General features: G+C 69.3%; 58 protein-coding genes and 3 tRNA genes (1 of these 61 cut by a window edge). 27 read left to right on the plus strand and 34 right to left on the minus strand.

Annotated elements, in window-relative coordinates; genetic code table 11:
- Positions 1-185: 185 nt before the first annotated feature.
- The 7 genes from V9U70_RS25165 to V9U70_RS25195 all read right to left on the minus strand — a co-directional run bounded on the left by V9U70_RS25165 (position 186) and on the right by V9U70_RS25195 (position 4,791).
- Positions 186-2,264 carry a cell division protein FtsK gene (locus V9U70_RS25165; protein WP_336672947.1) on the minus strand — a complete coding sequence of 693 codons (2,079 nt, stop codon included), beginning with the start codon at positions 2,262-2,264 and terminating at the stop codon, positions 186-188.
- Between the two features lie 83 nt (positions 2,265-2,347).
- On the minus strand, positions 2,348-2,671 hold the full coding sequence (locus tag V9U70_RS25170) for a hypothetical protein (RefSeq protein ID WP_336678821.1): 324 nt from the start codon (positions 2,669-2,671) through the stop codon (positions 2,348-2,350).
- A 76-nt stretch (positions 2,672-2,747) separates the two neighbouring features.
- Positions 2,748-3,125 carry a DUF6251 family protein gene (locus tag V9U70_RS25175; RefSeq protein WP_336678823.1) on the minus strand — a complete coding sequence of 126 codons (378 nt, stop codon included), beginning with the start codon at positions 3,123-3,125 and terminating at the stop codon, positions 2,748-2,750.
- Positions 3,126-3,141: 16 nt separating this feature from the next.
- On the minus strand, positions 3,142-3,465 hold the full coding sequence (locus V9U70_RS25180; protein ID WP_336678825.1) for an RRQRL motif-containing zinc-binding protein: 324 nt from the start codon (positions 3,463-3,465) through the stop codon (positions 3,142-3,144).
- Complete coding sequence (locus V9U70_RS25185) at positions 3,465-4,334, minus strand: protein spdB (RefSeq protein ID WP_336678827.1); 870 nt, start codon at positions 4,332-4,334, stop codon at positions 3,465-3,467. Before V9U70_RS25185 ends, V9U70_RS25180 begins: the two co-directional genes overlap by 1 nt.
- Positions 4,331-4,522 (minus strand): hypothetical protein, encoded by a 192-nt coding sequence (locus V9U70_RS25190; protein WP_336678828.1) that lies wholly within the window; start codon positions 4,520-4,522, stop codon positions 4,331-4,333. Before V9U70_RS25190 ends, V9U70_RS25185 begins: the two co-directional genes overlap by 4 nt.
- Positions 4,522-4,791 carry a DUF6284 family protein gene (locus V9U70_RS25195; RefSeq protein ID WP_336678830.1) on the minus strand — a complete coding sequence of 90 codons (270 nt, stop codon included), beginning with the start codon at positions 4,789-4,791 and terminating at the stop codon, positions 4,522-4,524. Before V9U70_RS25195 ends, V9U70_RS25190 begins: the two co-directional genes overlap by 1 nt.
- Positions 4,792-5,421: 630 nt before the next feature.
- Here V9U70_RS25195 and V9U70_RS25200 point away from each other — a divergent pair.
- Together V9U70_RS25200 and V9U70_RS25205 are read left to right on the plus strand one after the other, a co-directional pair.
- Positions 5,422-6,210, plus strand: coding sequence for a GntR family transcriptional regulator (locus V9U70_RS25200; protein WP_336678832.1), 789 nt, complete (start codon positions 5,422-5,424; stop codon positions 6,208-6,210).
- Positions 6,207-6,860, plus strand: coding sequence for a YdcF family protein (locus V9U70_RS25205; protein WP_336678834.1), 654 nt, complete (start codon positions 6,207-6,209; stop codon positions 6,858-6,860). Before V9U70_RS25200 ends, V9U70_RS25205 begins: the two co-directional genes overlap by 4 nt.
- Before the next feature lie 220 nt (positions 6,861-7,080).
- Here V9U70_RS25205 and V9U70_RS25210 read toward each other — a convergent pair whose 3' ends face one another.
- The 4 genes from V9U70_RS25210 to V9U70_RS25225 form a co-directional block, all read right to left on the minus strand.
- A complete protein-coding gene (locus V9U70_RS25210; protein WP_336678835.1) occupies positions 7,081-7,689 on the minus strand; it encodes a HEPN domain-containing protein in 609 nt (202 codons plus the stop codon).
- 5 nt (positions 7,690-7,694) lie between these two features.
- Positions 7,695-8,801 carry a ParA family protein gene (locus V9U70_RS25215; RefSeq protein ID WP_336678837.1) on the minus strand — a complete coding sequence of 369 codons (1,107 nt, stop codon included), beginning with the start codon at positions 8,799-8,801 and terminating at the stop codon, positions 7,695-7,697.
- A 1,219-nt stretch (positions 8,802-10,020) separates the two neighbouring features.
- Entirely contained in the window at positions 10,021-10,677 is a 657-nt protein-coding gene (locus V9U70_RS25220; protein WP_336678839.1) for an SDR family oxidoreductase, read from the minus strand.
- A gap of 33 nt (positions 10,678-10,710) precedes the next feature.
- A complete protein-coding gene (locus V9U70_RS25225) occupies positions 10,711-12,003 on the minus strand; it encodes an amidohydrolase family protein (RefSeq protein WP_336678841.1) in 1,293 nt (430 codons plus the stop codon).
- Between the two features lie 337 nt (positions 12,004-12,340).
- On the opposite strand from V9U70_RS25225, the gene V9U70_RS25230 reads away from it, so the two are divergent.
- The 6 genes from V9U70_RS25230 (at position 12,341) to V9U70_RS25255 (ending at position 15,124) form a co-directional block, all read left to right on the plus strand.
- Positions 12,341-12,413: transfer RNA gene (locus tag V9U70_RS25230), tRNA-Thr, on the plus strand.
- A gap of 45 nt (positions 12,414-12,458) precedes the next feature.
- Positions 12,459-12,531 (plus strand) — tRNA-Met (locus V9U70_RS25235).
- Positions 12,532-12,619: 88 nt separating this feature from the next.
- Positions 12,620-12,784 (plus strand): 50S ribosomal protein L33, encoded by a 165-nt coding sequence (gene rpmG / locus V9U70_RS25240; protein WP_003956487.1) that lies wholly within the window; start codon positions 12,620-12,622, stop codon positions 12,782-12,784.
- Positions 12,785-12,899: 115 nt separating this feature from the next.
- The gene (locus tag V9U70_RS25245) at positions 12,900-13,352 is read left to right on the plus strand and encodes a MaoC family dehydratase N-terminal domain-containing protein (protein WP_336678844.1); all 453 of its coding nucleotides are present in this window, start codon (positions 12,900-12,902) and stop codon (positions 13,350-13,352) included.
- Positions 13,352-13,780, plus strand: coding sequence for a MaoC family dehydratase (locus tag V9U70_RS25250; protein ID WP_336678846.1), 429 nt, complete (start codon positions 13,352-13,354; stop codon positions 13,778-13,780). Before V9U70_RS25245 ends, V9U70_RS25250 begins: the two co-directional genes overlap by 1 nt.
- A 288-nt stretch (positions 13,781-14,068) precedes the next feature.
- Complete coding sequence (locus V9U70_RS25255; RefSeq protein ID WP_336678848.1) at positions 14,069-15,124, plus strand: UDP-N-acetylmuramate dehydrogenase; 1,056 nt, start codon at positions 14,069-14,071, stop codon at positions 15,122-15,124.
- An 85-nt stretch (positions 15,125-15,209) separates the two neighbouring features.
- On the opposite strand, the gene V9U70_RS25260 is transcribed toward V9U70_RS25255, so the two are convergent.
- On the minus strand, positions 15,210-15,845 hold the full coding sequence (locus tag V9U70_RS25260) for an NAD(P)-dependent oxidoreductase (protein ID WP_336678849.1): 636 nt from the start codon (positions 15,843-15,845) through the stop codon (positions 15,210-15,212).
- Positions 15,846-15,944: 99 nt separating this feature from the next.
- Here V9U70_RS25260 and V9U70_RS25265 point away from each other — a divergent pair, with 99 nt between their 5' ends.
- Positions 15,945-16,535: a TetR/AcrR family transcriptional regulator gene (locus V9U70_RS25265; RefSeq protein ID WP_336678851.1), complete on the plus strand. Its 591-nt coding sequence runs from the start codon at positions 15,945-15,947 to the stop codon at positions 16,533-16,535.
- 42 nt (positions 16,536-16,577) lie between these two features.
- On the opposite strand, the gene V9U70_RS25270 is transcribed toward V9U70_RS25265, so the two are convergent.
- Entirely contained in the window at positions 16,578-17,588 is a 1,011-nt protein-coding gene (locus tag V9U70_RS25270) for an adenosine deaminase (protein WP_336678852.1), read from the minus strand.
- Positions 17,589-17,705: 117 nt separating this feature from the next.
- Entirely contained in the window at positions 17,706-18,932 is a 1,227-nt protein-coding gene (locus tag V9U70_RS25275) for a pyridoxal phosphate-dependent aminotransferase (RefSeq protein WP_336678853.1), read from the minus strand.
- 214 nt (positions 18,933-19,146) lie between these two features.
- Here V9U70_RS25275 and V9U70_RS25280 point away from each other — a divergent pair.
- From V9U70_RS25280 to V9U70_RS25325, 10 genes are all read left to right on the plus strand, one after another.
- Positions 19,147-19,219, plus strand: a tRNA-Trp gene (locus V9U70_RS25280).
- 106 nt (positions 19,220-19,325) lie between these two features.
- Positions 19,326-19,613, plus strand: coding sequence for a preprotein translocase subunit SecE (gene secE, locus V9U70_RS25285; protein ID WP_018960177.1), 288 nt, complete (start codon positions 19,326-19,328; stop codon positions 19,611-19,613).
- 72 nt (positions 19,614-19,685) lie between these two features.
- Positions 19,686-20,576, plus strand: a complete 891-nt coding sequence (nusG, locus tag V9U70_RS25290; protein WP_336678854.1) for a transcription termination/antitermination protein NusG — start codon at positions 19,686-19,688, stop codon at positions 20,574-20,576.
- Between the two features lie 177 nt (positions 20,577-20,753).
- Positions 20,754-21,188, plus strand: coding sequence for a 50S ribosomal protein L11 (rplK, locus tag V9U70_RS25295; RefSeq protein WP_018550660.1), 435 nt, complete (start codon positions 20,754-20,756; stop codon positions 21,186-21,188).
- A gap of 80 nt (positions 21,189-21,268) precedes the next feature.
- Entirely contained in the window at positions 21,269-21,991 is a 723-nt protein-coding gene (gene rplA / locus V9U70_RS25300) for a 50S ribosomal protein L1 (RefSeq protein WP_336678858.1), read from the plus strand.
- A 171-nt stretch (positions 21,992-22,162) separates the two neighbouring features.
- Positions 22,163-23,074 (plus strand): SCO4651 family lipoprotein, encoded by a 912-nt coding sequence (locus V9U70_RS25305; protein ID WP_336678860.1) that lies wholly within the window; start codon positions 22,163-22,165, stop codon positions 23,072-23,074.
- Between the two features lie 308 nt (positions 23,075-23,382).
- Positions 23,383-23,940 (plus strand): 50S ribosomal protein L10, encoded by a 558-nt coding sequence (rplJ, locus tag V9U70_RS25310; RefSeq protein WP_336678862.1) that lies wholly within the window; start codon positions 23,383-23,385, stop codon positions 23,938-23,940.
- An 84-nt stretch (positions 23,941-24,024) separates the two neighbouring features.
- Positions 24,025-24,408, plus strand: coding sequence for a 50S ribosomal protein L7/L12 (rplL, locus tag V9U70_RS25315; protein ID WP_336678864.1), 384 nt, complete (start codon positions 24,025-24,027; stop codon positions 24,406-24,408).
- A 635-nt stretch (positions 24,409-25,043) separates the two neighbouring features.
- Entirely contained in the window at positions 25,044-28,529 is a 3,486-nt protein-coding gene (gene rpoB / locus V9U70_RS25320) for a DNA-directed RNA polymerase subunit beta (protein WP_336678865.1), read from the plus strand.
- Positions 28,530-28,609: 80 nt separating this feature from the next.
- A complete protein-coding gene (locus V9U70_RS25325) occupies positions 28,610-32,509 on the plus strand; it encodes a DNA-directed RNA polymerase subunit beta' (RefSeq protein ID WP_336678867.1) in 3,900 nt (1,299 codons plus the stop codon).
- A gap of 188 nt (positions 32,510-32,697) precedes the next feature.
- Here the strand turns inward: V9U70_RS25325 and V9U70_RS25330 are convergent, their stop codons facing one another.
- From V9U70_RS25330 to V9U70_RS25385, 12 genes are all read right to left on the minus strand, one after another.
- Positions 32,698-32,958: a hypothetical protein gene (locus V9U70_RS25330; RefSeq protein ID WP_336678868.1), complete on the minus strand. Its 261-nt coding sequence runs from the start codon at positions 32,956-32,958 to the stop codon at positions 32,698-32,700.
- Complete coding sequence (locus tag V9U70_RS25335) at positions 32,945-33,196, minus strand: hypothetical protein (protein ID WP_336678870.1); 252 nt, start codon at positions 33,194-33,196, stop codon at positions 32,945-32,947. Before V9U70_RS25335 ends, V9U70_RS25330 begins: the two co-directional genes overlap by 14 nt.
- Before the next feature lie 10 nt (positions 33,197-33,206).
- On the minus strand, positions 33,207-34,124 hold the full coding sequence (locus tag V9U70_RS25340; protein WP_336678872.1) for a peptidoglycan-binding protein: 918 nt from the start codon (positions 34,122-34,124) through the stop codon (positions 33,207-33,209).
- A 68-nt stretch (positions 34,125-34,192) separates the two neighbouring features.
- Positions 34,193-35,650, minus strand: coding sequence for a phage tail protein (locus tag V9U70_RS25345; protein WP_336678873.1), 1,458 nt, complete (start codon positions 35,648-35,650; stop codon positions 34,193-34,195).
- A gap of 75 nt (positions 35,651-35,725) precedes the next feature.
- Complete coding sequence (locus tag V9U70_RS25350; RefSeq protein WP_336678875.1) at positions 35,726-36,442, minus strand: hypothetical protein; 717 nt, start codon at positions 36,440-36,442, stop codon at positions 35,726-35,728.
- Positions 36,443-36,445: 3 nt separating this feature from the next.
- Complete coding sequence (locus V9U70_RS25355) at positions 36,446-37,549, minus strand: hypothetical protein (protein ID WP_336678877.1); 1,104 nt, start codon at positions 37,547-37,549, stop codon at positions 36,446-36,448.
- 8 nt (positions 37,550-37,557) lie between these two features.
- Complete coding sequence (locus V9U70_RS25360) at positions 37,558-38,757, minus strand: hypothetical protein (RefSeq protein WP_336678879.1); 1,200 nt, start codon at positions 38,755-38,757, stop codon at positions 37,558-37,560.
- Positions 38,758-38,810: 53 nt separating this feature from the next.
- Complete coding sequence (locus V9U70_RS25365) at positions 38,811-39,755, minus strand: phage distal tail protein (protein ID WP_336678880.1); 945 nt, start codon at positions 39,753-39,755, stop codon at positions 38,811-38,813.
- A 41-nt stretch (positions 39,756-39,796) separates the two neighbouring features.
- Positions 39,797-41,080 carry a phage tail family protein gene (locus V9U70_RS25370; protein WP_336678881.1) on the minus strand — a complete coding sequence of 428 codons (1,284 nt, stop codon included), beginning with the start codon at positions 41,078-41,080 and terminating at the stop codon, positions 39,797-39,799.
- The gene (locus V9U70_RS25375; RefSeq protein WP_336678882.1) at positions 41,077-42,276 is read right to left on the minus strand and encodes a phage tail protein; all 1,200 of its coding nucleotides are present in this window, start codon (positions 42,274-42,276) and stop codon (positions 41,077-41,079) included. The genes V9U70_RS25370 and V9U70_RS25375 overlap by 4 nt, the downstream gene beginning before the upstream one ends.
- A gap of 1,013 nt (positions 42,277-43,289) precedes the next feature.
- On the minus strand, positions 43,290-43,640 hold the full coding sequence (locus V9U70_RS25380; protein WP_419724026.1) for a hypothetical protein: 351 nt from the start codon (positions 43,638-43,640) through the stop codon (positions 43,290-43,292).
- Positions 43,641-43,691: 51 nt separating this feature from the next.
- A complete protein-coding gene (locus V9U70_RS25385) occupies positions 43,692-44,246 on the minus strand; it encodes a hypothetical protein (RefSeq protein ID WP_336678884.1) in 555 nt (184 codons plus the stop codon).
- A gap of 10 nt (positions 44,247-44,256) precedes the next feature.
- Here V9U70_RS25385 and V9U70_RS25390 point away from each other — a divergent pair, with 10 nt between their 5' ends.
- Complete coding sequence (locus tag V9U70_RS25390; RefSeq protein WP_336678886.1) at positions 44,257-44,697, plus strand: DUF3592 domain-containing protein; 441 nt, start codon at positions 44,257-44,259, stop codon at positions 44,695-44,697.
- Positions 44,698-44,718: 21 nt separating this feature from the next.
- Here V9U70_RS25390 and V9U70_RS25395 read toward each other — a convergent pair whose 3' ends face one another.
- Together V9U70_RS25395 and V9U70_RS25400 are read right to left on the minus strand one after the other, a co-directional pair.
- Positions 44,719-45,267 carry a hypothetical protein gene (locus tag V9U70_RS25395; RefSeq protein ID WP_336678887.1) on the minus strand — a complete coding sequence of 183 codons (549 nt, stop codon included), beginning with the start codon at positions 45,265-45,267 and terminating at the stop codon, positions 44,719-44,721.
- Positions 45,268-45,420: 153 nt separating this feature from the next.
- Positions 45,421-45,759, minus strand: coding sequence for a hypothetical protein (locus V9U70_RS25400; RefSeq protein ID WP_336678888.1), 339 nt, complete (start codon positions 45,757-45,759; stop codon positions 45,421-45,423).
- Positions 45,760-45,985: 226 nt separating this feature from the next.
- Between V9U70_RS25400 and V9U70_RS25405 the strand changes: the two genes are divergently transcribed.
- The gene (locus tag V9U70_RS25405) at positions 45,986-46,687 is read left to right on the plus strand and encodes a hypothetical protein (protein ID WP_336678889.1); all 702 of its coding nucleotides are present in this window, start codon (positions 45,986-45,988) and stop codon (positions 46,685-46,687) included.
- Positions 46,688-47,567: 880 nt separating this feature from the next.
- On the opposite strand, the gene V9U70_RS25410 is transcribed toward V9U70_RS25405, so the two are convergent.
- The 4 genes from V9U70_RS25410 to V9U70_RS25425 all read right to left on the minus strand — a co-directional run bounded on the left by V9U70_RS25410 (position 47,568) and on the right by V9U70_RS25425 (position 49,516).
- Positions 47,568-47,885: a hypothetical protein gene (locus V9U70_RS25410; RefSeq protein ID WP_336678890.1), complete on the minus strand. Its 318-nt coding sequence runs from the start codon at positions 47,883-47,885 to the stop codon at positions 47,568-47,570.
- Positions 47,886-47,950: 65 nt separating this feature from the next.
- Positions 47,951-48,241, minus strand: a complete 291-nt coding sequence (locus V9U70_RS25415) for a hypothetical protein (protein ID WP_336678891.1) — start codon at positions 48,239-48,241, stop codon at positions 47,951-47,953.
- A 107-nt stretch (positions 48,242-48,348) separates the two neighbouring features.
- On the minus strand, positions 48,349-48,951 hold the full coding sequence (locus V9U70_RS25420) for a phage tail tube protein (RefSeq protein ID WP_336678892.1): 603 nt from the start codon (positions 48,949-48,951) through the stop codon (positions 48,349-48,351).
- 154 nt (positions 48,952-49,105) lie between these two features.
- Positions 49,106-49,516, minus strand: coding sequence for a hypothetical protein (locus tag V9U70_RS25425; protein ID WP_336678893.1), 411 nt, complete (start codon positions 49,514-49,516; stop codon positions 49,106-49,108).
- A 292-nt stretch (positions 49,517-49,808) separates the two neighbouring features.
- Here V9U70_RS25425 and V9U70_RS25430 point away from each other — a divergent pair, with 292 nt between their 5' ends.
- Positions 49,809-50,123, plus strand: coding sequence for a hypothetical protein (locus V9U70_RS25430; protein WP_419724027.1), 315 nt, complete (start codon positions 49,809-49,811; stop codon positions 50,121-50,123).
- A gap of 67 nt (positions 50,124-50,190) precedes the next feature.
- Here the strand turns inward: V9U70_RS25430 and V9U70_RS25435 are convergent, their stop codons facing one another.
- Entirely contained in the window at positions 50,191-50,385 is a 195-nt protein-coding gene (locus V9U70_RS25435; protein ID WP_336678894.1) for a MerR family transcriptional regulator, read from the minus strand.
- Complete coding sequence (locus V9U70_RS25440) at positions 50,382-51,218, minus strand: hypothetical protein (RefSeq protein ID WP_336678896.1); 837 nt, start codon at positions 51,216-51,218, stop codon at positions 50,382-50,384. The genes V9U70_RS25435 and V9U70_RS25440 overlap by 4 nt, the downstream gene beginning before the upstream one ends.
- A gap of 193 nt (positions 51,219-51,411) precedes the next feature.
- Here V9U70_RS25440 and V9U70_RS25445 point away from each other — a divergent pair, with 193 nt between their 5' ends.
- The 5 genes from V9U70_RS25445 to fusA form a co-directional block, all read left to right on the plus strand.
- The gene (locus tag V9U70_RS25445) at positions 51,412-51,858 is read left to right on the plus strand and encodes a helix-turn-helix transcriptional regulator (protein ID WP_336678898.1); all 447 of its coding nucleotides are present in this window, start codon (positions 51,412-51,414) and stop codon (positions 51,856-51,858) included.
- A gap of 421 nt (positions 51,859-52,279) precedes the next feature.
- Entirely contained in the window at positions 52,280-52,948 is a 669-nt protein-coding gene (locus V9U70_RS25450; protein WP_336678900.1) for a hypothetical protein, read from the plus strand.
- Between the two features lie 490 nt (positions 52,949-53,438).
- Complete coding sequence (rpsL, locus tag V9U70_RS25455) at positions 53,439-53,810, plus strand: 30S ribosomal protein S12 (RefSeq protein ID WP_003948652.1); 372 nt, start codon at positions 53,439-53,441, stop codon at positions 53,808-53,810.
- Between the two features lie 2 nt (positions 53,811-53,812).
- Positions 53,813-54,283 carry a 30S ribosomal protein S7 gene (rpsG, locus tag V9U70_RS25460; RefSeq protein WP_003966970.1) on the plus strand — a complete coding sequence of 157 codons (471 nt, stop codon included), beginning with the start codon at positions 53,813-53,815 and terminating at the stop codon, positions 54,281-54,283.
- A gap of 38 nt (positions 54,284-54,321) precedes the next feature.
- A protein-coding gene (gene fusA, locus V9U70_RS25465; protein WP_336678903.1) for an elongation factor G crosses the window boundary here: on the plus strand, positions 54,322-54,856 show its beginning. The gene runs 1,595 nt beyond the window's last position; 535 of the gene's 2,130 nt are visible here — the first part of the coding sequence; the start codon lies at positions 54,322-54,324; its stop codon lies off the right edge, out of view.

A 54,856-nucleotide genomic window follows, 5' to 3' on the forward strand; every position in this document is an offset into this window, starting at 1 on the left:
GGTGAGGAGGATGAGGAGGCTAGCGAGCGCCACGAGGGGCTCACATCCCTTCGTCAGGCGGGTTTCCGGGTGTTTCCGCAGGTGGGCTGCTAGACGCTAGGTCGCAGCTCAGGGCGGGTGTGGGGTGCTAGCGGGGGTGCTAGACCTAGCAGCCGGGGGTGCTAGGTCTAGCAGTCCTGCTGGGGTCAGGCAGCGGCCTTGCTCTGGTTACGGCGGGTGATGGCGGCGGTGATGTCGGCGCGGTCGATGCCGCGCCGGTTCTTGCCCTCGCCGGTGTCGGTCTGGCCCCAGACCTGCCCGGCCTTGATGCCGTGGGGCTTGAGGGCGGCGGTGACGTTCTCGCCCTTCCACCCGCCGTAGACGTCCGGCTGCGCCGCCGCGAGCCGGGTAGCGATCCGCTCGCACCACACGGACTTCTCGTCGGACGCGATAACGGCGAGGACGTCGGCCAGCACATCGGACTGCCCGGACTTCTCGGGCCCGTGGCCGATGGCGTGGCCGGTGACGTTGCCGTACTCCTCGCGGACCTGGCGGGCGCGGGCGGCGATCTGCTCGGCGGCCACCGCGTCCACGAACGCGGACGCCACGATGCGCGGGTCGTCTCCTTCGCCGGCCATCCAGCAGATGCCCCGGTCGGAGCGGGAGAACATGGTGGCCCGGTACCCGGCCTTGTACATCGAGGTGCCGAGCACCATGTCGTTGGCGGGCTGTCCCATGACCTTGAGGCAGAAGCGCAGCACCGCGTTCGCGCTGATCCCGGTGGGCAGCGACTTCGCGTCCGGGCGCTGCGTCCCGAACAGGGTCACGATCCCGAGGGCCGGGCCTCGCTTGACGAGGTCGGTGCAGATCGCTTCGATCTCCTTGCCGTGCTCCTCGTGCTCGAACGGCACCTGACACTCGTCGAACCCGGCCACGATCGGGTGCAGCCCCAGACTCTTGTCGCTGGCCAGTTCCGGGGTGACCTTGGATTCCGGGCAGCGGGAGCGCGGCAGGGACTTGATGACCTTCGCCCGCCGGCGCAGCTCCTCCTTCAGCTCCCGCAGCGCGTCCAGGACGTATTCGATGTCGTCGTTCTCCTCGCCTGCCCGGTAGCGGTGGCAGACGGGTTCCAGGGCTCCGAAGTCGCCGGTGCCCTTGAAGTCGAACGCGTGCAGCTCGGCGCGGGGGTCGAGTGCGGCGATGAGGAGGAACAGCCGCATCAGGAACGTCTTGCCCATGCGGGGGATCGAGCCGACGACCACGGCGGCGAACATCAGCGTCACGGACACGTCGCGCATGCGCTGGTCGTTGCCGAACACCACCGGCTTGAAGAGGTCCACCTGCCCGGTCTTGAGGAGGGGCCAGGCGGGTTTGGTGGTCTCGTTCATCGGCTTGTCCCCCACCCACAGCACCAACCGCCCCTCATGCTCGGACGGATCGGGGGAGGGCCAGACGCAGCCGACCTTGCGCCGCAGCCCGGACGCCAGCGGCTTGCGGGCCTCCATGATGTCCTCGGGCGTCACCCCGTACGGGAGATCGAGGTCGGCGCGGTAGCCGGGGCCGTCGCGGACGATCTCGCTGGTGAAGCGCAGCCCGTTCATGTCGCCGCCCTTCTTGATGGCGGCGCTGATCCGGCTGTTCCCGATGGAGTCGAGACCGCGCAGCACGATCGACCCGGTGAGCTTCTGCACCTCCGTCTTCAACACGGCGGGGCCGATGACCGGAGCGTCGGGCTGCTGACCGGCCATACCGAGGAGCAGCACACCGCCGGCCGCGAACGCGTACATCAGCGCGGGGGCCATGACGTAGAGCCAGAGGGCGAAGCCGACGCCGAACACGGCGGCGACCAGGGTGACCAGGCCGCGCAGCCGGACCCGTCCGGCCCGCAGCCGGGACAGGCGCATGTACTCCTCGACGTCCTCGGCGCGGACGGCGGCGGCCCGCAGGGGGGCGGCTTCGCGGTCCCAGATCCACCGGTTGGTGGTGGCGATGAACCGGCAGGCCCCCCGCGGCGACATCAGCGCGAGACGCCCGGCGTAGACCGGGAGCCGCACGCCGTGGAAGAGGGCGCTGTATCCGGCGTTCGCGCCGGCGTGGCGGGCGGTGGCGGTGAAGTCGCGCCGGTCGGTCAGCCACCCGGCCAGGACCGGCTTGCGCTTCTCCACGCTCACCTTCGGCTCCGGCAGGGCGGGGTTGTCGACCGCGACGGGCACGGTCGTTTCGTGGTCGTCGTCCAGGTCGGGGACCGGCCGCAGATGCGCGGCCGGTGCCGTGGTGTCCGTCATGCTGGTACTTCCTCCTGCTCGATGGTTCGGGACGGGGGAAGGAGGGGTGGCCGGTTTCCTTGGCCGGGTCCGGCCGCCCCCGCTCAGTCGCGCTCGGCCTTGTGGACGGCCCGCTCAGCGAGGCGTACGCGCTGCTCGGCGTCCTTGCGGGCCTGGCGGGCGGCGGTCTTGTCGGTGCGGGGGGCGGTGCGCTCGGCGGCCTTGGCCCTGGCCAACTCCTGCCGGGTGGTGGCCTGCACCTCGTGCAATGCCGTCAGCTCCCGCTGCCCGCGCTCGGCGGCCACGGCGTCGATGGCGTGGATACGGGCCGTCACCCTGTCGTCGACACAGTCGGCCAGAGCCTGCTTGAAGCCCTTGCGGAACAAGCGGGAACGTTCGCGGGACTCGGCTCGGGTGTAGCTGTACATGGTGAACCTCCCTGGCGGGGGCCGGTCTGTCCGGCCCTCCGCCCGCCCGGTACGAGACCGGACGGACAGAGGGCCGTCAGCGACGGCGGCCCCTGCGCAGCGAAGAGGCGGCGGCCTTGCCGTCCGCACCTCCTACCGACTTCACGACGCTCACGACCCCCCACGTCAGGGCGACGGCGAGGAACGCGAGGATCGCCAGGTTCGCGGCGATTGCGGTGAGCGCCCCGACGAGGAGGGGGCCGAAGTAGACGCCGGCGGCGACGGCCCCGGCGCCCATGCCGGAGCCGAGGGCGAGGCGCTGAACGGTGCGGTCCGGGGGTGCCTGGTGGACGTGGACGATCTGCGGGACCGCGTTGGTGGGCTGGTAGGTGGCGGGGAGGTGGTCGGTGTAGGCGGGGGTGCCGTCCGGGAGGTGCACGACGGACGGGGGCCGGGGGGCGGGCAGGTGGTCCATGTGGTGTCCCTTCGGGTCAGGCGGCGGGGGTGTCGTGGCAGGGCACGCACATGCCGAGCGAGCGCGGGATGCAGTACCCGGCGTCGACATGGCAGTTGGGGCAGGTGCGGCGGGCCCGCATGGCCGCAGCCAGAGCGGCGGCGCGGGCCGGGGTCATGGGGCGTACGGGCTTGGCCCGGTCGACGCGGTAGAGGTAGGCGACCAGCGGTTCACGTCGACGGCGGGGCCGGTGGAGTTCCGCGACGACGTCCTGACCACCCGGCCGCAGCCCCATCGCGCGGAGCTGACGGCGGGTGGCCAACCCGTCGGGGGCGAGACGCCACCGGTAGATGTCGGCCATCAGGCGGCCGCGACGCGTTTCCACGCGCCCCGGAGCCGGACTTCGGAGGCAGAGTGGCCGGCGGCCCGGAAGCGAGTGGACATCTCCCGGTAGGACAGGGCCGGGGTCTCGCTGTGCCGGATCTCATCCACCAACCGGTCCAGCTCCACATCGCTCAAGGCGGGCGTGGCCTCCAGTGCGGGGAGCGGGGTGGTGGGGCCCCAGACTGGTAGCTCCCAGGTGGGTGCGACGCCGGGTGTGACGCGGGTCGTCACGCTGGTCAGCGCCCTGCCGGTGTCCTTCCCGGACCGGGTGCTCTCCAGCGTCGACCAGGCACGGGCGAGGGTGGTGGCGGTCTGTGCCTGGACGCGTGCGACGCGCGCCCCGGCCTGCGTCACAGCCGTCAACCGCGTCTCCTCCGTGCCCGCCTCGGCCCGCAGCCGAGCACGGGCGACCGCGGCTTCGTCGCGGGCTTCCTGCTGGATGCCCTGGATCGCCTCCAGCGCGGACCCGGTCAGCGCGGTCCGCTCCCACAACCCGTGAACCAGCCACAAGGCTTTCGCGGCCAGGGGCAGCCAGGCGACCGCGAGCCACGCGCCGGCGCTTCCATCGGCGGTGACGGCGTGGGCAACCAGGACACCGGTCGCGACCAGGCCGAAGCCCCAGCCCACTGCTGTGACCGGGGTGGAATGGTCGCCCTGCGCGGCGAGCCGACGTTCGTAAGCGAGCGTGGCGAGCCACCCTCCGTCGATCCCCAGCCCGACCACCAGCGCGATCAGCCACGGCATCGAGGTGCCCAGCCACATCACGACCACGGCCAGCGTCAGGATCATGGACACCGCCGTCATCGCGACGGCCGGCAGAACCGTCTTCGCGGCCTTGGCACTCATGCCGCACCACCCGAAACCGGACGGTCGACCATCTCGATGAGGCTTTCCACGGTGGCCTCAAGGCGGCCGATCATCCGGGCCATGGCGGACACATCCAACAGGCTCATGGACTGTGCATCCGCGAGGGCCTGGCGGGCGGCGAGGATGCGGGTGCGGTCGTAGGCGGTGAGATCGAAGCGACCGTCCATCAGGCCGCACCTCCCGACAGGCTCACGTCGGCCGACCGGTTGGCCAGCTCCCGGCGGGCCGCCAGCACCCGCCGGCGGGCCCGGCGGATACGCCGCTCGTCCAGCTCGGTCGGCGTGCGGTCGATGGTCATGATCTGCGCGTCCAGCAGGACGACGTCCGCCAGAATGGCGGGCATCTCCGTCTCGATCGTGTCCAGCTCGGCGTCCGACGGCTCACCGTCGAACGGGGTGGCCGTAACAACGGCCTCAAGTGCTGCGATGCTTTTCATGGGTCTGTTCCTTTCAGGCAGGAACGGCTCACCACGAACCCCCGGAGTTGCTGCTCCGGGGGTTCTCGCCGTTGGAAACCAGCTATCCGGCTCCCCTCGGCCCCGCCCGTACGACCCAAGAAGACCGGACGGGCGGGGGAGGCAACCGGCAGGGCTTCGCCAGCCAGCCGCTACCACGGCTGACCAGTCCCGAGCCTGCGAATCGGTGCGTCATCGTCACTGCTCTGACGCCAGCAGAGCGGCGCGTACCGGGTGGCAGTCATGGTGATGATCACCAGGGCTGTTCTCCAGAGCCAGCACGCCAAAAGGGGCCGCCGACGACATCGCCCGGCCGTCCGCGGGGACAGGGACTTCCACCCCGTCGAATCACTCACACACTGTTCAGTTCAGAAGGACCAGCAGTTCCCTGACGAGCGCGGTAACCCCTGGTAGGCAGGGGCTCCCGCCGGAGCGGGACTCACCAAGCACTGATGCGTGTGCTTCCTGTGCTGTGCAGGCAGCCCAAAGAAGGGCGGCAGATGCTCGCTGTCCTAGGACTGCGGTGCGCCTGAGATGACAATGGCTCACAGTCCTGGGACTGTCAACAGTCCTGGGACTGTGTTTGACTGGATGTCGTTGAGAGGAGTGCGCGTGGCACCCAAGTGGCGGGAACTGGCCGACAAGCTGGCCGAGCAGATCAAAAGTGGTGAGCTGCCCCCGGGCCGGCAGCTGCCGCATATCCGTGACCTGGTCAAGGATGGCGAGGGGTCGAAGTCCACGGTTCACGCTGCCTACAAGGCGTTGGAGGCCGAAGGGCTGGTGACCTCTTCCCGAGGCCACGGCACCGTGGTGCGGAGCCGGGCGCCACTCAAGCGGCTCGGTATCGCTCGGTACGACAAAGCCAAATGGCGTGACGGGGAGGAGGTCGCGTTTATTGCTGACCGCGTGGCTTCGGGGCGTGCGCACAAGCGCGGCGAGCAGACGCAAAGCGTGCGCCGTGTGCCGGCCACGCCAATCGTGGCTGCTGCACACGGTCTCCCGGAAGGTTCCGAGGTATACGCGCGAGCCCGCCTTGTGAGGGAAGGGGACCAGCCCACGCACACCCTGACCAGCTACTACCGTCCGGAGCACGTCGAGGGAACACGGCTTGTCGACCCGACTCCGGGCCCGGCCGGCAAGGGCGGCGGGTATCGCGTGCTCTACGACGCGGGGTACGAGATTGACCACATGCGGGAGGAGCTATTCGCGCGTGCCGCGGCGTCGGAGGAAGCCGCGATTCTTCAACTCGCGCCCGGAGAGTGGGTTGTGGAACTACACCGGACCACCTACACGGCTGACGGGACTGTGGTGGAGTTCGCCATCGGTGTTCACGCAGCGACCCGCTTCGCTTGGGCGTACGACTTCAAGGTTCCCGACTCGGCGGAAGGTGAGACGCAGTGATTTCCGTGCAGACTTGGTCTGATGCCCAGCGGCTCTGGGATTTCCAGCAGATGCACCACCAACCGCGGCCCTGTTCGGTCGGCATCGGTCTCGGTAGTCATGACCTCGGCGTGGCTGATGTGACCGTGAAGCTCTACCAGCGCGGCATGTTCCCACTGATCGTCTTCACAGGGGCGACCAGCAGGACGACTCGTGACCGGATGCCCCGGGGGGAAGCCGAGCACTATCGGGAACGGGCGCTGGGACTGGGCGTTCCTGCATCAGTGATCCTCGTTGAGCCGAAGGCGCGCAATACAGGCGAAAACATCAACTTCACACGCGAACTACTCAGAGGGCGAGGCATCGAGGTGTCATCCGCAATGCTCGTGAGTAAGCCGTATGAGGAGCGGCGGGCATACGCGACGGCCCGCAAAGTCTGGCCGGGAGTCGAGATCGTCAGTGCATCGGCACCTATGACGCTCGCGGAGTACGTCGACTCCATGAAGGACCCGCGTCTAGTGCTGGACATGCTCGTGGGGGCCCAACAGCGTCTGCTCATCTACCCGAAGCAAGGCTTCATGATCAGGCAAGAGGTGCCGGACTCTGTTGCTGCGGCCTACGAAAATCTGTGTTCCGAAGGGTTCACGAGCCGCCTCGCGCCGGCGGATTAGCAGCCTTGCGGGCCATGCGTAGCCAGGCGCCGTCACATAGACTTGCTATAGGGGGCAGCTAAGCAGCAGGCTGGAGGGCCGGTACTGATTTCAGTACCGGCCCTCCAGCTTTGAGCTTGTCTATCTGCATGACCACCGGGCCAGGGTATGCAAGCCATCCGCCAACGCACTCCATGGCTAGCCGAAGTGCAACGGGGGTGCTGTTACAGGTTTCACTATCTCATTTAAGGATCACGTGAATCGCTGAAACGATTTGCTCAACAAAGTTGAGTGTAGAGGTGACATCCTCAAACGTGATTGGGTTCTGCTCATAGGGTGGAACAGGACTGATGTCAGATTCATGCGCAATGGAATTGCGCCTGGCGACGATCAGCTTAAGTTCCTGTTTAAGGTCGCGGGCTGGTCGGCCAGTGATTTCACCGATCTCTTTCCAGAGTTCCCTTTCTGACACTAAACGTATCGCGTCTGCAATTTTGTCCGGGTTCTGGAATGAGAGGTACGAGTGACGCTCCCTGACCACTTCATCGAGCCATGCCACGCCACCCTCTTCGTTGAACTTTCGAACCGCTGACAGGGGAACTTGGAGCTTGAGCATCGCCGCTGGTGGAGCTTCGTGCTCGAACAGCTGAAGTAGACGTTCTCTGACCTCCTCGTGGATGTAGCGGTCCAGGGCGCTAACGCCCTGAACCAGTGCGCCACGGAGAAGGTCGCCCACTTGGAGTGCCCCAGTTACTTGGAGACTCAAGGCCGACGCGGTGCCCGCCGTGTGTCGCGCTGCGGAGATGTGCCTGATGAATTCCGAGTATGCAGGACTAGGGTTGGCGCTCATCTGGACTATTCTCGGATCTCGACAGGGGGCAGAGTGGTGTCCATCTCGCCGCTGATCAATGTGAGCTTTTCAATCCTTTGCGCGAGTTCAGAAAACTCAGCATGAAATCGCTCGGTGGATTCAATATTCGTGTCAAGCACGACGCCGACGTTGGGAATCTGGTCCTCCGTCAGCGCAAAGACGGGTGTGCTGTGCTCTTGGGAGACGCCGATAAGGCTATTGAAGTCAGCGATATAGGCTAGCGCCATATCTTCCCTGACTCCTGCCTTGCTGTATGCCTCGGGAGAGAGGAGTTGACCGCTCTTTTGGAGGGCGGGTCGAAGGGTCGACTTGAACGAGTGTCCGATCTCGTTGATCCATCGCTGGAAAGCAGCAGCGGGCTTTCCAGCGCGGGGTCGGAATCTCTGAACGATGGTCCCAAGGACCTTAGTGTTCCTGTCCGGGAAGGGATAGGCGGCGTCGGCTAGGATCTCCATCGAAGCGGCCTGAGAGGCCCACTTCCGCCATCGTGGAAGCACGCGAGAAAGAGAGTCAAGAGCCATAACGGAAAAGAAATCTGGGGCGACAGGGACGATGACGTAGTCGCTGATTCCGACCAGGTTTTGATTGATCGCGCCCAGGCCAGGACTCATGTCGATCAAAACGTAGTCAGCGCCAATTGATCTGGCTGTTTCGTCGATCGCATACGAAATGCTTCCCGGCACATTTTGCAGCGCCTGAATCGATCCAGATAGTTCTTGAGCGATGCCAAGCGTTACTTCGTATTCCGCCAGGCGAATGTCTCCGGCAAGTAGATGCAGTCCTTCTCTTCCAGAGACTTGAACGGTCGTTACGGCTTCAATCGGTCGTGGTCGTCCCTCGAATGCCGGAGCGACGGCTGAGCGAATCGTAGAGTCTCCATGCGCGGCGTAGAATGCCTCAAGTTCGCCAGATCCTTTGAAGCCCATGACCATGCCTGTGAGATTGCACTGGGCGTCCGTGTCCACCATGAGAACCGTGTGGCCTCGTTCGGCAAGCATCCATCCGACATGGAATACGCTGGTTGTCTTGCTCACTCCTCCTTTGTGATTAAAGAAAGCGATCCTGGTCGGACTGTTGCTGTTCGGTGTCATACGTCAATCGTGCCAGAAAGTAGTCCTTGATTCAGGGCAATGGTAAATGACATATAATTTTCAGGATCATCCGCATATTCAAGCATTGTGTTATTTTGTGCCGTTTTGGCCACCTATGGAAGCGCTGATGGCGGATCGAGGGGCTGCCGATAGATCCGATGGGGATCCCTGGGCCGTCTGTAGGTCATGCGCGGGCCAAGCGAAGTGCGCAAGGGTTGTGCATGCTGTAAGTGCAGTTCAGCGGGCCCCTAAACCTCAGTAGGCGGGGCAGACCTGAAAGCCGTTCCTGCTCACTGCCATAACCAAGGTCTACGCTGCGGTCCGTGGATGATCAGACGTACGACGATGCCTACCGCGGTTGGCGAGCATCGCTGACGACCCTGCTGGCTGATCCTGCACTGCTGGCGCGGTGGCAGGAGCGCCGCTTCCAGTTCGCTCACCGTGTCGGAGCCCTCCTGGCCGAAGCACACGAAGACAGCCCTGCTGTCACAGGGCCTGCTCTCTACGGGGTGTTCGCCGCCGATGCAGGCCTTTGCTACGTAGGACAGACACAGGAGGCCGAACGCCGCCTGCGGGACCTGCCAGTGGGCGAGAGCCACCACCTGGCCAACACGGTGCCACCCGAACTCTGGGAGAGGGTGGTGGTGATCCGCTGGCCACTGCTGCTTCCCGAAGCACCCGCAAACGAACACTCGCTGGCCGAGGAGATGGGCCCAACTGTCTGCGGCCTCGCACTGGAGCATGCCCTACAGGTGGCAACCGCCCCGCCATTGAACAGCCGGCGGCGGCGTACGTCCGGCGACTGGCAACCGCGGAACCTCGCACAGAGTCGCTCTCGTGGCGCAATCCACGCGCAATCCGTGCCTGGTCTGACCCAACTGACTCTTGCTGCTTGGTCAGCCCTCTCAGAGGCGGTAATACCGCAACACTCAGCGGTCGTCGACACCGAGACCGGCCGAGCGGTGTCCCCGACAGCACTGCATCGACCACCGGGTGCATGAGGAGTGGCGGCACGAAGTCGAGCGGATTTCCCCATACGTGCCCCCAGAGAGGCCGCTGGCGGAGAAACCGCAGATCACAGGCCCTAGATGGAGCCCGCTGTAAATCTGCCGGCTCAGCCTACCCAGGTTCGAACCCTGGCGCCGCCACCGAACGAGAAGCCCCCGACCAGTGATCTGGTCGGGGGCTTCTTCGTTGCACGCGTCCTGGCCAGGCCGGATCAGTTGCCCGCGACGTCCTTGACGGCCACGGCGACCGGCACGTTCCCGGAGATCGCTTCGAGGGTGAGGCCCGCCGTGGCCGGGGTGTCCAGCAGCTCCAGCAGCGTGGCAGCCACGTCGTCGCGGGGGATGGGGCCGCGGCCCGTCGAGGCGGCGAGGAGGACCTGTCCGGTGCCCGCGTCGTCCGTGAGCATGCCGGGCCGCAGGATCGTCCAGTCCAGCGAGCTCCGGGAGCGTACGTCGGCGTCGGCGGCGCCCTTGGCCCTCAGGTACACGTCGAAGACCTCGTCGCCGGAACGGTCGGGGTCGGCGCCCATCGACGAGACGACGAGGTAACGGCGTACGCCGGCCGCCTGGGCCGCCTCGGCGAACAGGACGGCCGCGTCGCGGTCGACGGTGTCCTTGCGGGAGGCGCCGCTGTTCGGCCCCGCGCCCGCCGCGAAGACGGCCGCGTCGGCGCCGCGCAGGACCTCCGCGGTCTGCTCGACGGTGGCCGATTCGAGGTCCAGCACGACGGGCTGGGCGCCGGCTTCGGTGAGGTCCTGGCTCTGTTCGGGTTTGCGGATGATGCCGACGGCTTCATCTCCGCGTGCGGCGAGCAGCCGCTCAAGCCGGAGTGCGATCTGTCCGTGTCCACCTGCGATGACAATGCGCATACCCCGACCGTACGCCCGGGGGCGGGCGCGCGCTCAGCTCCCGGGTCCCGTGCCGGGGTCGGATCGCCCCTGGCGCGGCAGGTCGAGGCCGGCGGTCGCGTCGGAGTCGGAGTCGCAGTACTCCCGTACGGCGCTGGTGCGGGCGACGACGCGGCCCCGGTGGACGACGATGCGGCTGTAGGCGAGGGAGAGTGCGGTGGAGAGCTGTTCGCCCCGTACGGCCAGGAGTTCGGCCGGGAAGCCCGCCTCGACGCGGACGTCGGGGAGGCCGAGGGCCGCGCGGGCGGTGGTGGAGACCATCGCGTACGCCTGTTCGGCGCGCAGGCCGACCTGGGAGGCGAGGAGGTAGGCCGCTTCGAGGGGGTCGCCGCGGCCGACGGGGTTGGCGGTGTCGCGCAGCGCCCCGCTGCCCGCCACGACGCGTACGCCGGCGGAGAGCAACAGGCGTACGGGGGCGGCCGTACGGCGCTCCACGCCGGTGCAGCCGCCCTGGGGCAGGCAGACGACGGTGATCCGGGCGGCGGCGAGCTGGTCGGCGGCGCGGGCGGCGACGCTCGGCGGCAGCCGGGCCAGGCCGGCGCAGGGTCCGAGGGTGACGCCGGGGCCCAGCCCCGCCGCCAGGGCGGCGATCCGGGCCAGGCGGGCGGGGTCGTCGCTGTCGGTGTGCAGATCCACGGGGCACCCGTGCTCGGCGGCGACCTCCAGGACGGCCTCGGTGTAGCCGATGGGGTCCGGGTCGAGGTCGGGGCAGCCGCCGACGACCGCCGCGCCCATCGTCACCGCGTCCCGGAGCATGGCGAGGCTGTCCGCCCCGGCGACGCCGGTGAGGAGGCGGGGGACCGCGACGGGCGTGAGGTCGGCGAGGCCGCGCAGGGTGCGCCGCGACTGGAGGACGGCTGCGAACGGGGCGAGGCCGCGCACGTCGCCGATGCGGACGTGGGCGCGCAGGGCGGTCGCGCCGTGGCCGAGCTGGAGGAGGGCGGCCTCGGTGGCGCGGCGCTGGATGTCCTCGGCGCGCTGGGAGGCGGGGCCCGGGCCGTCGGGGCCGGTGCCGTCCGCGGTGAGCGCGGTGTCGCTGTGGGCGTGCGGCTCGGCGGGTGCGGGGAGCAGGAGGTAGCCGCGGAGGTCGATGCGGGGGCTGCCGGAGGCGAGGCTGCCCGCGGTGCCCACGGCCTCGATGCGGCCGCCGCTCAGCCGGACGTCGACGGCGCGGCCGTCGGCGAGCCGGGCGCCGCTGAGGACGAGGGCGGGGGTGGCGCCGATGGGGGCCGCGGCCGCGCTGTCGGGCGCGTCGTCGTCGGGCCGCCGCGGCTGGCTGTCAGGCATCGCGCTCCTGGGAGGGGTGCAAGATCACGCGGAGTGGGGGTCGAGCCTAAGGGCTCTTCCGCGGTCCCCGGAGGATCAGCGCTCGCTGCGTCGGACGCGGCGGACGGCGGGTGAGGCGCGGCGGGCGCGGCGGCGTCCGGCGGGGCGCTGAATTGTCGTACCGGAGCAGTCCGAACGGCTGTGCGCGACGGGCGGGGCGCCAGCCCGCACGGGCTGGATCAAGGCCTGATCAGGAGGTGTGGAGGAGGCCGTGCGCGGGGTCGGACGGGAGGCCGGGAAGGGTTGTCCCAACGGATTTGGGCAACCGGCCCAGGAGCGTGTAATGTCTTCATCGCTCGCCCCAATAGCTCAGTCGGTAGAGCGTCTCCATGGTAAGGAGAAGGTCTGCGGTTCGATTCCGCATTGGGGCTCTGGTGATCGGGAAGTCCCGCTTCGGCGGGACGACTCATCATCAAAGCGGTGTAGCTCAGTCGGTAGAGCAAGCGGCTCATAATCGCTGTGTCACCGGTTCAAGTCCGGTCACCGCTACTAACGGTAGCCGATTGCTGGGTCGGTCCTTCGATCGGCTACTCTTTTATGCGTTCATCCGTCCACCGTCCGTCCAAGGAGCACTCACGTGGCTGCCACCGACGTCCGCCCGAAGATCACGCTGGCCTGCGTGGAGTGCAAGGAGCGGAACTACATCACCAAGAAGAACCGGCGTAACAACCCGGACCGTCTTGAGATGAAGAAGCACTGCCCGCGCTGCAACTCGCACACCGCGCACCGCGAAACGCGCTGAATCAGGCTCGTACACGAGGCCGCCCCCACTGGGGGCGGCCTCGTGTCGTTGTATGGGGTCGCTCCCCACACGGGGGGCGGCCTTTATTCGTCTTTCATCAGGAGGTAGCGAGCTCATGGCGCTCGACCAGTCCTTCGTGGGGCGGACCTATCCGCCCACCCCGGCGTACGAGGTCGGCCGGGAGAAGATCCGCGAGTTCGCCGAGGCGGTGGGCGACGCCCATCCGGCCTACGTCGACGGGGAGGCCGCCCGTGCGCTCGGCCATCCCGATGTGATCGCGCCGCCCACGTTCGTCTTCTCGATCACCTACCGGGCCGCCGGGCAGGTGGTGCAGGACCCGCAGCTGGGCCTGGACTACAGCCGGGTGGTGCACGGCGACCAGAAGTTCACCTATGTGCGTCCGGTGCGCGCGGGGGACCGGCTGACGGTCACCACGACGATCGAGGGCATCAAGTCCCTGGCCGGCAACGACATTCTGGATGTACGCGGAGACGTGCGCGACGAGGCCGGCGAGCTGGTGGTCACGGCGTTCATGAAGCTGGTGGCGCGCGCCGCCGAGGAGGCGTGATGACGGCGAAGGTCGGATACGGGTCGGTCGAGAAGGGCACGGAGCTGCCCCCGCAGACGTTCCGGGTGACGCGGGCCACGCTCGTCCGGTACGCGGGCGCGTCGGGGGACTTCAACCCCATCCACTGGAACGAGAAGTTCGCGCGCGAGGTCGGCCTGCCGGACGTCATCGCGCACGGCATGTTCACCATGGCCGAGGCGATCCGCGTGGTCACGGACTGGGTCGGCGACCCGGGCGCGGTCGTCGAGTACGGGGTGCGCTTCACCCGGCCGGTCGTCGTGCCCAACGACGACGAGGGCGCGCTGATCGAGGTCAGCGGCACGGTCACGGAGAAGCTGGAGGACAACCTCGTGCGGGTGGGCCTGGTCGCGGTCTGCGACGGCAAGAAGGTGCTCGGCGTCTCCCGGGCCGTCGTCCGGCTCGCCTGAGCCCTGAGCCCTGAGCCCTGAGCTTTGAGCTTTTGAGCTCTGAGCTCTGAGCCCTGGAACCTGAGCCCTGCCGGTCCCTGGCCCCGGGTGTCGTGCCCTGGGCCCCGGTCTGCGCCCGCGCCGCGCGACCGCGCCGTACGCGGCCGGTCGTACGAGGCGGACGGGGCCGCGCGGCCGTACGGGCGAGGAGAGCGTCCCCCCGGGGCGCCCCTCGCCCGTACGCGGCCACCTGGCCGGGGAGGGGCGCACGTCCGCTCGGGCGGCGGCGCGGACCGTACTCTTGTCCCCGTGCAGGAACTTCACGACGCCCCTCTCGCCCCCCTGACCACCTTCCGGCTCGGCGGCCCCGCTGCCCGGCTGCTGACGGCCACCACCGACGCCGAGGTGGTCGCCGCGGTGCGCGAAGCCGACACCAACGGCACCCCGCTGCTGGTGATCGGCGGCGGGTCCAACCTGGTCATCGGGGACAAGGGCTTCGACGGCACCGCCCTGCGGATCGCCACCCGGGGCTTCGCGCTCGAGGGGACGTCCCTGGAGGTGGCGGCCGGCGAGGTGTGGACCGACGTCGTGGCCCGGACCGTCGAGGAGGGCCTCGCGGGCATCGAGTGCCTGGCCGGCATCCCCGGGTCCGCGGGCGCGACGCCCATTCAGAACGTCGGCGCGTACGGGCAGGAGGTGTCCTCCACGATCACGGGGGTCGTCGCCTATGACCGGCACGCCCGGGAGACGGTGACGCTGTCGAACGCGGAGTGCGCGTTCTCCTACCGCCACAGTCGCTTCAAGGCGGAACCCGACCGTTTCGTGGTGCTCCGTGTCCGCTTCGAGCTGGAAGAGGCCGCCGGGTTGTCGGCGCCTCTCAGGTACCCCGAGACGGCCAGGGCGATGGGCGTCGAACCGGGCGAGCGCGTGCCCCTGTCGGCCGCCCGGGAGACCGTGCTGCGGCTGCGCGCGGGCAAGGGAATGGTGCTGGACCCCCAGGACCACGACACCTGGTCCGCGGGGTCCTTCTTCACCAACCCCCTGCTCGACCCCGCCCCGTACGAGGACTTCCTCGCCCGGGTCCGCGAGCGCCTGGGCCCGGACGTGACGCCCCCCGCGTTCCCCGCGGAGGACGGCCGCACCAAGACGTCGGCGGCCTGGCTGATCGACCGGGCCGGTTTCACCAAGGGCTACGGCAGCGGCCCCGCCCGGATCTCCACCAAGCACACCCTCGCCCTGACCAACCGGGGCGGGGCCACCACAGAGGACCTGCTGGCCTTGGCGCGCGAGGTCGTCGCCGGGGTCCACGCCGCGTTCGGCGTCACCCTCGTCAACGAGCCGGTGACGGTGGGCGTCAGCCTGTAGCGCCCCGGCAGGCGCGGTACCGAGCGGCGGACGACAGGGCCGGGGACGGCCGTGCGCGCGTTCGTCGGCGTCCAGCGGGCGATGCTCAGTAGGCGATGCCCACGCCCTGCCGCACGGCCGTCGCGTCGTCGGTCAGAGCGAGCATCGCGTGCGCCACGTCGGCCCGTGAGATGGACCGGCCGCTGCGCGGTGTGCCGCCCACGACCCGGCGGTAGACCCCCGTGGACGGCCCGTCCGTCAGTTTCGGCGGCCGCACCACGGTCCAGTCCGTCGCACTGCGGGCCAGGGCCGCCTCCATCCGGGCGAGATCGGCGTACACGTCCGCCAGGACCGCGGAGACGCCCTTGCGCATCAGCCGGTCCACCAGCGGGTCGCCCTGCGGCTTCGGGCCGACCGGCGCCGCGCTCACCACCACCAGCCGCCGCGCCCCCTCGGCCTCCATGGCCGTCAGAATCCGGCCGGTCAGCCGCTCGGCGACGCCGTTCGCCTTCCGCCCGCGCGAGCCCAGGGAGGACAGCACGGCGTGCCGGCCCGCCACCGCGGCCCGCACCGCCGGCTCGTCGTCCAGCCGGACGGTCGCGTGCAGGTCCGCGTCCGCGAGGGCGCCGGGCAGCTTCGCGGGGTCGCGGACCACGGCCGTCACCTCGTGGCCGGCGGCCAGGGCCTGCCGCACCACGTGCTGACCGACACCGCCGGTCGCTCCGAACACGGTGAGTCTCATCGTGTGCCTTTCGGTGGGTGAGTGTTCACTCACCTCTAGGGTGGACGCACCCGCACGCCCTCGTCAACGTCCCCGGCTCGCCGCCGGGCTGGAGTGCCCATGGACCAGAAGCCCGCCCGCGTCCGGATCGTCGACGCGGCGCACGACCTGATGCTCTCCATCGGCCTGGCCCGGACCACCACCAAGGAGATCGCCAGGGCGGCCGGATGCTCCGAGGCGGCGCTCTACAAGTACTTCAGCGGCAAGGAGGAACTCTTCGTCACCGTCCTCACGGAGCGGCTGCCGAGGCTCGGGAGCCGGCTCACCGACCTGACCGCGGGGCGGGGCACGGTCGAGGGCAACCTCACGGACATCGCCCGGCAGGCCGCCCTGTTCTACGAGCAGACCTTCCCGATGGCCGCGTCCCTGTACGCCGAACCCCAGCTCAGGCACCGGCACGAGCAGGGCATGCGGGAGCTGGACACCGGGCCCCACCGCCCCATCCAGCAGCTCGACGCCTACCTGCGGGCCGAACAGGACATGGGCCGGGTCCGGGCGGACGCGGACACCTACGCCGCCGCCTCCCTGCTGCTGGGCGCCTGCGCGCAGCGGGCCTTCGCCTACGCCGCGCTCCCCGGCGGAACGCCCCCGCAGTCGCTGGACGACTTCGCCGGCGCGGTCGCCCGGACGCTGCTGGCCGGGATCGGGTAGCGCCCCACGGGCGGAGCCCGTCGGAGGGGCACGGGGCGCGGCCTACGCGAGCCAGTCGTCGATCCCCGACAGCAGCTTCTCCCGTACGCCGACGGGCGCGGTCGACGCGCGGACGGACTGGCGGGCCAGCTCCGCCAGCTCCTCGTCGGTGAAGCCGTGATGGCGGCGCACCAGCTCGTACTGGGCGGCCAGCCGCGAACCGAACAGCAGCGGGTCGTCCGCGCCCAGCGCCATCGGCACGCCCGCGTCGAAGAGGGTGCGCAGAGGGACGTCGGAGGGCTTGTCGTAGACGCCGAGCGCCACGTTGGACGAGGGGCAGACCTCGCAGGTCACCCCCCGCTCCGCGAGCCTGCCCAGCAGCCGGGGGTCCTCGGCGGCGCGGACGCCGTGGCCGATGCGTGTGGCGTCCAGGTCGTCGAGGCAGTCCCGCACGCTGGAGGGCCCCGCGAGCTCCCCGCCGTGCGGCGCCGCCAGCAGCCCGCCGTCGCGGGCGATGGCGAAGGCCCGGTCGAAGTCGCGGGCCATCCCGCGCCGCTCGTCGTTGGAGAGCCCGAATCCGACGACGCCCCGGTCCGCGTACCGCACGGCGAGCCGGGCCAGGGTGCGGGCGTCCAGCGGGTGCTTCATCCGGTTCGCGGCGATCACCACGCGCATCCCGAGCCCGGTCTCCCGCGCGGCGCTGTCCACGGCGTCGAGGATGATCTCGATGGCCGGGATCAGCCCGCCCAGCAGCGGGGCGTACGAGGTGGGGTCGACCTGGATCTCCAGCCAGCCGGAACCGTCCGCGACGTCCTCCTGGGCGCTCTCGCGGACCAGTCGGCGGATGTCCTCCGGGGACCGCAGACAGGACCGGGCGATGTCGTAGAGGCGCTGGAAACGGAACCAGCCGCGCTCGTCGGTCGCCCGCAGTTCGGGCGGCTCGCCGCCGGTCAGGGCGTCCGGGAGGCGGACCCCGTACTTGTCGGCGAGTTCCAGCAGGGTGGTGGGCCGCATCGACCCGGTGAAGTGCAGGTGCAGGTGGGCCTTGGGCAACAGACGTACATCACGCTCCATTGGAAGATCCTGCCGCACGGGCGGGCCGGAGCGGTAGCCGCTTTCCCTCTTGGGGGGCCGCTCGAACAAAAAGCGCCCCCGGCCGGGAGACGGCCGGGGGCGCGATCGGTGAGCGGGTCAGGTCTTGGCCTCGCCCAGCAGCTTCTGGATGCGCGAGACGCCCTCGGTGAGGTCGTCGTCGCCCAGGGCGTAGGACAGGCGCAGGTAGCCCGGGGTGCCGAAGGCCTCGCCCGGCACGACGGCGACCTCGGCCTCGTCCAGGATCAGGGCGGCCAGCTCGACGCTGGTGGCCGGGCGCTTGCCGCGGATCTCCTTGCCGAGCAGCCCCTTGACCGACGGGTAGGCGTAGAACGCGCCCTCGGGCTCGGGGCAGAGCACGCCGTCGATCTCGTTGAGCATCCGCACGATGAGCTTGCGGCGGCGGTCGAAGGCGGTACGCATCTCGGCGACCGCGTCCAACGGGCCGGAGACGGCGGCGAGCGCCGCCGCCTGCGCGACGTTGGAGACGTTGGACGTGGCGTGCGACTGGAGGTTGGTGGCGGCCTTGACGACGTCCTTCGGGCCGACGATCCAGCCCACCCGCCAGCCGGTCATCGCGTACGTCTTGGCGACGCCGTTGACCACGATGCACTTGTCGCGCAGCTCGGGGACGATCGCCGGGAGGGAGGTGAAGGACGCGTCGCCGTAGACGAGGTGCTCGTAGATCTCGTCGGTGAGCACCCACAGGCCGTGCTCGACGGCCCAGCGGCCGATGGCCTCGGCGTCGGCCTCGCTGTAGACGGCGCCGGTCGGGTTGGAGGGCGAGACGAACAGGACGACCTTGGTCTTCTCGGTGCGCGCGGCCTCCAGCTGCTCCACGGAGACGCGGTAGCCGGTGGTCTCGTCGGCGACGACCTCGACGGGGACGCCGCCGGCGAGCCGGATCGACTCCGGGTAGGTGGTCCAGTAGGGGGCGGGGACGATGACCTCGTCGCCCGGGTCGAGGATCGCGGCGAAGGCCTCGTAGATGGCCTGCTTGCCGCCGTTGGTCACCAGGATCTGGCTGGCGTCGACCTCGTAGCCGGAGTCGCGCAGCGTCTTCTGCGCGATGGCGGCCTTGAGCTCGGGGAGCCCGCCGGCCGGGGTGTAGCGGTGGTACTTCGGGTTGCGGCAGGCCTCGACCGCGGCCTCGACGATGTAGTCGGGTGTCGGGAAGTCGGGCTCGCCGGCGCCGAAGCCGATCACCGGACGCCCGGCTGCCTTGAGGGCCTTGGCCTTGGCGTCGACGGCGAGGGTCGCGGACTCGGAGATCGCACCGATGCGGGCGGAAACCCGGCGCTCGGACGGTGAAGTTGCAGCGCTCATGGGCCCCATGGTCCCAGACCGGAAAAGCCGCCGGCACGGGGGTTTCACCGTCCGGACAGGACCCGGACACCACCGGGAGGAGGACCGGCCGGAGAGGGGCTGTTCGACGTGGCGGCCCCGAACACGTACACTCACCTGTCGTTGGCCTTCACCGGCCGCACCGTTCCCGCACCCGGTCACGGGGGAGGATGCGGTAGGTTGGTGGAAACCACAAAGGGTCGTAGCTCAATTGGTAGAGCACTGGTCTCCAAAACCAGCGGTTGGGGGTTCAAGTCCCTCCGGCCCTGCTACACACTCCTTCGCCAGGATGTGTGCGCATGTACGTACTTCATTGCACAGCCGTGCGGCTCCACCGGGCGCGGCACGGCCACGACCCGGAATCAGGTGAGTAGCGTGACGGACGCCGTGGGCTCCATCGACATGCCTGATGCTGAGGATGAAGCTCCCGAGTCGAAGAAGAAGACTCGGAAGGGCGGCAAGCGCGGCAAGAAGGGCCCTCTGGGCCGTCTCGCGCTGTTCTACCGTCAGATCGTCGCCGAACTCCGTAAGGTTGTCTGGCCGACCCGTAGCCAGCTGACGACGTACACCTCCGTGGTGATCGTGTTCGTCGTCGTCATGATCGGTCTTGTTACCGTCCTTGACATGGGATTCGCGCGGGTCATCAAGTACGTCTTCGGCTGATCCCGCGGAAGGCGTCGGACCGGCGCCCCTTTCGCACGTTCCACCCTTTGTATCCAGGAAGAAGCAGCCATCGTGTCTGACCCGAACCTGAACGACGCCGTCGAGCCCGAGGCTGGTGCCTTCGAGTCCGCCAAGGACGAGCTCGACATCGTTGAGGCTGCTGACTCCGTGGACCCGGACCAGGCCGAAGCCGCTGACCGCGCCGCGGGCGAGCCCGCCGAGCAGGCCGCGGCCACCGCCGCCCCCGAGGACGACACGGTCACCGGCGAAGCCGACGACGCCGCTGAGGCGACCGTGGCCGACGACGAGAGCGCCGACGAGGAAGAGGCCGAGCCGGCCGCCCCCGTCGACCCCGTCGCCGCCCTGCGGGACGAGCTGCGCGGCCTCCCCGGCGAGTGGTACGTCATCCACACCTACGCCGGCTACGAGAAGCGCGTGAAGGCCAACCTGGAGCAGCGCGCCGTCTCGCTCAACGTCGAGGAGTTCGTCTACCAGGCCGAAGTGCCCGAGGAAGAGATCGTCCAGATCAAGAACGGCGAGCGCAAGAACGTCCGCCAGAACAAGCTTCCCGGCTACGTCCTGGTCCGTATGGACCTGACGAACGAGTCCTGGGGCGTCGTGCGCAACACGCCCGGTGTCACCGGCTTCGTGGGCAACGCCTACGACCCGTACCCGCTGACCCTGGACGAGATCGTGAAGATGCTCGCCCCGGAGGCCGAGGAGAAGGCCGCCCGTGAAGCCGCGGAGGCCGAGGGCAAGCCCGCCCCGTCCCGCAAGATCGAGGTCCAGGTGCTGGACTTCGAGGTGGGCGACTCGGTCACCGTCACCGACGGCCCCTTCGCGACGCTGCAGGCCACGATCAACGAGATCAACGCCGACTCGAAGAAGGTCAAGGGCCTCGTCGAGATCTTCGGCCGCGAGACCCCGGTCGAGCTCAGCTTCGACCAGATCCAGAAGAACTAGCGCTTCCCGCCGGTTTCTGGACACATGCCTACCCAGCAGGTCAGAGGGGTTTCGCGGCCCGTCTGACCTGCTGGGTTTTTGGTCGCACGACCATACCCGTTATCGTTGTGCGGTATGCCTCCATCCGGATGACCGGAATCGGCGGCGAAACACTCTCAACTGGACCCGGAGAGAGCAATGCCTCCCAAGAAGAAGAAGGTCACGGGGCTTATCAAGCTCCAGATCAACGCCGGTGCGGCGAACCCGGCCCCGCCGGTCGGCCCCGCACTGGGTCAGCACGGCGTCAACATCATGGAGTTCTGCAAGGCCTACAACGCCGCGACCGAGTCGCAGCGTGGCATGGTCGTGCCGGTGGAGATCACGGTCTACGAGGACCGCTCCTTCACCTTCATCACGAAGACTCCGCCGGCCGCCAAGCTGATCCTCAAGGCCGCGGGTGTGGACAAGGGCTCCGGCGAGCCGCACAAGACCAAGGTCGCCAAGCTGACGGCCGACCAGGTCCGCGAGATCGCCACGACGAAGCTCCCCGACCTGAACGCCAATGACCTCGACGCCGCGTCGAAGATCATTGCCGGCACCGCCCGCTCCATGGGCATCACGGTCGAAGGCTGATTCAGCCCCGTAGCCCTCAGTGGTAGGACCAAGCGCTGGTCCGCACCACGACTCCACACTCTGAAACCACAGGAGTAGAAGTGAAGCGCAGCAAGAACCTCCGCGCTGCGGACGCCAAGATCGACCGGGAGCGCAACTACGCCCCGCTCGAGGCCGTCCGGCTCGCCAAGGACACCGCCTCCACGAAGTTCGACGGCACCGTCGAGGTCGCCTTCTGCCTGGGTGTCGACCCGCGCAAGGCCGACCAGATGGTCCGCGGCACCGTGAACCTCCCGCACGGCACCGGCAAGACCGCCCGGGTCCTGGTCTTCGCGACCGGTGACCGTGCTGCGGCCGCGGAAGCCGCCGGAGCCGACATCGTCGGCGCCGACGAGCTCATCGACGAGGTGGCGAAGGGCCGTCTGGACTTCGACGCCGTCGTCGCCACTCCGGACCTCATGGGCAAGGTCGGCCGCCTCGGCCGCGTGCTCGGTCCGCGTGGTCTGATGCCGAACCCGAAGACCGGCACCGTCACCCCCGACGTCGTGAAGGCTGTCAACGACATCAAGGGCGGCAAGATCGAGTTCCGCGTCGACAAGCACTCGAACCTGCACTTCATCATCGGCAAGGTCTCCTTCGACGAGACCAAGCTGGTGGAGAACTACGCAGCGGCGCTGGATGAGATCCTCCGTCTGAAGCCGTCCGCCGCCAAGGGCCGCTACATCAAGAAGGCCACGCTGGCCACCACGATGGGCCCCGGCATCCCGCTGGACGCCAACCGCACCCGCAACCTCCTCGTCGAGGAGGACCCGGCCGCCGTCTGAGCCACCGTGCTCACCCGGTAGCCGCGTCGTTCGCGTGCACTGTGTGGACGGGCCCCGCAACCTTTCGAGGTGCGGGGCCCGTCCTCGTCTGTACGAGGAGCGATGGCTGTCGGCGCCCTGTGCCACTGTGGTGCGGGGAACGACGGACGATACGAGGGGTGGACCGGTTACATGCGGACGATCACGGCACGACGGGTGGGGACGGCTCTGGCCGCGGCGGTGGCGCTGACGTCGATGGCGGCCTGCGGGGGCCCGGACGGCCCGGACGGTTCCTCGGGCGCGGAAAAGAAGCGCTCGGGCGGCGCGGCGAGGACGAGCTCGGTCGCCGCCCTGAAGCAGGTGCAGCAGAAGACCGGCGGCGCCGAGTCGGCCCGGGTCGAGGGCACCACGCGCATGGGAGACACGATGTCCATGAAGCAGTCCGGGGTCATCGGCTGGAGCGACGGACTCGCGGGCGAGCTGACCATCGCCTACACCGGCGGCACCATGGCCGACGCCCTGAAGCAGTCGGGCGGCGACGGATCGATCCGGGCGCGCTACTTCAAGGACGAGTACTACGCCGACATGGGCGACGCGCTCGCGGCCGACACCGGCGGCAAGCACTGGATACGCTACTCCTACGAGGACCTGGCCGAGCTGGGCGGAGCCACCGGCGACGTCATGAGGGACCAGATCCAGAACAGCACGCCCCAGCAGGGCGTGAAGGCGCTCCTGGCCTCCGGTGACGTCAAGAAGGTCGGGCAGGAGGACGTCCGGGGGGTCGCCGCGACTCACTACTCCGGCACCGTCGACGTGGCGGAGCTGAGCGCGAAGAACAGCGATCTGGACGCCGAGCAGCTGGCCGCCTTCAAGGAGCAGATGGCCCTGGCCGGGGTGACCACCCAGACCGTGGACATCTGGGTGGACGAGGACGACCTGCTGGTGAAGAAGACCGAGCGCGGCGAGATGAAGACCGGCGCGTTCGACTCCACCCTCTTCTACAGCGACTACGGCACGAAGATCCCCTCCGAGCGGCCGGCCCCCTCGGACACCGTGGACTTCAAGGAGCTGCTGAAGCAGGGCGGGGCCCCGGGCGCCTCCTGAGGCTCGCCGGGCACCGTCCCGGACCTCCCGCGTAAGGGACGAGCGGGGACGAGCAGGGACGGATTTGCCGGGCGCGGTCCCGGTCGCGTACTCTCACCAGGAAGCCAAAGACCGCTGGTCGTCGCCGCGCTCTCGTCAGAGGGACGGTGACCGAAGGTTCCGCCTAGATCGGACGACCTGCGCAGGTGACTGTGGAACGCTCCCGGACTGTGTCCGGTCGAGCCGCGCCCTGGCACTTGTGCTGGGGCGTTTCGTCTTTCCCGGCCCCTTCTGAGCGGTCCTCATCACCCGGAAGGAGGCCGACGCTCATGGCAAGGCCCGACAAGGCTGCCGCGGTAGCCGAGCTGACGGACCAGTTCCGCAGCTCGAACGCCGCCGTGCTGACCGAGTACCGGGGTCTCACCGTGGCACAGCTCAAGGAGCTGCGCCGTTCGCTCGGTGAGAACGCCCAGTACGCCGTGGTGAAGAACACGCTGACCAAGATTGCGGCCAACGAGGCCGGGATCGACACGCTGGACGACCTGTTCTCGGGTCCGACGGCGGTTGCCTTCGTCACCGGTGACCCGGTGGAGTCGGCGAAGGGTCTTCGTGACTTCGCCAAGGACAACCCGAACCTCATCATCAAGGGCGGTGTCCTTGACGGCAAGGCGCTGTCCGCCGATGAGTTCAAGAAGCTTGCGGACCTCGAGTCCCGCGAGGTTCTGCTCTCCAAGCTGGCAGGCGCCATGAAGGGCAAGCAGTCTCAGGCTGCCGCGCTCTTCCAGGCTCTCCCGTCGAAGTTCGTCCGCACCGCGGAAGCGCTTCGTGCCAAGAAGGAAGAGCAGGGCGGTGCCGGTACGCCGGCTCCCGCCGAGGCCGCCGAGTAATTTCGCTCAGCGGTCCAGCGGGCTCCACGTACGCCCGCCGACATATACATCCGGCACCTGCCGAATAGTGGAAGGACGCCTATCATGGCGAAGCTGTCCCAGGACGACCTGCTCGCGCAGTTCGAGGAGATGTCCCTCATCGAGCTCTCCGAGTTCGTGAAGGCCTTCGAGGAGAAGTTCGACGTCACCGCCGCCGCCCCGGCCGCCGTCGTCGCCGCGGGCCCGGGCGCCCCGGCCGCCGAGGCCGCTGCGGAGCAGGACGAGTTCGACGTCGTCCTCACCGGCGCCGGCGACAAGAAGATCCAGGTCATCAAGGTCGTGCGTGAGCTGACCTCGCTGGGCCTGAAGGAGGCCAAGGACCTCGTCGACGGCACCCCGAAGCCGGTCCTCGAGAAGGTCTCCAAGGAGGCCGCCGAGAAGGCTGCCGAGTCGCTGAAGGCCGCCGGCGCCGCCGTCGAGGTCAAGTGACTTCACGAGTCCTCTGACTCTCCCGAGGCCGTCCCCGCCGTCAGGCGGTGACGTCACCTCGTTGAAGGGCGATCACCCATTCGGGTGGTCGCCCTTCGGCGTGCCCGTGGCGGCTGCCTTGCTCTTCGGCCGACGACGAGTAGGGTGATCTTCGCCGTGCGCCTCTCGCGGGCCCTTCAGGGGCGTCCTGGGGGCATCCCCGGGGCGGGCGGCGAGGGCTCCTGGAGGGCCGGAACGGTCCGGTGGGCCTTGACGAACCGGACGCGGCGCGCAATTCTCAGGGACGCGTCATCACTTCGATCCGTATCCGAGGCATGGATCGAGAGTGAAGAGGGCAGTAAGCAAGTGCGCATCCTGCGCGAGGGCTAGTCATAGGTGTTGAGAACAGCTGTTGAGAGCAACGAGGGTCTCTGAGAACCCCGACTGGACATCAGTGTGCCGCTTGGCTACACTGACCCTTTGCGCTGCCTGTTAGCTGCCTCCTGCCCGTCACCAGGGGCATGCCCACGCTGAAGCACCGATGACCGACCCCCTCCGATCTGGTCGTACGCGACCGATTCGGAACGGCCTGTCTATGTGTCCAGGGTGGGACCGGTACGCGCGTAGTGAGTCCGAGCCCTCGGAAGGACCCCCTCTTGGCCGCCTCGCGCAACGCCTCGACCTCGAATACGAACAACGGTGCCAGCACCGCCCCGCTGCGCATCTCCTTTGCAAAGATCAAGGAGCCCCTCGAGGTTCCGAACCTCCTCGCGCTGCAGACCGAGAGCTTTGACTGGCTCCTCGGCAACGCCGCCTGGAAGGCTCGCGTCGAGGCTGCTCTGGACAGTGGGCAAGACGTCCCCACCAAGTCCGGCCTGGAGGAGATCTTCGAGGAGATCTCACCGATCGAGGACTTCTCCGGGTCGATGTCGCTTACGTTCCGCGACCACCGATTCGAGCCTCCCAAGAACTCGATCGACGAGTGCAAGGAGCGCGACTTCACGTTCGCCGCGCCGCTCTTCGTCACGGCCGAGTTCACCAACAACGAGACCGGCGAGATCAAGTCCCAGACGGTCTTCATGGGCGACTTCCCGCTCATGACCAACAAGGGCACCTTCGTCATCAACGGCACCGAGCGTGTCGTGGTGTCGCAGCTGGTCCGCTCGCCGGGCGTCTACTTCGACTCCTCCATCGACAAGACGTCCGACAAGGACATCTTCTCCGCCAAGATCATCCCCTCCCGGGGCGCCTGGCTGGAGATGGAGATCGACAAGCGCGACATGGTCGGTGTCCGCATCGACCGCAAGCGCAAGCAGTCCGTCACCGTCCTCCTCAAGGCGCTCGGCTGGAGCACCGAGCAGATCCTGGAGGAGTTCGGCGAGTACGAGTCGATGCGCGCCACCCTGGAGAAGGACCACACCCAGGGCCAGGACGACGCACTGCTCGACATCTACCGCAAGCTGCGCCCGGGCGAGCCGCCCACCCGCGAAGCCGCTCAGACGCTGCTCGAGAACCTCTACTTCAACCCGAAGCGCTACGACCTCGCGAAGGTCGGCCGCTACAAGGTGAACAAGAAGCTCGGCGCCGATGAGCCGCTGGACGCCGGGGTGCTCACCACCGACGACGTCATCGCGACCATCAAGTACCTGGTCAAGCTGCACGCCGGCGAGACCGAGACGACCGGCGAGTCGGGCCGGGAGATCGTCGTCGAGACCGACGACATCGACCACTTCGGCAACCGTCGCCTGCGCAACGTCGGCGAGCTCATCCAGAACCAGGTCCGCACGGGCCTGGCGCGGATGGAGCGCGTCGTCCGCGAGCGCATGACGACGCAGGACGTCGAGGCGATCACGCCGCAGACGCTGATCAACATCCGGCCGGTCGTCGCCTCCATCAAGGAGTTCTTCGGCACCAGCCAGCTGTCGCAGTTCATGGACCAGAACAACCCGCTGTCGGGTCTCACCCACAAGCGCCGCCTGTCGGCTCTCGGCCCGGGTGGCCTCTCCCGTGAGCGGGCCGGCTTCGAGGTCCGAGACGTGCACCCGTCCCACTACGGACGCATGTGCCCGATCGAGACCCCCGAAGGCCCGAACATCGGCCTGATCGGCTCGCTCGCCTCGTACGGCCGCGTCAACGCGTTCGGCTTCATCGAGACGCCGTACCGCAAGGTCGTCGACGGCCAGGTCACCGATGACGTCGACTACATCACGGCCGACGAGGAGGACCGCTTCGTCATCGCCCAGGCGAACGCGACGCTCTCCGACGAGCTGCGCTTCACCGAGCCCCGCGTCCTGGTCCGCCGCCGCGGCGGGGAGGTCGACTACGTGCCCGGCACGGAGGTCGACTACATGGACGTCTCGCCGCGCCAGATGGTGTCCGTCGCGACCGCGATGATCCCGTTCCTGGAGCACGACGACGCCAACCGTGCCCTCATGGGCGCGAACATGATGCGCCAGGCGGTGCCGCTGATCAAGTCGGAGGCCCCGCTCGTGGGCACCGGCATGGAGTACCGCTGCGCCACCGACGCCGGCGACGTCCTCAAGGCCGAGAAGGACGGTGTGGTCCAGGAGGTCTCCGCGGACTACATCACCGTCACGAACGACGACGGCACGTACACCACGTACCGCATCGCCAAGTTCATGCGCTCCAACCAGGGCACCTCGGTCAACCAGAAGGTCGTCGTCGCCGAGGGCGACCGGATCATCGCCGACCAGGTGCTCGCCGACGGACCGGCCACCGAGAACGGTGAGATGGCCCTCGGCAAGAACCTGCTCGTGGCGTTCATGCCGTGGGAGGGTCACAACTACGAGGACGCGATCATCCTGTCGCAGCGCCTCGTGCAGGACGACGTCCTCTCCTCGATCCACATCGAGGAGCACGAGGTCGACGCCCGTGACACCAAGCTCGGCCCGGAGGAGATCACCCGGGACATCCCGAACGTCTCCGAAGAGGTCCTGGCCGACCTCGACGAGCGCGGCATCATCCGGATCGGCGCCGAGGTCGTCGCCGGCGACATCCTCGTCGGCAAGGTCACGCCCAAGGGCGAGACAGAGCTGACGCCGGAGGAGCGCCTGCTCCGCGCGATCTTCGGTGAGAAGGCGCGCGAGGTGCGCGACACCTCGCTGAAGGTGCCGCACGGTGAGATCGGCAAGGTCATCGGCGTCCGCGTCTTCGACCGCGAAGAGGGCGACGAGCTGCCGCCGGGCGTGAACCAGCTGGTCCGCGTCTACGTCGCGCAGAAGCGCAAGATCACCGATGGTGACAAGCTCGCCGGCCGTCACGGCAACAAGGGCGTCATCTCGAAGATCCTGCCGATCGAGGACATGCCGTTCCTGGAGGACGGCACCCCGGTCGACATCATCCTCAACCCGCTGGGCGTCCCGTCCCGAATGAACCCGGGACAGGTCCTGGAGATCCACCTCGGCTGGCTCGCCAGCCGCGGCTGGGACGTCTCCGGCCTCGGTGACGAGTGGGCCCAGCGCCTGCAGGCCATCGGCGCCGACCAGGTCGCCCCCGGCACCAACGTCGCCACGCCCGTCTTCGACGGCGCGCGCGAGGACGAGATCTCGGGTCTCTTCGAGGCCACGATCCCCAACCGCGACGGCGACCGCCTGGTCCAGCCCTCGGGCAAGGCCAAGCTGTTCGACGGCCGCTCCGGCGAGCCGTTCCCGGACCCGGTCTCGGTCGGGTTCATGTACATCCTCAAGCTGCACCACCTGGTCGACGACAAGCTCCACGCCCGTTCGACCGGCCCGTACTCCATGATCACCCAGCAGCCGCTGGGTGGTAAGGCACAGTTCGGTGGACAGCGCTTCGGTGAGATGGAGGTGTGGGCCCTTGAGGCTTACGGCGCCGCATACGCCCTCCAGGAGCTCCTGACGATCAAGTCCGACGACGTGACCGGCCGCGTGAAGGTCTACGAGGCCATCGTCAAGGGCGAGAACATCCCCGAGCCCGGCATTCCCGAGTCCTTCAAGGTGCTCATCAAGGAAATGCAGTCGCTCTGCCTCAACGTGGAGGTGCTGTCCTCGGACGGCATGTCCATCGAGATGCGCGACACGGACGAGGACGTCTTCCGCGCGGCGGAGGAGCTCGGTATCGACCTGTCCCGGCGCGAGCCGAGCAGCGTCGAAGAGGTCTGACGGGCCGGCCGGNCCGGCCCTCCCCGGACCCGTTCAGACCATTGATTGAGACGAGACCCCGAAAGAGGGATTGACGACAAGTGCTCGACGTCAACTTCTTCGACGAGCTGCGGATCGGCCTTGCCACCGCGGACGACATCCGGACCTGGTCACACGGCGAAGTGAAGAAGCCGGAGACCATCAACTACCGCACGCTCAAGCCCGAGAAGGACGGACTCTTCTGCGAGAAGATCTTCGGTCCGACCCGGGACTGGGAGTGCTACTGCGGCAAGTACAAGCGTGTCCGCTTCAAGGGCATCATCTGTGAGCGCTGCGGCGTCGAGGTGACTCGCGCCAAGGTGCGTCGCGAGCGGATGGGCCACATCGAGCTCGCCGCTCCCGTCACCCACATCTGGTACTTCAAGGGCGTCCCCTCGCGCCTCGGATACCTGCTGGACCTCGCGCCGAAGGACCTGGAAAAGGTCATCTACTTCGCCGCGTACATGATCACGTTCGTGGACGAGGAGCGTCGTACCCGCGACCTGCCGTCCCTGGAGGCCCACGTCTCCGTCGAGCGTCAGCAGACCGAGAACCGTCGCGACTCCGACCTGGAGGCCCGCGCCAAGAAGCTCGAGACCGACCTGGCCGAGCTGGAGGCCGAGGGCGCCAAGGCCGACGTGCGCCGCAAGGTGCGTGAAGGCGCCGAGCGGGAGATGAAGCAGCTGCGCGACCGTGCGCAGCGCGAGATCGACCGCCTCGACGAGGTGTGGAGCCGCTTCAAGAACCTCAAGGTCCAGGACCTGGAGGGCGACGAGCTGCTCTACCGCGAGCTGCGTGACCGCTTCGGCACGTACTTCGACGGCTGCATGGGCGCCGCGGCGCTGCAGAAGCGCCTGGAGTCCTTCGACCTCGACGAGGAGGCCGAGCGCCTCCGCGAGATCATCCGTACCGGCAAGGGCCAGAAGAAGACCCGGGCGCTCAAGCGCCTCAAGGTCGTCTCCGCGTTCCTGCAGACCAGCAACAAGCCCAAGGGCATGGTGCTCGACTGCGTGCCGGTCATCCCGCCGGACCTGCGTCCGATGGTGCAGCTGGACGGTGGCCGCTTCGCGACCTCCGACCTGAACGACCTGTACCGCCGTGTGATCAACCGCAACAACCGCCTCAAGCGTCTTCTCGACCTCGGCGCCCCCGAGATCATCGTGAACAACGAGAAGCGGATGCTCCAGGAGGCCGTCGACGCGCTGTTCGACAACGGCCGCCGCGGTCGCCCGGTCACCGGACCCGGCAACCGCCCGCTGAAGTCCCTGAGCGACATGCTCAAGGGCAAGCAGGGCCGATTCCGTCAGAACCTTCTCGGTAAGCGTGTGGACTACTCCGCGCGTTCCGTGATCGTCGTCGGCCCGCAGCTGAAGCTGCACCAGTGCGGCCTTCCCAAGGCCATGGCGCTGGAGCTCTTCAAGCCGTTCGTGATGAAGCGCCTGGTGGACCTGAACCACGCGCAGAACATCAAGTCGGCCAAGCGCATGGTCGAGCGTGGCCGCACCGTCGTGTACGACGTCCTCGAAGAGGTCATCGCCGAGCACCCGGTGCTGCTGAACCGTGCGCCCACCCTGCACCGTCTGGGCATCCAGGCCTTCGAGCCGCAGCTGGTCGAGGGCAAGGCCATCCAGATCCACCCGCTCGTCTGCACCGCGTTCAACGCGGACTTCGACGGTGACCAGATGGCCGTGCACCTGCCGCTCTCCGCGGAGGCGCAGGCCGAGGCCCGCATCCTGATGCTGTCCTCGAACAACATCCTGAAGCCGGCCGACGGCCGTCCCGTCACCATGCCGACCCAGGACATGGTGCTGGGCCTCTTCTTCCTCACCACGGACGAGGAGGGCCGCGACGTCAAGGGCGCGGGCCGTTCCTTCGGCTCCACGGCCGAGGCGATCATGGCGTTCGACGCCCGCGAGCTCTCGCTCCAGGCGCAGATCGACATCCGCTTCCCGGTCGGCACCATGCCGCCGCGCGGCTGGGTTCCGCCGGTCGCGGAGGAGGGCGAGCCCGAGTACCAGCCGGGCGACACCTTCCGGCTGAGGACCAGCCTGGGCCGGGCGCTCTTCAACGAGCTGCTGCCCGAGGACTACCCGTTCGTCGACTACTCGGTGGGCAAGAAGCAGCTCTCCGAGATCGTCAACGACCTGGCCGAGCGCTACCCCAAGGTCATCGTGGCGGCGACGCTCGACAACCTGAAGGCGGCGGGCTTCCACTGGGCGACCCGTTCGGGCGTCACCGTGGCCATCTCCGACGTCGTCGTGCCCGAGGCCAAGAAGGCCATCGTCAAGGGCTACGAGGACCAGGACGAGAAGGTCCAGAAGCAGTACGAGCGCGGTCTGATCACCAAGGACGAGCGCACGCAGGAGCTCATCGCGATCTGGACCAAGGCGACCAACGAGGTCGCCGAGGCGATGAACGCGAACTTCCCCAAGACGAACCCCATCTTCATGATGGTTGACTCGGGCGCCCGAGGAAACATGATGCAGATGCGGCAGATCGCCGGTATGCGTGGTCTGGTGTCGAACGCGAAGAACGAGACCATCCCGCGTCCCATCAAGGCGTCCTTCCGCGAGGGCCTCACCGTTCTGGAGTACTTCATCTCCACGCACGGCGCCCGTAAGGGTCTGGCGGACACCGCCCTGCGTACCGCCGACTCGGGCTACCTCACCCGTCGTCTGGTGGACGTCTCGCAGGACGTGATCATCCGCGAGGAGGACTGCGGCACCGACCGCGGCCTCAAGCTGAAGATCGCGGTCAAGGGCTCCGACGGCGTGCTCCACAAGACGGAGGACGTCGAGACCTCGGTCTACGCCCGCATGCTCGCCGAGGACGTCGTGGTGGACGGCAAGGTCATCGCGCCTGCCAACGTCGACCTCGGTGACGTCCTGATCGACGCCCTGGTGGGCGCCGGCGTCGAGGAGGTCAAGACCCGCTCGGTCCTGACCTGTGAGTCCGCGGTCGGCACCTGTGCCTTCTGCTACGGACGCTCGCTCGCCACCGGCAAGCTGGTCGACATCGGTGAGGCGGTCGGCATCATCGCCGCCCAGTCCATCGGTGAGCCCGGCACCCAGCTGACGATGCGTACCTTCCACACCGGTGGTGTGGCCGGTGACGACATCACCCAGGGTCTGCCCCGAGTCGTCGAGCTCTTCGAAGCCCGTACGCCCAAGGGTGTCGCCCCGATCTCCGAGGCCAAGGGCCGCGTGCGGATCGAGGAGACCGAGAAGACCAAGAAGCTCGTCGTCACCCCGGACGACGGCAGCGACGAGACGGCGTTCCCGATCTCGAAGCGCGCCCGTCTGCTCGTGGGCGAGGGCGACGCGGTCGAGGTGGGCCAGAAGCTCACCGTGGGTGCGACCAACCCGCACGACGTGCTGCGCATCCTCGGCCAGCGTGCGGTCCAGGTCCACCTGGTCGGCGAAGTCCAGAAGGTCTACAACTCGCAGGGCGTGTCGATCCACGACAAGCACATCGAGATCATCATCCGGCAGATGCTCCGCCGTGTGACGATCATCGAGTCCGGCGACGCGGAGCTGCTTCCGGGCGAGCTGGTCGAGCGGTCGAAGTTCGAGACCGAGAACCGTCGTGTGGTCACCGAGGGCGGTCACCCCGCCTCCGGCCGTCCGCAGCTGATGGGTATCACCAAGGCCTCGCTCGCCACGGAGTCGTGGCTGTCGGCGGCGTCCTTCCAGGAGACGACCAGGGTCCTGACCGATGCGGCGATCAACGCCAAGTCGGACTCCCTGATCGGCCTCAAGGAGAACGTCATCATCGGTAAGCTCATCCCGGCCGGTACGGGTCTGTCCCGCTACCGCAACATCCGGGTCGAGCCGACCGAGGAGGCCAAGGCCGCGATGTACTCGGCCGTCGGCTACGACGACATCGACTACTCGCCGTTCGGCACCGGCTCCGGCCAGGCCGTCCCGCTGGAGGACTACGACTACGGTCCGTACAACCAGTAGAAGTGAGTGAGAAGGGCGTCCATCCCGTGTGCGGGGTGGGCGCCCTTCTGCGTTTCGGGGGCCGGGGCGACGGCGCGGGGGCGGCCGGCGACGGTCCGCGGGCGGGCGGCGGGCTCGGTCCCCCCTCATGGGCCGTGCCATGGCCCGGGGAGCCCGGGACGGCCCGGGGCGGGGCCGTCCCGGCGCGGTCATCTCACGGTCTCCCACAGGACGACGGCGACCCCGACGGCCGCGGTGAGCGCGCCGATGCTCGCCAGCGGCCAGCGGGACCGCTCCAGTGTGTCGAGGCGCACCTCGTGGTCCGCCAGCTGCTTGTCGGTCTGGTCGCTGCGCTGCACCAGCAGCGCCAGCTGGCCGTCGGCGCGGGCGAAGCCGGCCTCCAGCGAGCCGCGCAGCCGCTCCAGCTCCAGGGCGACGGCCACCGGGTTGTTCGGATCAGTCTCGTTCATGGGCGACTCCTGGCCGTGGGGCCTCGGGCAGATCGGCGCGCAGCCACGTCGGGAGCAGGGTCTGCACTCCGGGCACGGCCATCACCCGGGTCAGTGCTCCCGCGACGGCCAGGGCCCCGGCGACCCGGGGCAGGGTCGCGGAGAGGCCGGCCGCGTCGACAAGTGCGGGCAGAAGCAGGGCAAGGGAGAGGGACGTCTGCACGAGGGTGCGGACGGTACGCCGGGCGGCGTCGGACACGGCAGGCTCCTCATTTCGTACGGGGGACTTTCAGGGCGTTCCAGGAGGTGCGGCCGGGTATGCCGTCGGCGTCGCCGCCCCGGAAACCGAGCTTGCGCTGCCAGGAGGCGTACGAGCGGCGGTCCGCCTCGCTCCAGCGGGGGCCGGGCCCGACCGCGTACGACGAGCAGCCCTCTGCGACGAGTCGGCGGCCCATGGCGGTGATCACGGGGGAGCTGGTGCGGGCGCTGAAGAAGGAGGCGCCGGGGAACGGCTGGTAGCGGGGGGCGGGAGCGCCGCCGGCCGGCCGGTTCGGGGGCGTGCCGGCTGCCGGGGCGGCCAGCCGGGCGGCGATGCGGTCGCGTATCGACGGCATGGCGAAGCCCCGGGGATCGACCTTCCAGTCGGACCACTCCAGGTGGCCGATGACGCTGCGGGCGCTCCAGCCGTGGGCACGGCAGACGGCCGCGGACACGCGTTCGACCGCGTCGAGCTGGGCGGTCGGCCAGGGGTCCGCCCCGTCGCCGAGGTTGACGCACTCGAATCCGTAGAAGCGGGCGTTGCCGTCGACGGAGCCGGCGCTGCCGTCGTGCTCACGGGGCGCCGGCGGGCGGTCCCCGTAGTCCTCCGCGATCACCCGCCGGAGCACGGCCGGATCGCCGCCTCCGGCGTGGTTGGCACGGCCGTGGCCGATCAGGTGGACGGCGCCGGCCTTGTCGATGACGCCGTGGCAGAGGGGGCCGGGCAGGGTGGCGTGGCCGCGGTGGCAGAGAGCCACCGTCGCGGCGGTGCCGCTGCTGACGGTGTGGTGGACCATCACGCCGTTCACCGGCCCCCAGGCGCCCGTGTGGTCGCGGTTGTGGGTGCGCCAGCCCGGGTGCTCGACGACGGTGACGCCCTCCGCGCGCAGCGCGGCGAGCAGCCGGTCGGCGCTCAGGGGAGTGGCCATGGGCGGTTTCCTTTCTCGGTGCGGAACGCGCGAGGGGCCNNNAGGCCCCTCGCGCGGGAAGGTGCGGGTCAGGACAGAGCAGCCCAGACGGCGTTGGAGTCGGCCACCACGTCCCCGACGGAGAAGGACCCGGGCAGTGAGGTCCGGCCGGTGGTGCTGAGCCGGCCGTGGCGGATGAACTTGCCGGGCATCCTGGCGCTGCCGCCCGGCGCCACGCCCACGCTGGCGCCGCGGAGGAAGCCGGGGCCGCTGTTGGTGGGGTTCGGCCCGTTGACGACGAGCCCGACCCAGTAGTTGCCGGCCGGTGCCTCGTACGGGACGGTGAGCGGGCAGACGACGGTCTCGCCCTCGGTCTGGGGGATGCCGGTCCGGAGGGTGTTGGTCACACCGACGCGGGCCCCGGCGCTGGTGTAGAGACCGGCGTACGAGGAGGTGCTCAGGGTGGAGCCGGCGTACCCCGCGACGTAGAACACGACGTTGCGCACCGTCGTGGGCGCGTGCAGGGGGATGCCGATGAGGTACACCCAGCCGTTGATGCAGTACTGCACGGAGTGCGACGAGCCGGCCGCCGGGTCGAAGGCCCAGCCGCTGAACCCCACCGACGAGGGGGTCCAGGTGCCGGAGGCCGCGACCGTGTCGACGTACCCGCGCCGGGTCAGCTGGTCCTCGGTGGCGGGGGCCGCGGCGGTCTCGGGCGGGGCGGCGAAGGTCTTGACCCCGTCGACGGTCTGGTCGCCCGTCAGCAGCACCGCCTGGCCGTCCGGCACCGCGGAGACGTCCGCCGCGCCGAGGACGACCTCGCCCATGAGGCCGTTGACCGAGGTGACGGGCGCACCTCCCAGCGGCAGGTAGCGGGCGTCGCCCGCCGCCGGGGTCAGGGCGCCCAGGTCGTTGGCGGTGAGCACGACCTCACCGGTCTGCCCGTTGACGGAGGCGACGGCGCCGCCGCCCGCCGGGAGCTGGGTGGCCGGGACCAGCCCGTCGGCGCCCAGGGTGGCCACCCCGCCCGGCGCGCCCGCCGCGTCGGCGGGGAGCGCGGAGACGTCCGCCGCGCCCAGCACGATGTCGGCCTCTGTGTGCCCGTTGACGGAGTGCACCGCGCCGGCCGGTCCTGCGGGGCCCTGCGGGCCCAGCTCCCCGGCCGGTCCTGGCGGCCCCGGCACGGCGACGTACTGCGGGGTGGCCGGGTCGGCCGGCGCGATGTCGGCGAGGTCCACCGCCGGCTGCCCGGCCGTGAGCGCGATCTGGTAGGTGCGGCCGCCGCGGGCGAGACCGGCGAGCTTCTCCGTGACGGTGTACGTCCAGAGCGCCGGGTTCCAGCCGGGGGCGTCGGTCGCGGGCAGGACGACGCTGATGCGGCCCTCCGCGTCGAGGGCGGCGCGGGTCGGGCCGCCCAGGAAGAGGTCCTCTGCGGCGTGGGTGAGGAGGGCCGGGGGGCGGAACTCGACGGTCCCGCTCATCGGGCGACCGTCGGGGGTCATGTAGCGGGCGGTGACGGTGACGGTGGGGATGTTCTCAGGCAGCACGCGGGTGCCCCTTTCGCTGGTTTCGGGGGCCCACCGGCCGACGGGCTGGGGCCGGCCGGTGGGGTGCGGTGGAGCTCAGGACTGGACGCCGTACAGGGCGAGGGGGCGGCAGCGCAGGGTGTCGCCGGCGGCCGCCACCCGGGCCTGGATCTCGAAGGAGACCGTGGCGCCGAAGTCGGCGGGCAGCCGCTCGGCGAAGGCCAGCCCGTCGCCCGGCCCGCCGAGCGGACCGAGCTGGACGCCGTCGACGAGCAGCCGCACCTCGGCGCCCGCACTGCCCTCGGCGGCGATCACGCAGTGCAGCCGGGGGTGCTGGGCGATGCCGGGGCCCCGGTAGAGCGTGGTCCAGGCCGTGGACCCGGTGGTCTCCCAGCGGGCGGCGTCGGCCGGGGCCGGCAGCGGATACGGGATGTAGGGGCGGGCCAGCCCGCCGCGGACCGTGTCGTCGGCGACGACCACGTTGCCCCGGCGGTCGAGGATCTGCACCGGCTGGACGGGCAGCGTGTCGGGGGACGCTGTCCACACGGTGAGGGCGAGGGACCCGTCGTCGCGACGTACGACGAAGCCCTGCTGCGGGTCGTCCTCGCCGCGGTCCGGCTGGACCCGGCCCAGGTAGAGCAGGTCCTCGTCGCCAGAGGTGCGCACGCGCAGTCGGCCCTGGTCGCCGATGACGACCTCGCCGCCCATGATCCGGTTCAGCGCCGGTGTGGTGTTGGCGCTGCCCATCAGCTCCCTGACCTGGCGTTCCAGCGCGCGGATACGGTCGAGGAGATCGGTGGGGATGATGGCCACGGGTCAGGCCCCTTCCAGGTAGAGGACGGCGGTCTCCGCCTTGGTGCGCTGGGGCGGGGTGACGGCGATGCCGACGATCCGGTAGGCGGCGTCGAGGCCCCCGTGGTGCCACAGGTCGTGGACGCGCAGCCGGATGCGCGCGCCGAGCAGCGCCGGGGTGATCCGCCCGTCCAGCAGCACGGTCAGCTCCGGGATGACCTCGGGGCGGTTCTGCCGGGCCAGTTCGGCACGGGCCAGCGAACGCAAAGTCGCCTCTTCCGTGACGCCGCTGTGGTCGGAGGTCAGCTCCAGCCGGGGCCAGCCCGTCGCCAGGTCGTCGGGGGCCGACTCGCGGACGGTGAGCGGCTGTGACTCCTGCGACTGGTCGGTGTTGACGGAGTCGCCGCGGGCCACCCAGACGTTCGCCTGCACGGTGGAGTCCGTCGGCAGGCTGTAGGAGAGGACCTGGCCGGGGTGGTTCAGCACGATGTCCGTGTGGCCCGTGCGGATCTGCGGGTGGCCGAGCTGGAGCCGCTTGACCCGGCGGCCCTCCGCGTCCCGGTAGCAGTGGACGCGCCACTCGAATCCGTCACTCAACTGGCCCAGGTTGTGCAGCAGTTCCCGGACCCGGGCCAGTGCGGAGTAGGCATAGGCGTAGTCGCGCACCACCCCGGAGCGGCCGTGGCCCGGCTCGATGCCGATGTCCCCGCCGGCCTGCTCCTGCGCGTGGGCGATCAGGGTGCGGGCGATGTCGAACTGGTCCGTGCCGGTGCCGGCCAGGTCGTGGGCGAGGATGCGGTGGTCCAGGTACGAGTCGAACGTGCCGGCCTGGAACTGCACCGTGAGCCGGCCCTGTTCGTCGGCGGCCGGCGTGCAGGTCCACAGGATGCCGCCCCACCAGATGTCGCCGTCGCGCTCCAGCCAGACCGCGGTGCGGCCGGGCNGCGCCGCCCGGGCGCGGGTCGCCAGTGCGGCAGAGGGCAGGGGGATCTTGGCGGAGAGCGACCCGGGTTTGCCTATGTAGTCGTCGAACTTGGTCTCCGTGAGCGGCAGCACGTCCAGCAGGCGGTCGGTGCGCAGGTCGCAGAAGAGCGCCCGGTAGACGGGCGTGGTGACGGAAGTGGTCATCGGCTGCCTCACACGAGCGGGTCGACGCGGATGAAACGGTTGTCGAACCAGCCCCGGTTGCTGGTCGCCGACGTGGTGTAGGCGGAGACCGCCGTGTAGACCGCGCCGGGTTGCAGGCCGGTGAGGCGGGAGGTGGCCGACACCGAGGTCATGGCCTTGGACCCGACCGTCGCGGAGCGGACCTCGTCCGCGCCGTACACCAGGACGCCGTCCTTGCGGATGTTGACGCCCATGCGGCACCACTGGCCGTCGACGCCGGTGTGTCCCATGAAGCCGACGGTCACCAGGACCGCGCCGGTGACCGGCACGGTGAAGGTCGCGGTGATCGTGGGGCCGGTGGTGTCGGTGACCGACTCCACCCAGGAGGTGGAGGTGCAGTACCCGCCGTCGGTGTGGTTCGCCCAGGCGGTGGACGGCACGGCCGGACGCCAGACGGCGCCGTCCCACCGCTCCAGCCGCCCGGCCTCGTCGCGGTACTGGCCGGTGTACTCGCCCGCGGCCAGCGCCCCCTGCGGGGCGATGCCGCCGGTCTGGCGCGGGTAGCTCGCCCAGCGCGTCCCGTCCCAGCGCTGGAGGGCGGCGGAGGAGTCGCGGTACTGCCCCGGGTAGCCGCCGGCGACGTCGCGGTTCCAGGACTCGGGCAGGATGCCGCCGACCGCCACGGTCGGCACGCGCAGGTCGTAGACGGCATCCGCCCAGACGATGCCGCCCGTGCCGACGGAGGCCCCGGCGGGCACCGTGATCCGGGCGAGCGGGAGGGACGCCGGCGGGACCTGCGGCTGTTCGAGGGTGGCGCTCGCCTCGCCCTTGATGACCTCCAGGGAGGCCTCGGTCCGGTCGCCGACGTCGAACTGGGCGTCGTGGACGCGCAGCACGACGAGGTCGATGCGGTCGTGGGAGGCGTTGCCGTCGTCGAGGGTGAGGGTCGCGTAGTCGGTCAGGACGACCGGGTAGGCCCCGGCCGCTCCCTGGCCCTGGATCACCGCGCGGCCCGGGGTGACGGTCACCTTCATACCGGCGCTCTCCCCGAAGACGTAGAGCCCGGACATCAGGTGCTCGCCGTCGACGGAACCGGGGATCACACCGCCGGCCCCGGTCAGCGCCCCGTTCGGGGCCATGGTGCCGAGCGGGGCCAGCCGGGTGTCGGCGCGGGTCTGGCCGCTCTCGGTCTCGGTGCGGTTGATGAGCCAGGCACTGCGTACAGGCATGTCGTCCTCCTGGGTTGGGGTGGTGGTGTGGTCGGTCGGGCGACGCGGGAGGGTCACCAGTGGGCGTCGCGCCAGCGCAGGGTGACCGAGGCCCGCGGGTCGGGGGTGGCGTCCCCGGCCCGGAAGGCCAGCTCCGTGGCGCCGGGCGGCAGGTGGAACAGCTGCTCGGGGGCGGAGGCGGGGGCCGCGGTGTAGAGCCGGGACGCGGTGCCGTTGAGCAGGACGGTGCCCGCCTCTGTGTCGACGGTCAGGACGTCCTGGGGGCCGAGCACGATGTCGTACTGGAGCTGTCGGCCGTCGCGGAGCCGGGTCAGCGTGGGGCGCCGGAGCGGCCCACGGAACTCGATGACCGGGAGGGCCGCCGCTCCCCCCTCGTTGACCGCGGTGCAGGTGCCGGCGGTGCCGGTCTCGCCCCACTCCAGCGGCCACTGGAGCCCCATGCCGGCGAGGCCCGGTTCTGCGGGCCAGTCCAGGCCGGGTTCCTGTACGGGCAGGGACGCCCGGGCCTCCCGCAGGGCCGCTCCGAAGCGGCGCGGGTCGGTCGCGGTCCACTGGATGCTCGGCCTGGACGTGCCGTGCACCACGAAGGCCCGGTCCTGCGGTACGACCCGGCGGCTCACCCGCGCCCGGACGGCGAGCGTCTGGCCGTGCAGCCGTACCGCCAGCCAGCGCTCTCCGCCGTCCGCTCCGGTGGCGGCGCGGAAGGCGGAGAGGACGCCGAGGGCCTGCTCGGCCTTGCGGGGCAGGAGCCAGAGGGAGGCCCCGACGATGCGGGGCTGGGCCCAGCGGGCTCCGGGCCAGGCGCCGTGCTGGTCGGGGCGGGAGACGTCACCGGTGTCCAGGACCGGGAGGTCGTCCCAGCCGGTGATGCCGGTGCGGTCGATCTCGTACGGCGTTCCGGGGCCCATCAGCAGTCCGGCCCACTGGATCTGCCCGTCGCGGGTGATCAGTGAGCCGGGTGCGGTCTCGTGGGGATATGTGGTTGTGGTCTCGGCCATGCGGGCCGTCACCTCGCTTCAGTCGTGGGGCGGGTGGGTGCTCATGCCGCCGCCCCGTACAGGAACAGCAGGTCGCCGGCGACGGCGAGCGGTCCGTTGCCCTCGGCCGCGTGGTAGGCGCGCAGCCGGGTGCGGTCCGTGGGGCGGGCGGGGCCGGCGGTGCGCGGGGCGGCCTCGGCGGGGCGCAGCCGGCTGAGCGCGGAGAGCGGCAGCACGGCGGAGGCGGCGTCCGGTCCGGCGGGCTGCACGACGCCGCCCTCGGCGAGCTGGGGGATCTTGGGCAGGTCGACGCCGAACTTCTTCCCGAGGAAGCTGAAGCTCAGTTTGTTGAGGCCGTCGATGACCCAGTTGGCGAAAGAGATCAGTGCCTTGACGGGCCCGGTGACGGCGGCCATGACGCCCTGCATGCCGGTGCTGATGAAGCGGCCCATGCCGTTCAGGGTTCGGGACAGGGCGCTCCTCACCCGGGTGAACATGCTGGGGATCTTCTGCGTGGTCCAGCTCAGGACGGGCTGGATCACGGTGCGGAAACCGCTCCAGGTCCGGCGGACGAGGCCGGAGAGGGCGCGGGTGGCCGAGGTGACGGCGCTCCGGGTGCCGTGGAAGCCCTTGGAGAGGAGCGGGCCGACGACGGCCAGGACCGTGGTGATGACCTTGACGGCGGCCGTGAAGTAGGCCGAGATCACGGTGGCGTACACCGTGAGGACGGGGCCGAGGAACTTCAGAATCGCCTGGAACACCTTGCGGACCTGGTCGAAGACCTGCTGCATCATCTTCTGGCCGGCCTGCGAGTTGAGTGCGTACTCGATCAGGTAGCCGACCAGCGGGGCGACCAGGCCGAGGACGAACCCGAAGGGGTTGGCGCGCATGGCGATGTTGACGGCGGTCATCGCGCCGGAGGCGACGGTGAGCGCGCGGCCGAAGAAGCCCATGAGCTTGGAGACCGTGCCCGAGCCCTTGCCCAGGACACTGGCGGCTCCACTGAACCGGGCGCCCTCGGTGGCGATCGAGTTCAGGGGCGCGACGGCGGGGCGGGCCTTGGCGGTGCCGGCACGGAGCTGGGTCGCCGTCCGGCCGGCTGTCCGGCCCGTCTTCGTGAGGGACCTGCCGGCCGCGTCCGCCCCGGTCTTCATCTGCCGGAGCCGGCCGCCGGCGGAGGTGGCGGAGCTCTTGATCCGGCCGGCCGCGGTCGATGCCTGCCCCAGGTCCCGCGCGGCGGTGCGGACGGAACGTCCGGCCGCGGTGAGTCGGGTACGGAAGGAGCTCAGCGCGCCGGCGACCCCCGCGAGCGGGTCCGCGCCGCCTTGGATCGCCGCGGCGCTCATCCGCGGGCCTTGGACAGGAACAGCAGGGCGGTGGCGGTCTCCTGGAGGTCGGAGGAGGACGCCTCGTAGTAGTTCTCGATCTGGAAGCCGGCCATCGCCCCGGCCGTGGCGCTGACCGACTCGGCCCTGGCCCGGCGGGCGGTGTGCCGCAGCAGCCGGTCCAGCTTGGACAGCGGCAGCACGGCCTCGGCCTCGCCGGCCTCTGCGACGATGGCGTGGACGCCGCCGTTGCGCGGGGCCACGATGCCGCCAGCCGCCAGCTGCGGGATCTTCGGCAGGCTGATGCCGAAGGTCTTCCCGCCGACGCCGGGGACCCAGCCGGGGATCGACACCTTGATGCGGTTGAGCCTGCCGATCGCGGAGTTGATGAGCCGGATGACGGCGTTGACGGGGCCCCGCACGGCCCCCTTGATGCTGCTGAAGGCGCGGCTCGCGATGCCCTTCAGCCCGCCCCAGATGCTGGCCAGTCGCTCCTTGACCCGGCTGAAGGCCTGGGGGATGACGTTGCGAATCCAGTTGACGACGGGTGTGATGATCTTCCGGATGCCGTTCCAGACGCTGGAGATGACCTTCCGGACGGCGTTCATCACCGTGGTGATGATCTTCTTCCAGGCGTTGAAGTAGGTCGTGATGACCTTGGCGACGGCCTTGATGACGACGGTGATCGCCTTCTTGATGCCGTCCCAGACCTTCTTGATCAGCGCGCCGGCCTTCTTCATGATCGGCCCGACGACCTTCATGACCGAGCTGATGACCTTCTTGATCGCGGCGAAGGCGACCTTGAGCACCTTCTGCATGGTCTTCGACCGGGCGGCCATCTCGACCACCTTCTCGACGAGCGGGGCGAGCAGGGAGAGCAACTGGCCGACGAGGTTGCCCTTCATCGACTTGTTGAGCCCCTTCATGCCCTTGGACGCCTTGTCGGCCCCGGACTTGAACTTTCCGACCTCGGGTCCGCTCTTCTTGGCGGTACGGCCGGCCTTGGCCATCGAGCGTTCGGCCTTGTCGGCGGCGCGCTGGATGGCGGTGAGCTGGCGGGCGGAGGTCTGGGCGGAGGTCTTGAGCTTTTTGAGCTCGCGGTCGCCGCCCGCTGTCTTGCTCTGCAGACCGCTCGCTGCCCGCGCCGCGGTGTCAGCCCTCGACCTGAAGCCCCCCAGCGCCGTGGACGCCTGCTTGAGCGAGTGCAACAGAGGCATAGTTCTTCCCATCGTCCAGTTGGTTCCGAGAGTGAGAATCAGGAACCGAGTGCCTCATCGATCGTCCTGATGATGTACAGGAATTCATTTCTGGTTCTCGTTGTCCTGTCGCGTATGTCGAGTGCGAACGCTGTGGCGTTCGTATGGGTTTCCTTTGTCTGGCGGAGGTGGCCGGCCGGCTCGGCGGACAGCCCTTAGGGGGCGCTCACCCGAGCTGGCCGGTGATGCCGTGAGAAACAGATGTTCGCCCGGGCTCCCCGGGCGTTCGCTCCAGCCGTTCGCGTTCTTGGCTCGCCGCTGTCCTCTTCCTTTTTCCCTTTCGGGCATTCGTTGACGGCGGAGTGTGCGGGCGTTAAGGTTCGCGGTACCTCGCTCCGGGGAAATGCAATACCCGGTGCATGTTTTGGCATTTGTCGCTTTGGTGGCGCTCGGTGGTGTTTCCTTCCAGCTGGGTGCTGGTCAGGAGGAAGCCGTACGCTGCCTTTCCCCGGCTCGCTGGCCGGGTGGCTGTTCATCCAGGAAGGCGATGGTGAAAGGTTCGCGGTGACAAGTGCTTCGTCCGCGCCCTTGGGGCTGCTTCTCTTCTGCGCTTCTGGCGCTCTGCTTTTTGTCGGCTGTTACGCATTGATGAGGGCTGTCAACGCGGTACGTCTGGCCATCTCCGGCGTCCAGGCGGAGGGCTCCTGCGCCGGCTATTCAGCGGGACGCTTCGGGCAGTCGGTGATAGTCGACTACCGTGCGCGTGACGGGATCGAGTACACGATGACCACGGAATTCTGGGCCGGTAGACTTCCTGTGCCGGGTTCCAGAATGGACGTCATATATCTTCCGCGGAGGCCGAAGATATCTGACGTCGCCCCTCTCAATCTCTGGCGTGTGCTGTCGAAGTCGGTCACGGCCGTGGTCCTTTTTCCTCTCACGTCGGCCTTGGCGCTCCAGCTGGCGGGAAGCGCGCTGGAGAAGATGGGGGTGGCCCTGTGAGAAGCGTTGGTGGCGTGCCCTGCCTCCGGTGATCAGATTAGGGCGGGGCAGCCATGGCGTCCCCTGTCTCGTGGGTAGGTCGTGATGGCCTTGGCGACGGCCTTGATGACGACGGTGATCGCCTTCTTGATGCCGTCCCGGACCTTCTTGATCAGCGCGCCGGCCTTCTTCATGATCGGCCCGACGGCCTTCATGACCGAGCTGATGACCTTCTTGATCGCGGCGAAGGCGACCTTGGGCAGCTTCTGCATGGTCTTCGACCGGGCGGCCATCTCGACCACCTTCTCGACGAGCGGGGTGAGCAGGGAGAGCAACTGGCCGACGAGGTTGCCCTGTTGAGCCCCTTCATGCCCTTGGACGCCTTGTCGGCGGTCAAGAGGCATGTCACCCCTCCACGGCTGGCATTCGGGGGCATCAGGCCCAGGGGGACCGGGTTACTCGCCCACAGTGTTGCGCAGGGCCGTGGCCTGCGAGACGAGTCCGCGAAGGGCGGCCTCGGCGGCGACCGCTTCACGCGTGGCTGTACGAAGTGATGCGGTGGATGGCGGCGGACCTGGGGGGCCGACGGGGCCCCGTGGGCCCGGTGCCCCCACGGCCCCGCGGGGCCCGGGCTGCCCGCGCTCACCCAGGCGGCCCCTGGCGCCGCGCTCGCCCCGAGGCCCCCGGCGGCCATCGCTTCCGCGATTTCCGCGTGGCCCTGCGGGGCCGACGCCCGGGCCGGTCGCCGGCATTCTGGTGAGGAGACCCCACTGATTGTGGCTGATACGGAGCTTCTCTTCCAGCAGCTTCTGAAGATTGAAGACCGAGGGAAGCGTCAGATCAATGAAGGTGAATGCCGCGGCCAGGGCGACGACTTCCATCTTCAGCCCGGTGTGGCTGCTGGAGATGGAGGTGAGTTCCTTTTTTATCTCGGCGTACTCGTGGTCGAGTGCCTCCACTTTCTGTGCATCGTCTTCTAGGCTCTTGACTCTTTCTTCGATCGATGGCATACTTCCTCATTTGCATCATGAACGGTTTGCTCTGACCATCCCTGGAGTCTCTTTGCTCGCGGTGCGAATTATCCTTTTCGTCCTTCTTTTCTCCTCCTTCTTGGTCTTGGTGACCAATCTCTACGCTCTGCGAAAGGCGAAGAGACTGGAGTCGGAGGGGGTCAAGGGCAGTGGGGAGTGTGTCAATCACTACTGGCCCCAAGGCGGTTATGTAGGTGTCATCTGCGCTTACTCGGCAGGTGGCGACGAATACACGGTCCGCTCGTCGAGGTACTCGACCGCACCGGCGGAGATAGGCGACCCGGTGGAAGTGATTTACCGTCCCAGTGATCCGGGACGCTCAATGCTCGCGTTCGAGGTGCAGAGCCGCGTGGGGTTCGACGTGGCTCTGTCCTCGGTCATGGGCGTGTTGGGGGTGGGGGCCCTCGTGGGGCTTCTCCTCACCTTCTGACCTGGCTCGCGCGCTCTCCCGTCAGGAGAAGAAGCGGGTCAGATCCTCGGGCTGGGCGCCTGGGGCGCCTCCGCGGGCTTGCGCGCGGCGGTCTCGTCCCCCGGGTCTCGGCACCGGCACGGTCGGCTCCGGGGGGTCGGAGTCCTCGTCGGTGTCGGCCGAGGCGTTGAAGTAGGTCGTGATGGCCTTGGCGACGGCCTTGATGACGACGGTGATCGCCTTCTTGATGCCGTCCCGGACCTTCTTGATCAGCGCGCCGGCCTTCTTCATGACCGGTCCGAGGGCCTTCATGCCCTTGGACCCCTTGTCGGCCCCGGGCGTGCACTTTCCGGCCCGGGGCCCGCTCTTCTTGGCGGTCCGGCCGGCCTTGGCCGCAGAGCGTTCGGCCTTGTCGGTGGCGCGCTGGATGGCGGTGGGCTGGCGGGCGGAGGTCTTGAGCTTTCTGAGCTCGCGGTTTCCGGCTGCGGCCTTCTGGCCCGGGGGACCCGCCGCTTTGCCGGCTATCTGCGTGGCCGTCCGGAAGTGGTCGAGGGAAGTCGTCGCCTTCCCGATTGATCGCACCAGGGACATGTGCCCACCTTGTTTTCGGCAGGGATTGACGTTTCGCCAGGATTTATCCGAGGGCGGATGCCAACTGGTCGATCCGTGTGTGCAGCTCGTTGAGCTCTGCGGATGCGGCACGGGTGGAGGGGATGGTCCCGGGCACCACGCTGACGTGGGTTCTCACCTGGTGGGCGGTGGCGTTTCGGGCCGTGAGTTCGCGGCTGCCCACCTGCCCAGTCGGTCGATGCGCTTGTTCAGCTTCTTCGCGACGTCCTTGATGCTCTGGGTGAGCCGGTGGTCGAGGTCGTGGAACCGCCGTTTGAGACTCAGCTTCTCGTTGTGCGTCTTGGTTCGGATCTGATTGTGCCACCGCGTTCTTTTAGTTGCTTCGTTGACCCTTGCGGGAGCGAAGCGGTTGATTTTCTCCGGCACGTCGAAAAGGGCAAATTCGCACTTGACGAAGGTCAGTCCGATGGATGCGACAGTCGCGCCTACCGCTCCGGCCGTCAGCGTGGTCACAAACCTATGATTCCGGCGTCCTGTATGGCCGCGTGACTGGCTTTCAGGTAAACGCGCTCGCAGCCGCGACCTCGGTGGAAATCATCTTCTTGAGGGAGACTTCGCACTCTTTCTGTATTGCCTCGGTGAGGCGGCGATTCTGTGGGGCCAGGTCTACTCTGAGCTGCTGTATCTTTTCCCCGAAATCGGCCATGGCGTTCCTGGCCCTTCTGGTAGAGTCCGCCGGATGAGCGAATCAGTCGTCGGCGCAAAAGGGGGTATCCCGAGCCGACACGTTATGGTCCGTCACGCAGCGGCCCTCATAGGTGTATTTATCCAGTTCTGGGGGGTCACGCTCCTGGTGGAACTGTTCAGCAGGGTGGGTGACCTCGGGTCCTGCGGATACCGGTCAGGCGTTCCCTGCCAGGAGGGTTCTGCGCTGCTGAGCCTCGGCGCTCCGGCGTTCTTGGCCGGAATCCTCCTCCTCGGCCACCTGGACCAGAGGGGCGGCTGGTCGGGTCCTGTGGGGGTTTTCAGCTTCTTTTCCTACATGTACGCGGCCAGCGGCATCGGGGCGGCCTTGGCCTGGAATGCGTTTGACTCGAGCAGTGTGATCTGGTCTCTGCTTTCCGGGGGGCTTTCGCTTCTCCCTCTGTGGATCTTCGTGGTGCTGGTGAAGGGTTTCTTCAAAGGCCTCCGAGAAGAGGGCGTGAAGGGCTGGGCCAGCGAGACGTTCTGGGTCCTGGAAGCCTTGCCGCAGTCAAAGAAGAAGCGCCGCAAGCTGCTGAGTTCGAGGGGGGTGGAGGGGCGTCGCGTACGGAATGGCCGACTGGTCCCCGAGACGCGACGAGAAAGAGCTCACTGGGCCCTGTTCACTACGGAATCCTGCGTTGCGCTGTTCACCGGAGTGCTGGCCGGATGGCTGTTCATCGCCGAGGTGTCGTCGTGACCGCTGCTTCGCGCCGCCTCTTCTGACACGCGCGTTGCGGACTTTCGAAGAGAGGCTGCCCCGCCGCCTCGGGGCCTCTTTGAGATGTTCAGGAAGTGATGCGGGTGGATGCCGTCGGCCCGCGCCCACCCAGACAGCCCCTGGCGCCCCGCTCGCCCCCCCCGAGGCCCTAGGCGCATAGCTTCCGCGATTTCCGCGTGACCGGGGCCAATGTTGTGTACGAGACGCTGCCCGAATTCTTCGTAGATCCCCATGCGGCCTCCTTGGTGCCTATGTCAGAGAGATGCACCAATCTCCGGTCGACTGGACCTGTAGACACCCGGGACCGGGGATGGTCGCCTCACCGCGCGTATGCCCGGTGGTCTCCAGGGATTCGGGCTCTCCGTCCTCCAGGCGCCGGAACGCGCTGCCCGACCACTCCTGCGCCCTCTTGTCCGTGAACCCGTAGCGAAGGGAAGCGCGTCCACCGGGCCAGAAGACGACCGAGAAGCTGGTCATCGGACCGCGCGACCGGAGCCGTAGGAGTGTCGGAGACCCGTGCCTTCCCGGAAGGCGGACGGTGTTGTCCCGCCAGCCGCTGACAGGGAGTGTCTGGTCCGGCATGTGTCCGGCTCCTCGCGCTCCGGTGTCTACTCGCAGGGGCTCTCAGAATCGCAGACGGGTACCTGAACAAGTGAAGCGGCAGGCGGGTTGGCCGGGTCGGCAGCTCCGGTGACGGGGGCCGGTTCCTCGTCGTCGCTCTCGCTCCCCTGTCTGGGCGCTGACGGCACCGGACGGTCAAGCCCCGGCGGGCGTCGGCGGCGGACGCCGACCTCCGGCCGGCAGCGAACAGAGGGGTGGTGGCGCCTTCTGTGGTCGTCGCCGTTCCGGGAGGGCCGCATCAGGCGAAGAAGCGGGCCAGATCGCTCGGGCTCGGCGCCTTGGCGGGCTCTTCTGCGGCGGTCTCGTCCCCCGGCCTCGGCACCGGCACGGGCGGCTCCGGAGGGTCCGAGTCCTCGTCGGTGTTGACCGAGGCGAACATCCAGTTCGCGGCCGCGAGGTGGTCTACGGCCGCGGCGAGCAGGTAGTCGGTGATGCTCCATTCGGCGCTCTCGCCGTGAAGTTGCTGCGTGGTGGCGCTGTCGCGTGGCATGTGCTTGACCAGCACCGCGAGCCGGCGGGACGAGAGCCGGCCGCGGTGCCAGTCGAGCAGGTCCACGCCGTAGTGCCGCAGCAGGTCGGCTTCGAGGGCCTCGGCGTGTTCTTCGGCGAACGCGTCGAGGCTCAGCCTTCCCCCAGGCCGAGCCCGGTCTCCTTGCCGTACGCCTCCAGGATCGCGGCGATGTCCTGCATGGTGATGTCGTGGCGCTCGAAGCGCGCGAACTGCTCCTCGCCCAGCAGGAGCTTCAGCAGACCGTCGACGTCGTTGTCGTCGAGGCCGCGGAGCGCCTTGGCCGTGTTGCGGCCCAGCTCGGTGGGCAGTTCGAAGGTGTCGTCGTCCAGGTCGAAGGACCAGGAGCGGCCGAGCGCTTCCAGGCGCTGGGCGCGTGCTGCGTTGACGTCGAACGAAGCCATGGGTGGTGGGTCTCCTTACACAGAGCAGAGGCGGGGTGGGGCGGCGCCGTGGGCGCCGGTGTGCCGGGAGCGGGACCGGAGCGATCCGGCCCCGCCCCGGCGGGAGATCAGGCGCCGGCCGGCACCGTGTAGGCGGCGTCCTTCATGACGAAGGTGGCGAGCGCCTGGCCGTCGCCCGGGGAGAGCGCGGTGAAGGTGACACCGAGCATCGCGGCGGCCTTGCGGGCGAGCTTGATGTCGTCGGTGGCGGTCACCTGGCCGCGCGGGATGACGAAGCGGTAGGTGACCGCCGTGCCGTCGGTGAACTCCAGGCCGAGCGCGCGCTCGTCGAAGGTCGGGCCGTCCGGGACGTCGAACTGGACGACGTCCGGCTTGGTGGCGTCCCGGCGGATGTCCGCCGGTGCGCCGCCCAGGAAGAAGGGCAGGGTGTCCTCGTTGAACTGCAGCATGGAGAACTTCAGCGTCAGGTCGCGGTCCGCGTAGACGAACCGGGCCGGGCTGATCGACTGCCACGTCTCGACCGGGTCCAGCTTGTCCTTCTTGGAGAAGGTCACCCCGTCCGTCGAGGTGTAGCCGAGGTCGGTCCACCCCGTGCCCCAGTCGGCCGACGGGTCGTCGGAGAAGACGTCCGGGAGGGGGGCGTTGACGTCCGCGACGAGGATGCGGCCGGTTCCGGCCACGCGGATCTCGGACGAGTTGTTGCCTGCCATGGATGGCTCCTTCAGGTGGTTTTCCGTGGGTGGTGGTACCTGCCGTGGGTACGGCGAAGGCCCCGCCGGTGACGGGGCCTTGTCTGTGGGGGCGCTCGGAGGCGCCGGTCGGTACGGGTGGTGCGTGGGCGGGCGCCGGGCGGGCGCCGGCGGTTCAGCCGATGCGCAGCGACACGCGCAGGACGCAGACGTAGCGGTTGGCCGCCGGGTGGAGGTACTCGGGCAGCCAGCGCGGCCCGTCGGCCTCGACCACATCGGTGATCACGAGGCTCGTTCCGTACGTCCGGCCGGTCGCCGACAGCAACTCGGCGCGGGCGGCGTTCGCCAGGCGGTGCGCCGTCGCCTTGTCCGGCCCGTAGGCCTCCAGCTCGATGAGCGGCTGGTCGAGGTGGAGGTCGTCGATCCACGCGCCGCCGCGCCGGGAGACGATCACCGCCTGCTGGGTGCCGTCGAAGCCCGGCGGCGGGGTCTCGGCCACGACCACGTCCGCGAGATCCGGGCGGTCGGATAGGAGCTCCACGACGATGGCTTCCACATCGGGGAAGGTGCTCGGAGGTGAAGTCATGACAGGGCGATCACTCCTGTTCGCGGGGTGAAGGGACGGGAACGCGGACGGCGGAGCTGNGGGCGCAGCTCCGCCGCTGCACTTATTGTGACTCAGATCGTGCGAGCGCGCAACCAATTGGTGCGGGGGTGCAACTTTCCGGGTGTGCGGGGAGTGCGCCCTCCGGGTGGCCGGGCGCGCGGGTGGGCCTGTTCTCACCTCCCACGCTGTCGCCCCAGGTGCGTTAGTCTGCGGGTATCGAACAGACATTCGAGTACGGGTGGTTTCGCAGGCGGAAGCACCCTGGCGAGGCGTGTGGATCGAGGAAGCGAGGGAGCGGGTGGACGGGGGTGAGCCGGTGATCGGTGCTCAGGAGCGGCTGGCCGACGTCGTGGCCGCCGCGGTCGAGGTGGCCGCGGAGTCGGGGGAGTCGGGTACGTACACCGCGGAGGTCGCCCGCACGCTCACCGCTGTCGTCGGCAAGGTCGGCGCGAGAGTCGCCGTCGAGGCGGAGACGCGAGGGTTCCGCAGCGGCTGGGGCGAGGCGATCGCGCTGACGTCCGGGGGCACGGAGGGCGGGGCCCGGGTGTTGCGGATGTCGGCCGCGCCCGAGGCGCCCGAGGAGTAGTCAGGGGGGAACGAAGGAGGGAGGGGCGGACCGAACGGTCCGCCCCTCCCTCCTTCGTTCCCGCCCCTCAGTGCGCCCCGGCGGTCTTCCGGCGGGCCGCCCGCTCCGCGGCGAAGACGTCCTCCAGGCGGAACACGTGCGCCCGGCCCTGCCGTCCGGCGGGGCTGAGATGGCCCAGCTGGACCCACTTGCGGATCGTCGCGGGCTTCACACCCGCCTCGTGCGCGGCGAGTTCGCCGGTCAGCAGCGTCGCGGCCGTCATCGCGTCCCCTCCCGCCGCGCGGTGTCCTCGGTCGAGGCGGTGAGCTCGCCGAGGTTGCCGCCGGACTCCGCCGCGAGCCGCGCCCACGCCCCCTCGCTCCACGCGTGCCGGTGCGCCGGGTCGGTGCGGCAGTCGCAGGTGCGGTCCGCGCAGCGGCAGGCCGGGTTGACGCAGAGCACCGCACGGCGGGCGGGGAAGGCCCGCAGGGAGACCGAGTCGCACCACGGGCAGCGCCCGCTCACCCGCACCACCGGTTCGGCGCCGCCCAGGGCCCGGGTGCAGCGGCGGGCCATGCGGCGGGCCTCGTCCCGGATGTGTTCGAGCAGGACGTCGTCGTCGGCGGCCCGGTCGAGTAGCCCCGCGATGCGCAGCAGCCGCCCGGCGACCTGCTCCCGGCGGGGGCGGGGCAGGCGGAGCCGGTCGTGCACGGCCTCGTCGAGCTCGACCACGCCGTCGCTGATGTCCCGTACGGCGTCGGAGATGTGCAGCCGCAGCGGGGAGGTGCGGGAGCCGGACGGGGTGAGGCCGTGGGCCTGCTCGGCGCGCAGGGCCTCCTCGCGCTCGGCGCGGGTCGGCCCGGCCGGGGAGGAGGGGGAGCCCGACGGGGCCGCCGGTGGGGCCGAGGGGGAGCGGTAGGCGGGGGCGAGCTCGACGAGCAGTTCCGGGAACTGGCGCAGCAACAGCTCGATCCAGAGTGTCGCGTCCGCGATCGTGCCGTTGCCGTTGCCGTTGCCGTTGCCGTTGCCGTTGCCGGCATGGCCGGGCCGGCCGGTGGCGGCGTGCGTTCCGGCGCGCTTCCGCGTGTTCGGCGTGGATGTGTTCGGTGTGGTCATGGCGATCCCTTCTCCCCGCATCAGGTGTTGCGAGTCCGCACAGTGGCATGTTGCGCGCTCGCACGCAAGGGGGATTCCGGAGCCTGCGGCCTTTACATGGGAGGATTTTGCCCAAACGGTTCGGCGGGCGGGGTAATTCCTTGCGCGCAAGCGCGATAGTCTGGTCACCGCTTTGGAGGGAGGCGAGTGCCCCATGACCACGGGCGAACTCGACAGCTTCGCGACCTGGATCGAGGAACTGATCCGTCGGCGCGGCTTCGACATCGACAGTCCACGCGGCGGCGGCAAGTCCCGCCTCGCCGACGAGGCCGGGGTCCACCGGGCCGCCATCACCCGTCTCCTCCAGCGCCAGAGCATGCCCGACCTGGAGACCACCCGGCGTCTCGCCCAGGTGCTCCAGGTCCCGGTGCGCGACATGCTCATCCGGTCCGGCCGCCTCACGGAGGAGGATCTGCCGCTCCCCTCCGCGCCGACGGGCGCGCCTCCGGCGGACGGCCGTCCGCTCACCCTTGAGGAGGCCGCCGTCGCACTGGGCGTACCGGCGGACCAGCGCGAGATGTTCGTCCGGGTCGCGGGCCAGTTCCTGCCCGCTCCGGCGGTCGCGGCCGCGCAGCGGCGCGCGCCCCTCGCCTCCGACTGAGGCACCCGGTCGACGGTCCCTTTCGTCTTCCGCCGGCATGTGACGGCCGTTCTCTCCCGCTGGCGTGCCCGGCCGCCCTCGCCCCTCCTTGGGGTGCGCTGCCCCGGGGTCCCGTCGACGTGCCCGCCCCGCACCCGCGCGGCTCCGGTGCGCCGGTGAACTCCGGGCGTCGCGCTGTGCGCCAGGCGAAGTCGATCTTGCGCCGGGCCGGGAAACCGTGCCCTCGGCCTGCCCCGTAAGCTGTTCGAGCCTGTCCCCCCGCCCCAGCGCAGGTTCGAACGACGCCGCAGATTCACGAACGACAGTGCGTGGACGCACCCCGCCAGGTGCGCGCCGCGCGGAGCGAGAGCGCCCGATCGGTCAGAACGGCCAGGCGTCCGCCCGGTGCGGGGTGACGCGCACGGGCGGCAAGGAGGGGCGCATGGCCGAGCGGGAAGGATGCTCCCGGACCGCAGGCGACGCCCCCGAACCTCCCGCCGGGGCCGGCGGGCCCGGCGTCCCGCCGACCGGGACGCCGGCGCCGGAGACGTACAGCGCCCTCCTCGCCGAACTGGGCGGCCTCCTCGACGGCCACGAACCCCACGAGGTCGCCGTCCTCCTGCGGGCGGAGCTGGAGCGGCGCGAGCTGCTGGCGTACTCCCACGGCTGGCGCGACGCCGCCGCCCATTACGAGCCCGCTGTCGAGGCGGCACGGACCGCGAACCAGCGGACCCTGCGCCTGGTGGGGCCCACGCGCACGCCGGGGCAGGGCGCGGTGATCCCCTTCCGGCAGGAGGCGCGCGGCGACGACGCCCAGGGGCCGGAGGGCGGGCCCGAGGGGGGAGGCCCGGCGCGCGACGGCGCTCCCCGGGCCGAGGGGCCGAAGGAGCACGCCCGTCCGGCCGGCGGGGAGCCCCGCCGCGACCGCCCCGCGGCCGACAGGCGGACGGACCCGCCGTCCCGGCCTCCCCGCACCGGGGCCGGGCCCGAACCCGCGCTCGTGCGCAAGAGCCGCAGCTCCCGCGTCCCGACCATCCCCACGCTCCCGACGCCGAGGCTGCGGCGGCGGGAGGAGGGCGGGAAGGCCACCCCGGACGACGCGACCAGCTGAGGAGCGCGACCGGCCCGCCCCCCGGTGCGCGGGCGTCACGACCGGGCGCCCGCCCCGGTACCCGCGCCACGGCCGCACCCGCCTCCCGTACCCGCGCCACGGCCGCACCCGCCTCCCGTACGCGTGCCCCGGCCGGGCTCGCGTCTCGGGGCCGCAGTGCGGCCGGGCTCGCCCCGTGTGCGGGGGCGGGAGGCGCAGGCCAGGAGGTGCCCAGCCCCGTCGCCGGTGGTCGCAGGCCCCGATGCGGCGGTATGGACAGCATTTGTTTTGACCCAGCTCCGTGAGGTAGGTACGCTCAAGCCTTGTGCCTGGGGTGTGCCTGGGCTCGGCTGCGTGTCCTCAACCGCATGGCGAGCTCGTCTTTAGCCACCGCAATCTGCGCCTCTTCCGCCCTGCGGGCGGAGATCCGCGGTATTCGACACGCCCGACCTCGTGGGTCGGCGATGTTCCAGGTTAGTTTCACGAACGGCACACAGAAACCGGAGAAGTAGTGCCTACGATCCAGCAGCTGGTCCGGAAGGGCCGGCAGGACAAGGTCGAGAAGAACAAGACGCCCGCGCTCGAGGGTTCGCCCCAGCGGCGTGGCGTCTGCACGCGTGTGTTCACGACCACCCCGAAGAAGCCGAACTCGGCCCTCCGTAAGGTCGCGCGTGTGCGTCTGACCTCCGGTATCGAGGTCACGGCCTACATCCCGGGTGAGGGACACAACCTGCAGGAGCACTCCATCGTGCTCGTGCGTGGTGGCCGTGTGAAGGACCTGCCGGGTGTTCGTTACAAGATCATCCGCGGCTCCCTTGACACCCAGGGTGTCAAGAACCGCAAGCAGGCCCGCAGCCGCTACGGCGCCAAGAAGGAGAAGTAAGAATGCCTCGTAAGGGCCCCGCCCCGAAGCGCCCGGTCATCATTGACCCGGTCTACAGCTCTCCTCTTGTCACCTCGCTGATCAACAAGATCCTCCTCGACGGCAAGCGTTCCACCGCCGAGCGGATCGTGTACGGCGCCATGGAAGGCCTCCGCGAGAAGACCGGCAACGACCCGGTCATCACGCTGAAGCGCGCGCTTGAGAACGTCAAGCCCTCGCTCGAGGTCAAGTCCCGCCGTGTCGGTGGCGCCACCTACCAGGTGCCGATCGAGGTCAAGCCCGGTCGCGCCTCCACCCTGGCTCTGCGCTGGCTCGTCGGTTACTCCCGCGCCCGCCGCGAGAAGACCATGACCGAGCGCCTCATGAACGAACTGCTCGACGCCTCCAACGGCCTCGGCGCTTCGGTCAAGAAGCGTGAGGACACCCACAAGATGGCCGAGTCCAACAAGGCCTTCGCGCACTACCGCTGGTAGTCGCTACCCCCATCGAGACCGAGAGAAGATTGAGCCTTATGGCCACCACTTCGCTTGACCTGGCCAAGGTCCGCAACATCGGGATCATGGCCCACATCGACGCGGGCAAGACGACCACCACTGAGCGGATCCTCTTCTACACCGGTGTGAGCTACAAGATCGGTGAAGTCCACGACGGCGCTGCCACGATGGACTGGATGGAGCAGGAGCAGGAGCGCGGCATCACGATCACGTCCGCCGCGACGACCTGCCACTGGCCGCTCAACGATGTTGACCACACCATCAACATCATCGACACCCCGGGTCACGTCGACTTCACCGTCGAGGTGGAGCGTTCGCTCCGCGTCCTCGACGGCGCCGTCACCGTGTTCGACGGTGTGGCCGGTGTCGAGCCGCAGTCCGAGACCGTCTGGCGCCAGGCGGACCGCTACGGCGTGCCGCGTATCTGCTTCGTCAACAAGCTCGACCGCACCGGTGCGGAGTTCCTCCGCTGTGTCGACATGATCGTCGAGCGCCTGGGCGCGGTCCCGCTCGTCATGCAGCTCCCCATCGGCGCAGAGGCCGACTTCAAGG

The organism is Streptomyces pratensis (assembly GCF_037137275.1).
GTDB classification, from domain to species: domain Bacteria; phylum Actinomycetota; class Actinomycetes; order Streptomycetales; family Streptomycetaceae; genus Streptomyces; species Streptomyces pratensis_B.

What these genes read in the sequence shown, in the direction of transcription:
- V9U70_RS25165 (WP_336672947.1), bottom strand. Translation starts at nt 2,264, where the DNA reads ATGACGGACACCACGGCACCGGCCGCGCATCTGCGGCCGGTCCCCGAC.
- V9U70_RS25170 (WP_336678821.1), bottom strand. Translation starts at nt 2,671, where the DNA reads ATGTACAGCTACACCCGAGCCGAGTCCCGCGAACGTTCCCGCTTGTTC.
- V9U70_RS25175 (WP_336678823.1), bottom strand. Translation starts at nt 3,125, where the DNA reads ATGGACCACCTGCCCGCCCCCCGGCCCCCGTCCGTCGTGCACCTCCCG.
- V9U70_RS25180 (WP_336678825.1), bottom strand. Translation starts at nt 3,465, where the DNA reads ATGGCCGACATCTACCGGTGGCGTCTCGCCCCCGACGGGTTGGCCACC.
- V9U70_RS25185 (WP_336678827.1), bottom strand. Translation starts at nt 4,334, where the DNA reads ATGAGTGCCAAGGCCGCGAAGACGGTTCTGCCGGCCGTCGCGATGACG.
- V9U70_RS25190 (WP_336678828.1), bottom strand. Translation starts at nt 4,522, where the DNA reads ATGGACGGTCGCTTCGATCTCACCGCCTACGACCGCACCCGCATCCTC.
- V9U70_RS25195 (WP_336678830.1), bottom strand. Translation starts at nt 4,791, where the DNA reads ATGAAAAGCATCGCAGCACTTGAGGCCGTTGTTACGGCCACCCCGTTC.
- V9U70_RS25210 (WP_336678835.1), bottom strand. Translation starts at nt 7,689, where the DNA reads ATGAGCGCCAACCCTAGTCCTGCATACTCGGAATTCATCAGGCACATC.
- V9U70_RS25215 (WP_336678837.1), bottom strand. Translation starts at nt 8,801, where the DNA reads ATGACACCGAACAGCAACAGTCCGACCAGGATCGCTTTCTTTAATCAC.
- V9U70_RS25220 (WP_336678839.1), bottom strand. Translation starts at nt 10,677, where the DNA reads ATGCGCATTGTCATCGCAGGTGGACACGGACAGATCGCACTCCGGCTT.
- V9U70_RS25225 (WP_336678841.1), bottom strand. Translation starts at nt 12,003, where the DNA reads ATGCCTGACAGCCAGCCGCGGCGGCCCGACGACGACGCGCCCGACAGC.
- V9U70_RS25245 (WP_336678844.1), top strand. Translation starts at nt 12,900, where the DNA reads ATGGCGCTCGACCAGTCCTTCGTGGGGCGGACCTATCCGCCCACCCCG.
- V9U70_RS25250 (WP_336678846.1), top strand. Translation starts at nt 13,352, where the DNA reads ATGACGGCGAAGGTCGGATACGGGTCGGTCGAGAAGGGCACGGAGCTG.
- V9U70_RS25260 (WP_336678849.1), bottom strand. Translation starts at nt 15,845, where the DNA reads ATGAGACTCACCGTGTTCGGAGCGACCGGCGGTGTCGGTCAGCACGTG.
- V9U70_RS25265 (WP_336678851.1), top strand. Translation starts at nt 15,945, where the DNA reads ATGGACCAGAAGCCCGCCCGCGTCCGGATCGTCGACGCGGCGCACGAC.
- V9U70_RS25270 (WP_336678852.1), bottom strand. Translation starts at nt 17,588, where the DNA reads ATGGAGCGTGATGTACGTCTGTTGCCCAAGGCCCACCTGCACCTGCAC.
- V9U70_RS25275 (WP_336678853.1), bottom strand. Translation starts at nt 18,932, where the DNA reads ATGAGCGCTGCAACTTCACCGTCCGAGCGCCGGGTTTCCGCCCGCATC.
- rplK (WP_018550660.1), top strand. Translation starts at nt 20,754, where the DNA reads ATGCCTCCCAAGAAGAAGAAGGTCACGGGGCTTATCAAGCTCCAGATC.
- V9U70_RS25305 (WP_336678860.1), top strand. Translation starts at nt 22,163, where the DNA reads ATGCGGACGATCACGGCACGACGGGTGGGGACGGCTCTGGCCGCGGCG.
- rplJ (WP_336678862.1), top strand. Translation starts at nt 23,383, where the DNA reads ATGGCAAGGCCCGACAAGGCTGCCGCGGTAGCCGAGCTGACGGACCAG.
- rplL (WP_336678864.1), top strand. Translation starts at nt 24,025, where the DNA reads ATGGCGAAGCTGTCCCAGGACGACCTGCTCGCGCAGTTCGAGGAGATG.
- V9U70_RS25330 (WP_336678868.1), bottom strand. Translation starts at nt 32,958, where the DNA reads ATGAACGAGACTGATCCGAACAACCCGGTGGCCGTCGCCCTGGAGCTG.
- V9U70_RS25340 (WP_336678872.1), bottom strand. Translation starts at nt 34,124, where the DNA reads ATGGCCACTCCCCTGAGCGCCGACCGGCTGCTCGCCGCGCTGCGCGCG.
- V9U70_RS25360 (WP_336678879.1), bottom strand. Translation starts at nt 38,757, where the DNA reads ATGCCTGTACGCAGTGCCTGGCTCATCAACCGCACCGAGACCGAGAGC.
- V9U70_RS25365 (WP_336678880.1), bottom strand. Translation starts at nt 39,755, where the DNA reads ATGGCCGAGACCACAACCACATATCCCCACGAGACCGCACCCGGCTCA.
- V9U70_RS25370 (WP_336678881.1), bottom strand. Translation starts at nt 41,080, where the DNA reads ATGAGCGCCGCGGCGATCCAAGGCGGCGCGGACCCGCTCGCGGGGGTC.
- V9U70_RS25375 (WP_336678882.1), bottom strand. Translation starts at nt 42,276, where the DNA reads ATGCCTCTGTTGCACTCGCTCAAGCAGGCGTCCACGGCGCTGGGGGGC.
- V9U70_RS25380 (WP_419724026.1), bottom strand. Translation starts at nt 43,640, where the DNA reads ATGCCTCTTGACCGCCGACAAGGCGTCCAAGGGCATGAAGGGGCTCAA.
- V9U70_RS25385 (WP_336678884.1), bottom strand. Translation starts at nt 44,246, where the DNA reads ATGCCATCGATCGAAGAAAGAGTCAAGAGCCTAGAAGACGATGCACAG.
- V9U70_RS25395 (WP_336678887.1), bottom strand. Translation starts at nt 45,267, where the DNA reads ATGTCCCTGGTGCGATCAATCGGGAAGGCGACGACTTCCCTCGACCAC.
- V9U70_RS25405 (WP_336678889.1), top strand. Translation starts at nt 45,986, where the DNA reads ATGAGCGAATCAGTCGTCGGCGCAAAAGGGGGTATCCCGAGCCGACAC.
- V9U70_RS25415 (WP_336678891.1), bottom strand. Translation starts at nt 48,241, where the DNA reads ATGGCTTCGTTCGACGTCAACGCAGCACGCGCCCAGCGCCTGGAAGCG.
- V9U70_RS25420 (WP_336678892.1), bottom strand. Translation starts at nt 48,951, where the DNA reads ATGGCAGGCAACAACTCGTCCGAGATCCGCGTGGCCGGAACCGGCCGC.
- V9U70_RS25425 (WP_336678893.1), bottom strand. Translation starts at nt 49,516, where the DNA reads ATGACTTCACCTCCGAGCACCTTCCCCGATGTGGAAGCCATCGTCGTG.
- V9U70_RS25435 (WP_336678894.1), bottom strand. Translation starts at nt 50,385, where the DNA reads ATGACGGCCGCGACGCTGCTGACCGGCGAACTCGCCGCGCACGAGGCG.
- V9U70_RS25440 (WP_336678896.1), bottom strand. Translation starts at nt 51,218, where the DNA reads ATGACCACACCGAACACATCCACGCCGAACACGCGGAAGCGCGCCGGA.
- V9U70_RS25445 (WP_336678898.1), top strand. Translation starts at nt 51,412, where the DNA reads ATGACCACGGGCGAACTCGACAGCTTCGCGACCTGGATCGAGGAACTG.
- V9U70_RS25450 (WP_336678900.1), top strand. Translation starts at nt 52,280, where the DNA reads ATGGCCGAGCGGGAAGGATGCTCCCGGACCGCAGGCGACGCCCCCGAA.
- rpsG (WP_003966970.1), top strand. Translation starts at nt 53,813, where the DNA reads ATGCCTCGTAAGGGCCCCGCCCCGAAGCGCCCGGTCATCATTGACCCG.